Below are 57,671 nucleotides of genomic sequence, written 5' to 3'. Positions count from 1 at the left end.
TTGATAAGGGACTCATGCTTATCTTTCCTACGGATTTCATCATCATAGCTTGCGCCTTAGACGGTCTATCCTAGTCGTTGAACCTTCTCCAGAGTTTCCTCACAGGAGCTTGGCTGCTGATTGCCCAATCTTTCCTCTTTTCAACCCATCACGTCTGCCGTTTCCGGCTCCGTTGTGGGGAAGAAAGCTCTAAGGGTTTTCCAGCAATTCACCCGCTCATAATCACTGGCCGTTACCAGCCAGGACGACTGTACCTCTCACCGCTTAAGCGGCTTCGGTATAATCAACGTCACGGATGCGTGATTCTGCAGCAGTTAGGTTTTCAGAAGCATTACTTAAATTGTTAATTGTATGTTCCAAACGATTTTGAAGCGCACCTAGCTTAGAACGCTCATCTGAAACAGTATTTATAGCACTATCAATCCATCCAAGTTGAGTGTCAAAGTCCGTGGCGGGCGTTTCAAAAGCTTTAACATCAATTGTGTCTACGCCTAAACCATTCGCACTCATGTTACCTATTGTAAGGGTAACCTGTTGGGTGGCATTTGCACCAATCTGAAACTTAATATTTAAACTGCCATCCAATAACGCCTTACCATTGAACTCGGTACGGTCCGAAATTCCTTTACTTCCGGATGGTGGTACAGGATCCGGATTTGCATCGGGATCACCAGGTTTAAATGTTCCACCAAGCTCCTCAACAAGCGCGTTAATTTCTGTTTGAATAGCATTTAAATCCTCTGGCTCGTTTGTACCATTACCTGCTTGCACAACAAGCTCTCGCATACGCTGCAGGATAGCATGCGTTTCGTTTAATGCTCCTTCGGCAGTTTGGATTAAAGAAATTCCATCTTGGGCATTTTTAGTAGCCATATCCAAACCGCGAATTTGCCCTCTCATTTTTTCAGAAATGGAGAGTCCAGCCGCATCGTCTGCTGCACGGTTGATGCGAAGTCCGGAAGACAATCTTTCCATGTTTTTGCCGGCAATGTTTGTGCCCTGCGTCAATTGGCGGTGCGTGTTGAGCGCCATGATGTTGTGGTTGATTCTCATGTTCCTTTTCCTCCTTGAATGTTTTTCGTTCACGTCCGTGTGAACGTTTTTTAATTTTTAAAGCGAAGGTTTCGGTCGGCCGCCCGGGTTTTTCGCTTCATTTTTTATATCGGATGATTGCCGAAATGTTTAATCGTTTTGCGATTTTTTTACGTTTTTTAGCAGACTTGTGAGGTTGGTGACGCCTTCGGATGCTTTTGTGTTTTCGGTTTGGATGTCGAGCCAGACTTCTTTGCGGTGGATTTCGACATGTTTCGGCGCGGTGATGCCGAGTTTGATCTGGTCGCCCTGGATGGCGGTGACGGTGATTTCAATGTCGGGTCCGATTTGGATCGTTTCCCCTTTTTTTCTCGTCAAAATCAGCATGACGTCACCCCTTCACTTTCTGCCCGAAAAGCGGATGGCGCGTTTGATAGCCGCTCTCGTTTAAAATGACTTGCTTCGCTTTCCGGTTTTTCGTGTTAATGATGACCGGCGCCTGCAAATTGGCGGTTGTTTTCTCAAACGGTTCCCGGACGGTCAAGATGGTGCAAACACGAACGTCCTCGGCAGATCCCAGTTCAAGCTGCTCAATAACCTGCTCATCCAGCTTGAAATCGTATTCCGGGAAAAATGTAAATGGTTCTGCAACAACAAAGGCGATTTCGGGCGTAGCAGCCGACTGCATCACGGCAAACCCGGTGTCCTCCAGCGGCAATATGACAAACTTCTTTTCCTCCGGAAAACCCGGGATCCCTGCTGCAAAATGAAGGATTTCTTCCTTACTCACTTCCACAATGCCGTGGTATTTCGTTTCAATGTTCATTGTTCACGCTCCCGTACGCCTTCCGGCAAGTTGACAAAATCAATTTTCAACGACGGTTTTTGAACGAGTTCCACCGTCACTTCCCCGGGGTCATACTCAATGACCGGGGCTTCGTATTTCGCTTCAAACCGCGGCTGATGCACTTTCCAGTGATAATCGAGCTTTGCTTTTTCATAGCTCATTTTTACGCTGTTAAAAGATGGGATGAATGTGATATTCGAGGTTCCTTCGGGCCTGGCGATATTCCGCGCCGCAATCTGGGCAAACGGATTCCCTTTTTGATGTTCAATCTTCAGCATTTCTTCCCCCTCATCGACCCGTCTGGCAACCCCTTTCCGGTACTCCTCCTGGGCGCGGGCGGTATGATCCTCAATCAGCCGAAACACATGCTTTAAATTCATGTCTTCCCAGGCCTTCGTCTGGTCAATCGTCAATTTAGCCGGCGTACGTTCGATCTCAAGTTCAGCCGGCGGCTGCTCGATCTCCAGCTGCGGCTGGACGTGATGCATGGAGTGCTTCCCTTGTGTCATATAGACAGCGATTCGCCCCATTTCGGATTCCAGGCGAATTTGCGGCAGCTTCATGTTCATTCCCCCTGTCATTGCAAAAAAGCTATCATAAGAATAGCTTTTTATCTCAGAAAATCCATCAACGTCGGCTGGATCACCCGCGCGCTCAAACTGAGCGAAGCGCGCAGAAGGCTTTCTTCCATCACCATTTGTGTGATCACTTCTTCGTATTCAGCATCTTCGTTGTCGGACATGAGCTGTTTGGCCATAATCTCCTGCATTTCGACCCGCTGTTCCATGAGCTCAACCCGGTTGGCCTTTGCGCCCAGGGAAGTTCGCTCCGTAACCAAATCGTTGATCAGCCCTTCCATTTGGCCGATATGCTGCTGCAAGTCGCCGTCCGTTTCGATATCTTCGATGAGTCGATCAATTTTGGCAAAAAAGTCATCGGAAAACACTTTTTCCGTCGTGACATTGACCGGAATTTTAATCCCTTTTCCGAGCTCGATTTCTACAGCCTCGGTATTGATTTGGCCGCCATACGCCGGCTGGTCCGTCGCCGTCCCGCTGAAAATATACTTATCTCCCACTTTCGTATTGGCGATGTTGATCAACTGTTCTTTGATTTCCTTTATTTCTTCAGCAGTGGCTTTTTTTCCGCCTTCCTCCGTCGTTCCGTTTGCCACCCGCTTCGCAAGTTCGTGAATCCGGTGCATGGCCTCTGTCGCCTGATCGAGGGCGGCATCCGTATTGTCGATCCAATTATGTGCTTCGGCAAAATTTCGTTTAAATTGCTTCATCTCGGCGACATTCGCCCGTAACGTAATGCCCCGCATCGCAACAATCGGGTCATCCGAAGGGCGGGTAATTTTCTTTCCGGTATTCAGCTGGTCGTGCAATTTGCCGAGCCGTTCATAAGAATTGCTTAAATGCTTGAGCGAATTGTGGCCCAGCATCGATTGAGTCACGCGCATGTTCCCTTACCTCCTATCTTCCGCCAACGCCCATGCCGTTAACAATTTTATCAAGCATTTCATCGATCACTGTAATGGTCCGGGCGGCAGCATTGTATGCGTGTTGAAACTTGATCATGTCCATCATTTCTTCATCGAGAGATACCGTGCCAACGGATAAGCGGTTTTCCTCGACAGCAGTCTTTAACGTTGCAGCGCTTTTCCTCTGCTGGTTGGCAAACTGTGCCTCTACTCCGATTCTGCCAATCATCCTTTCGTATTCACTCATAACCCCTTGAATAGATTCAGCCACATTTCTGGCATTCTTTCCGTCTCCGCTCCCGTCTATTGTTAATGAAGGAGCCAAGTCATCCGGCTCGATCTGATCCAGCATCTTTATTCCTGCCGCTCCCGCGCCTTCAATAAATAGATTGCCACCCTGCTGTCCGTCTTTTTTGAAACCTTTGGCATGGGCTCCATTGACATTGGCCGCAAACTCATCGGCAAGGCTGTCCAGCTTTGCCAGCAGCTCCGGATACGTCCCTTTCCCGTCATCGTATCCATAGTTTTCAATGAGGCTTTTCATTTTTCCCAACGGAAGGTCTTCAAATTCAACCGGCACGCCGCCAAACGAAACATTCGCCACGTAACCGTCCTGCCGATCAACCTGGAGTTCCAAATAACGGTCCTTGTTGACAATTTCAATGCCATTCACACGTATTACATAAATGCCTTCTGCAATTGCTTTTGCATTTCCGTTTGATTCACCCGGGATTTTTTCAACTTCAATCGCCATGTAGCCGGATAACTCGTCCACAAGGCGGTCGCGCTCATCATACAAATTGTTCGGCAAATAACCATGGGGCTCCATTTGGGCGATCTGGCGATTCAAATCATCGATCCCTCTTAGCAGAGAATTTATTTTATCCACGTCGCCATCCACTTGCTTACCCAAGTCCTGCCGATAAAATTGAATCGTGTTATACAGATGTTGAAACGTATCGGCAACGGCATGCCCCCTCTGAATCACGACTTCCCGCACACCGTCGTTTTCCGGATTCGTGCTCAATTCCTGCCACGAATCCCGAAAATCGTTCAGTACCCTTGCAAGTCCGACCGGATCTTTCCCGGTTTCATTCAATATATCCTCAAGCTTGGCCATGGCACTTGCATTCGACGCGTAATAGCCAACTTTCGCATTTTCGGCGCGATACTGGACATCCAAATAAAATTCGCGTACCCGATGGATCGATTCCGCCGAAACACCCGTGCCCAATTGCCCGGCAAATTGGGATCTGTTCATCGACGCCGGCGGCCAGCCTTCGGTCGCCGCAAAATTCACCCTTTGGCGTGTATAGCCCAACGTGTTCGCATTGGCAATATTGTTTCCGGTCGTATACAACCCGTTTTGCTGGGCAAACAGCGCCCTTTTTGCCGTTTCCAACCCGTGGAAAGTAGAATTCATGTTCAGTTCCTCCGATATCAAGCTTTTGAATCAAAAAAGGATTGCGCCTTTTTCGGCTGTTTTTTTCCGTCCGGCCTTTCGTATATCGCCGACTCGGGCTGCGGCTGCAGCAAATCCAACGTAAGGTGGACGTATTGAAGCGTTTGCTGAATCAACTGTTTGTTCAGCTCGTTTTGCGCTTGCAGTTTCGCAATGATTTTTAACATGTTTTCCTGCAGGGACCGCAGCGGCGCTCCCTCATCTGCACTTAACGCCTCAATGCAGGCAGACATTGTCACATCCGCATCTCCGTCCACATTCAAAAAGCTGCGCGCCGCCTTTTCCCGTTCCTCTTCTGCCACGGTAATGGCGGAAGCGTATTTCTGTTCCTCCCGCAAAATGTTTTGCAAGCCGTCGACATCGCCCTTCTTCAAAACCTCCGTTTTCTTTTGGGCCAAATCGAGCATAATTTCATGGAATGCATATAGCTTCTCCAATATATTCATTAAGGTTTTCATGGCAGCCCTCCGCTTATTTCTTCGCAAAAAACTCGGCGATGCCTTGGGCAACCGCTTTCGGATGAATGTTGTAATCACCGTTTTGCACCTGCATTTTCAACTGTTCAACGCGGGCTTTTCGTTCGGCTTCCATGTTGGATGTTTTTTGAAGTTCTTTGGCAGTCGCCGAAATTTCCACTTGATCCGCTGCATTTTTCCGCAGCTCCTGCCCCGCTTTTTTCGGCTGCTGCTGATACGGATTCAACTCCGGCCGGTTGAAAGGATTTATTTTTACCAAAAAACCTTCCTCCTTTTCAGCATTCGTACCTATTATATCGGATACATGCATGGTTTGTTTAGCCCGCTGCAAAAATTATCCGCGTGCCAATGTAAAAGCTTTCACGCTTTTGGCTCCGGCTTTTTTTAATACGCGTCCGGCATGCCGGAGCGTCGACCCGGTCGTATAAATATCATCCATCAACACAATTTTTTTTCCGGAAACATCCGCTCCCCTCTTTACAGCAAACACTTGCGGCAAATGGATTCTTTCATTCCTTGATTTTTTCGATTGCTTTTCCCCATGAATTCGCTGCAACACCTCTGCCGATTGGAACCCCGCCTCTTCCGCGAGTGCTTTCGCCTGGTTAAAGCCTCTTTCCAGCAGCCGCTCCGGACTTAATGGAATCGGGACAAGCAAATCAAACACAAGCTTGGATAAAGCAGTCCGCACATCTTCCGCAAACACTTTCGCCAGCGCATAATCCCCGCGGTATTTAAAGCGGGCCAGCAACTCTTTTAAAAAATCGTTGTATTGATAAACGGAAACGTTGCTTCCCAATACTCCGCACCACTCCGGATCTTCTTCCCACCGAAAACAGTCGTGGCAAACGGTTCCGTGAATATATTTCGGGTCCAACAATGCAAGCGGCCGCGAACAAGCCGTACAAACATCTCCATGAATGTGCTCCAGCTTTCCGCTGCAATTTCCGCACAGCCTTTTCTCCCGTGATGAAAAAAACAGCTTCGTCCACGTCATCTCCGCTTGAATAAAATGATCACAATAAAGACACTGGCTATTCATCGATCAATCCTGCCTTTCGGGCCTCATTATTCATGCCGGCAATATGAACAAGGGCCCGGATCATCGCTTTCGTTCTTCCGTGATGAAAAAAAGTGACAGCACCACCGGGATACTCAGGGCTTCTGCCAACGCGCCCGGCAATTTGGACGAGTGCAGCCTCCGTAAAAATATCATCTTCCGCACCGACAATGGCCACATCGATATTTGGAAAAGTGACGCCTCTTTCCAAAATGGTTGTCGTTAAAAGAATCGGGATCTCCCCTTTCCTCATCGCTTTCACTTTTTCTTTTCTGGACGAATCTTCCGCATGAACGGCCTGTATGGCCGGATGAAGCTGTTGAAATAAGGGCAGGGACTTTTCCATGAGTTGAATATGGGGAAGAAAAATGAGTGCCTGTTTTCCGGCAGCGACCCGTTTTTGGGTCCACCCGGAAACGCCGCGGGGGAGTTTTCCTTTTTCTAGAGACTTGCGCCAATTTCCGCACCAAGCAAATTGGGGAACCGGAAGAGGCTTGCGGTGAAAGCGGGCAGGAATTTTGATATAGTTTCTTTTCCCGTACCGGCATTCGTCCTGCCAATGTTTGCTCGGCGTTGCGGTCAAGTAAATGCGGGCGGCATGTTTCTTTGCCGATTTTTCAACGGCCCACTGCAAACTTCGATCAAAGGAGTAAGGGAAAGCATCCACCTCATCGACGATGACGACATCAAAGGCGTCTTCAAAGCGCATAAGCTGGTGGGTAGTGGATATGGTCAAAGGAGAAAATACATCGCGGTCTTCGCTCCCGCCGTATAAGGCGGCAACGGTTATCGAAGGAAACACTTTCTGCAGGCGCGGGACCAGCTCCAGGACGACATCTGTCCTTGGGGTGGCGATGCACGTCCTTTTGCCGCACTTTAACGCCAGTTCGATGCCGCCAAAAAGCACCTCGGTCTTTCCGGCCCCGCACACCGCCCATATCAACAGATCTTCACCATTGGTTACGGCGTCTTGAACAGCTTCCGATGCGGCTTTTTGCCCGGCGGACAAATGCCCGTCCCACTCGAGAGAAACTGTATCCTTCCACCCGGGTTCCGGACCTGTCCAGCGGTAAAGGGGGGTGCATGTGGCAACCCTGCCCATCATGATGCAATTCCGGCAATATACACATGTCTTCTTGCAGACTGCGCACGGGAAGCTTGCAAAAAGGCGCTGTGTATCATTGTTGCAGCGTAAGCAGCGCCACCGGTTTTTACTACGGAAGATTCCGGGTCCGGCTTCCATATACCCGCCATCCAAATGTGTTTTCATCATTTGATCGGAAAAAGGCATTTCTGTTTTAAGCAGAGAACGTCCAGATAAGAAGGATTGTAAAGAAGAGGAAAAAATCGGGGTGCGTGATGGGGTTTCCATCTTTAATCCGTTCAAATAATCACCTCATTTGCAGAGCGGGCCGAAATTCATATGATATTTCGACCCGTTCTTTAGAAGTATTTTAAACCCGTTCATCAATTTTCAGACCGTTATTCACTGCTTAGCGAACTTCGACCCATCCGTTTTTGATGGCCGTAATCACCGCCTGGGTACGGTCATTTACATTCATTTTTTGCAAAATGTTGCTGACATGGTTTTTAACCGTTTTTTCGCTGATAAATAAAGTTTCGCCAATGCTGCGGTTGCTTTTCCCGTCGGCCAAAAGCTGCAATACCTCACATTCGCGGCTCGTCAACAGATGAAGCGGAACTCTCACTTCAGGCTGCTGATATCCTGTCCCTCTATTTTGCTCGTTGGCCAGCCGCCTGTATTCCCTGATCAGCTTGTGGGTAACTTTCGGATGAATGTAACATCCTCCGCCTGCTACGACCTTAACCGCTTCAATGAGTTCATCGGAATCCATTTCTTTCAGCATATATCCGACCGCTCCCGTCTTCAGGGCGTGGGTGACGTACGCCTCTTCATCATGAATGGAAAGGATGATTGCTTTGGCGTCAGGATAGGCCTCCACCAATTGTTTTGTCGCTTCGATGCCATTGGTGTTTTTCATGTTTATATCCAACAATACGACATCCGGTGAATATTCCTCAACAATTTCCACCGCTTCACAGCCGTCTTCTCCTTCTGCCACAACCGAAAAAGTTTTCTCGAATTCTAAAATTCTCTTAACACCTTCCCGGAATAATTCGTGGTCATCAATAATGGCAATTCTTGTTTGCATCGTCTTTCCTCCTTTTTCATGGTAACTATAAGGGCAATGGTATTTTAATAGAAATGATTGTTCCGGCACCCTGCTTGGAGTGAACCGAAAGCGTTCCATCCAAAATGTCGACCCTTTCTTTCATTCCGATCATGCCAAACCTTCCCTTTTTTTTCTCGGATACGTCAAAGCCGACACCGTTATCTTTTATAATGACAAACACTTTGCTTTTCTGCAGCTCCACTTTTACTTGGATTGTTTCAGCTTTTGCATGTTTCAGCGCATTATGTACCGATTCCTGGATGAGCCGAAACAGAGCCACCTCATATTTTTGCGGCAGTCTGATATCTTCTCCCATGTACAAAAATTCAATATTTGTTCCTTTATGATAATCTTCCACTGTCATTAAATATTTCTTCAGCGTCGGAATTAATCCAAGGTCATCAAGTGCCATCGGCCTCAAATCGTAAATGATGCGGCGTACCTCATAGAGTGCGGTCCGAATCATTTCTTTTAAACTGCGAATTTCTTGGAGCGACTGTTCCGGCCCCTGCTCCTTATGCATTTTCTCAGCCAAATCCGAGCGGATAAGAACGTTTGCCAGAAGCTGTGCGGGCCCGTCATGCATTTCCCGCGACAGGCGCTTCCGTTCTTCTTCCTGTGCTTCGATGATCCTAAGGCCAAATTCCTGCTTCAGCTTTGCATCCTCCAACGCTTCTCCCATTTCCTTTATATCACTTACAAGGTAATTGGATACGATGGTTATTTGGGAAACGAGCTTTTCTGCACGGTTAATCGTCTCCTGCAAAGTAACGAGCCTTCTCTCCAAATCATCCCTTCGCATCCTGAGCTGTTTTTCGAGTTGGCGGTTGATTGTCAATTTCGTCTGTAATTCATGGGCATGCTCATAAGCTTCGCGAACCTGCTCTTCAGAAAACTCTTTGAAATTTTTGCTTACATCGGATAGGCGCCTCCTGGCCAGCTTGGCCTTGATTTCCAGTGCATCCCCGGATTCGATGACTTCTTTTACCTCTTCTTTTATTTCCTGAAGCTCTTTTATGATGTGATCATGATCGCGGCGGCATTGCTCACCGATTTGAAATATTTCATCTTTGCTTCTGTCGACCGACTCAATCATCTGCTCTACGATTTTGTCCAGCGCTTTCGGGTTTACCTTTTTCAGTGCCATAATACGCTTGAAGGCTCCCCCTTTCGAATTGGTTTACTGGCAAAAAATGGGATTATTTATACTTGTCCCATTCTCCATAGTCATTATATCATGTATAATTTCATTAAACACAACATGTCATTTGGGAAAAAAAAAGCATTTGGGAGGAACGTACTGATGCTTACACATTATTTAACAGTCAAAACAGCCGGATCACATGAAATTATTATTCACAAATCCAGGTTTATTGCCCATGTAAACAGAGCGGAAACAGAGGAAAAAGCGCAGGCTTTTATTCAATCCATTAAAAAAGAGCATTGGAATGCCACGCATAATTGTTCGGCCTATTTGATCGGGGACAACGACCAAATCCAAAAGGCAAATGATGATGGCGAGCCGGGCGGAACTGCCGGGGTACCGATGCTGGAAGTTTTAAAAAAGCGCGGGTTAAAAGATACCGTTGTCGTTGTAACAAGGTATTTTGGCGGCATTAAATTGGGGTCGGGAGGGCTTATCCGGGCTTACGGCCGGGCGGCTTCGGAAGGAATCGACGCCGTCGGGGCCGTCGAGCGGAGATTGATGAATATCGTGGAAATCTCCATTGATTATACGTGGCTTGGCAAGCTGGAAAACGAGCTCAGAAACCAAAAATTTCAGGTGAAAGACATCCGTTATTCCGACGTGGTTAAGATCGAAGTGTACGTGGAAAGTGAAAAAACCGGACAGTTTTCCGACCTGATTACTGAACTTACTAATGGCCAGGCCGATATTTCATACGGGCCCAGGGTATATTTGGAAATCGATGTAAACTGAGTTTTTTAGTCTTTCGGATAAAGCGGACTCCGATCTGCGCGTCCCGATTATTGGTTGAACCAATCGCAGCTCTGCTTCATCCCACCCATTTACTTACGTTATGTTTGAGGCGGTGCCGGTTCAGCGGTTAGGGAAAATTTTTCCGTTCTTCCATTTTCAATCAATGTTTTGCGCTATTTTTTCTCCTTTTTCAAAGCCTGTTTTTGCATGGGAAGTGCTCTTTATCCCTGCATCACCGCCGAGCTGCAGAGGAACAATATCATCCGCCATATTGCCGGGAACAGAAACAAATCCGCAAGGTGTATTTTTAATTGAAAATGATGTTCAGGGTTGTCGGCATTGATTTGAATCCGCTCGATTCATTGTCAACCGCATAAGGAAATTGGTTCCCTTCAATGTCACCCGTTTGCGGACGATTATACCATTCTATTTTCCTTCGGAAATCAGCATGTATTGTTGATTGTGACATACATCTATATATGAAAAAGCGTTTTATGGGGGGGAACTGCCATGGAAGTCCGGGTGAGATCAGGAGACACCCTTTGGGACTACAGCCGCTTATTTTCTATCCCGGTTATCTTGATCATTGATTCCAATACCGATATTGAAAACCCGAACGCCCTTCACGCAGGGCAATCCATAAAAATACCTGGGTATACGACGGAGACTTATACGATTCAAAGCGGGGATACGTTTTGGAAAATTGCCCAGTCCCGGCAAATTGATATCGAAGTCTTGCTCCTTTTAAACCAACATGTCAACCCGAACGGGCTGCAAATCGGCCAAAACATCATGATCCCGATAAGAGTGGCTTCGATGATCGTACATGGAAAAGGACGTTACGATTTTCAGAAGATGACCCGTGATTTAAACAGGCTGGAAGCTGTTTATCCGTTTATGAAAAGGACCGTTCCGGGAAAAAGCGTTTTGGGCCTTCCGCTGCACCTTATCCGGATTGGCCAAAAAGGAAGGAAGGTGCAGATCAATGCCGCTTATCATGCCAATGAATGGATTACAACAGCCATTTTCATGAAATTTTTAAACGAATACATGCTTGCACTTACAAATGGGGAGGCAATCAAGGGAGTCCCGGCAATCACGATGTATACAAATTCCGAGTTAAGCGCCGTACCGATGGTCAATCCTGATGGTGTCAATCTCGTCCTGAACGGGCCGCCGGAAGAACCGGAGGAAGAACCCATCCGTTTGAACCGGGGAAACCGGGATTTCTCCGGCTGGAAAGCGAACATTCGCGGTGTGGATTTAAATAAACAATTTCCCGCGAACTGGGAGTTTGAAAAAGAACGGAAACCGAAGCAGCCGGGGCCGCGTGATTTCCCCGGACACTCTCCTTTGTCCGAACCTGAAACAAAGACGATGGCGGAGCTTGCCACAAGGGAGAAATATGACCGGCTGCTCGCACTTCATACGCAAGGAAGAGAAATTTATTGGGGATATAAAGGGCTGGAACCGACGGAATCCCGGGTCTTGGCACAGGATTTCGCCAGGCTGAGCGGATATGAGGCCGTGTGTTACGTCGACAGCTACGCTGGCTACAAAGATTGGTTTATACAGGAATTTCGCAAACCGGGCTTCACGATTGAATTGGGCCACGGACAAAACCCGCTTCCCATTGGCCAATTCGATGAAATTTATGCCAATATGCTAGGCATTTTTGTCCGGGCGCTTACTTAGACTGGCAGCCAGCCACAAAGCAAGAATGGCCCCCAGGGAATCAATCCCGACATCCCAAATGGAGGCAGTGCGGTCGGGGACATATAGTTGGTGCAGTTCGTCACTTGCTGCATATACGGTGGCTAAAAACCAGGACATGAAAAACTTTCTTTTGCGAAGTCCATGATAAAAAAGAACGGCGAGCAATCCGAACGCGGTCAGGTGAACCATTTTTCGAAAAAGAAGATTAAATACCGAAGCCTGTTCAGGGGAAAGATGTAAAAAACGTTCAAATAAAAACCGTGTGCTCCCGCCGGTTGAAGAGGGCGAGCCGGTTGCAATAAAAATGGCGGCACACCAACCTATTGCCGCCAAAAGCCATAGATGTCTTTTCTCCATCATCAGATTCCCTCTTTTTTAAATGGAAAAAGGCGGAATCTCATCCGCCTTTTCCGTTATAGATTCAAATGCTCCTTTAAGATGCCTCGGACTCTCTCCTTTTCATCCTGGGAAACAATATAATACCAAATGCTGTTTATGGTTTGTCCTTGTCCTTCGATTTGATACTGTTTGATGTTGTGGCGGGCTTCCTTATAATTTTTTTGTATTTCCATCATTTCATCTAAAGACATGTTTGTTTCCACATTTTTTCCAAGAGCTTCCAGAACATCATCATATTTCCATAACGCAGAAATGTTTGCACCTTTATTGATGACCCCCTCGATGACCTGGCGCTGCCGCATCTGTCTTCCAAAATCACCTCTTGGGTCATTTTTACGCATTCTGGAATAGGCAAGGGCATCCTTTCCGTTTAATGAGATTTCCCCTTTTGGAAAATGTTTTTTCTCATAAGAGAAATCAAGGTCGTTGTTTACGGTAATGCCGCCTACCGCATCTACGATTTCCTTGAAACCTTCCATGTTCATTTTGATATAATAATCAATCGGGATATCGAGGAATTTTTCAATCGTGTTCATGGACATTTCTACTCCGCCAAAAGCATAGGCGTGGTTAATTTTATCTTCAACCCCCTTACCGACGATTTCCACACGCGTATCGCGGGGAATACTGAGCATATCCATTGATTTTTTTTGCGGATTTACCGTCATGACGATGATCGTATCTGACCGGCCCCGATCCCCCGGCCGCTCATCTACTCCAAGCATCAACATCGAAAACGGTTCTTTTTTACCGAGCTGCAAATTGGACGGACGCGTTACTTCCGGAGTCCGGTCAATCGGCTTATGTATGGTTTTGGCAGTTTTGTTCAGATTGTGGTAAATGGAATAGCCGTAGCCGACAAGTCCCACAACGATGGCAAGCAGTACGATCAAAACAATTTTTAGCGTTTTCCGTTTCTTTTTTGGTTTATGTCTCGACATTAAAATCAATTTCCCCTCTTGAATAAGATAGTTCCTCTTTGAAAAAATAATCTACCAATCCTATTATAATGGACTTTTCTAACAAATCAATACAAAATTCGACCATTCCGATGTTTTTCAATGTTCTTTATGTATGGTACCATTACATATAGCTCGAATTAAAAAAAAAGGAAGATTGATCATGGTAAACGTCCTTTTTGTATGTTTGGGAAACATTTGCCGTTCTCCGATGGCGGAAGCCATTATGAAGGATTTGGCAGAAAAAGAGGGGCTGGAGGACAAAATATTCGTAGATTCCGCCGGAACCGGTTCATGGCATGCGGGTGAGCCGCCCCATAAAGGAACGCTGAACATTTTGAAAGAATATAAAATAAAAACGGAAGGGCTTGTCGCCAGGCCATTTTCCAGGGAAGACTTTGACAAATTCGACTATATCATCGGGATGGATCAGTCCAATATCCAAAATATCTATAAAATGACCGGCCAGCCGGATCACCCTAAAATTATTCGGCTGCTCGATTTAACCCATTTAAAAAAAGACGTTCCCGACCCGTATTATACCGGTAATTTCCGGGAAACATACGAATTGGTCAGTGAAGGCTGCCGCATGTTGATGGAAAAAATAAAAAAAGAGCTTTAAGAGCAGGCCGGCTGACCTGCTCCATTTGATTTAGAATCGGCTGGATCGCTCGTTTCCCGTATACGGATGATCGTCATCGGCCTGCAAGAAACTTCTCCGTTTTTCCAATTCTCTTTCCATCTTGTTTTGCTTGTCCGCAATCAAGCCCATCTCATCTTCCGTTTCACTCGCTTCGGCTTCCATCCCATTTTGATTCCGGAATGTGCCGTTGTGATTCATCTTCATTTGATGGATTCCGTCCGATGCTTCTCGGTTCGCCATGCCATCCTGATGGTCCTTTCCCTTCATCATGCAGTCTCCTGTACGGTCTATATCCGCTTTTTCACGGCGGATGGTCTCTTTGACAGTCTCTGTATCTTCCACTTCTTTTTTGCCGACGATGATTTCATCATTCACGACGGGCTTTTTCCTGACATCGAGCCGCTCCGATTTCAAAGGGATGCGGATGGTTTTTTCATCTCCGTCAAATGCCGCAGAAGCTTCATCCGCTGCTTCCTGTTCCCCGACGGGGCGGCGTTCAATATAGACCTCTTCACGGCTCACTGGAACGTCAATCGTTTGCTCTTCTTCGACCACATCTTTTCTTACCGTCACTTCACCGCTTTGTACTTCTTTTTTATCCACTTCAAGCTTTTCTTCATGGAGCTTCATGCGCGTTTCATCTTCAACGGTTCCTTCAGGTGGATCTGATGGAAAATCCGCCCCGTCAGTGTGCGGGACTGCATTTGCTTCCGTGTGCAATTTTGCATCTTGGGGCTCTGCATCGGCGTAACGGGAATTGGCGCTGTACCTTTCTCCATATTCCTTGTCCACATACAGTAAAATTCCCCCGTCTTCAATTTCCTGATAATAACGATCCATGTCAGAACCGGACAATCCCATATTCCGCATGGCCTCTCTTACCGGCTCTTCACCGGTTAAAAAACCGACGAAACGGTCAAACCAATTTCCCCCGGCAGATCTGACATCTACGTTTGTCTGCCCGCGAACCATGGAAATATCATTTTCGTCCTGTGCGACTGCGTATATATCACTAGCATCGTAACCTTGGGCTTCCAGTTCATCAATTTTCCGAATGGCCTCTTCTTCCGAATGGAATACGCCAACTACTTTTTTGTCCATCCTGTGAAACGCCTCCTTTTAAATTTGGTCAAAAGGTGTTCGTTTCACTATTTACCCGATGATTTTTAATAAAAACATGATAGTTTTAAAATGAACGCAATGAATACAGCCGTCTGTCATTGCTTACGAAGCATGGCAAAGGGCAAAAAATCATACTGTTCCATTCTCCTTTTTTGTCAAACTACCCATTATCACTAACATATGGACATTCGGATTAAAATTGATTCTTGAACGGAACAAGTGGCACAGAAGCGTCCTTTACAGCGATAGAGGGCACGTAGAAGGGCTCTAGGTGACTGTCAAAGAGGAAATCCAGGGATTTGGGGCACGTAGAATCGCTCTAGGTGACCGTCAAAAGGGACATCACGGCATTTGGGGCACGTAGAATCGCTCTAGGTGACCGTCAAAAGGGACATCACGGTATTTTAATTACATAGAATGGCTCTAAAGTCACAATATGTTATAATATAATGGATTCAGCCAAACTTCCTTTCCGTTCTCCCCTGGCTTTCCTCCAATTGAACCGCCCTTTTTTTCCCTTTTTTGATAAAATCATATAAAATCCACCAATGAGAAGTGAAGTGAACATAATGGATGATCGTCTATTAAAACCAATTAACGAAGTCTCCTATTTGACAGCAGAAAACGCCTGGAGATACCGTGCCATTTTAAGATATTTTTACAATCAACACGAAAAAATGCACCATTTTCTATATCCCGAAGAAGTTTTTTCATATTTGCGCCAATTCGATGCCTTTTCGGAGTATACCGAAGAAATGCTGGAAAGCGATCTTAATCAACTCGTCAAATGGAAAAATCTATTTGCCCGCCAAGAAACGAGCAATGTGAAAACGATCGAAGAGTTTAAGAAAAAGAGATTCCGTTATCAATGCAGCCCTTACACGGTTGAAATAGAGCGAATGGTCATGACCTTGGAAAATATGACGGAAGGATTCGGCGGATCTCTGGAAAAAACACTTTTTGACCGGCTCTATGAATCGCTCCGCAAACTGGCGGAAGCTGCCGAACAAGTGCATCCAGCCGGATTGACCGATGAGCAATGGCACAGAATGTGGTCGGATGTCTTTGATTATTTCAAAAAGATTGTTCACAATTCCACGGACTATATCGCCTATGTCTCGAGTGAAAATATAGAAGACAGGATGATGACCGAAGCTTTTTTGACTTATAAAGACCACTTTACACAGTATTTGCGGGACTTTATCATTTCCCTGCAACAAACAAGTTTACAGATTGAAACCGTCATTCAGGAGCTCGGCCCGGAGAAAATCCAACTTGCAGCCACGCATGAAGCCCGTTATCAATTAAGCATTCCCAGGCTGGATCAAAAAGAATTATCCGAAACGGAGCTTATAAATACGGAAATTGAACGTTGGAACGGCTTGCGGGACTGGTTCCTTGGCAAAGACGGCAACATGAGCGAGCTAGTACAATTACAAAACAAGACCAATGAAACCATCCGGAGAATGACCCGTTTTGTCCAAAGGCTGGGAGAACGTCATCAGCATTTTCGCAGCAGAAAAAAGGATTATCTTCATTTGGCGGACTGGTTTGCCCGCATGCAGGACGTAAAGGAAGCACATCGATTATCCTCCCTCGTTTTTGGTGTTATACACACAAAACATATTTTTGCGGGCGAAAAACGGACAGAAAACATATACTCCGATGTATGGGATGAGGAACCTTCGGAAATGGTCATTAAACCCCGGGTCAGACAATACCGGGAAAAAACAAAACCGACTGCGATTCAAGATTTCAACCTGGAAAAAATGTCCGCACTCAATGACTATATGGATCAAAAAGAAGCGGAACAGCGAATGATCAATCAATATATTCATGAAAATTCGATCGTTTTTAGCCGCCTTCCGGTCATTGAACCGCCGGTCCGGAAAACGCTCTTGTCCTGGGTCGGTAAAGCGATGGCACGACAAGACCGGACCGTCAAGGTGGATTCCGGACGGGTTGTAAAGGTAGTCTTGATTGACAACCAAACCATTCATTTGAAATCAAAAGATGGAACGCTTGCGATGCCAAATTTTGAAATTCAATTTTTACAAGATCAATAACGGAGGCTTGACATGGATAAACATGCCCGGACATTTGATGATAAAGCGAAGGAAGCCCTGGAAATCTTATTGGAGCAGTTTTGGATTCTAAGAGACGCTCAACCCGACGAATATCAATTGATCCGTGAGCGGGAACATGTTCTGAAAAGATATTTGGAAGAAAAGTTCGGCTTTCGTTTTATCGTACATCAACATTTTATTAAACTGGAAAAAATCCCCGCCGTTCCGGAAGACTGGATGGGCATTCCCTCTTTTCAGTCCCCGATGGATTATGCTTTGTTCTGCTGCCTGCTTGCATTTTTGGAAAGCAAAGCGGTGGATGAGCAATTTCTCCTTTCGGAGCTGACGGAAGAATTGGCTGCCCTCTATCCGGGCGTAATCAAAATTGACTGGACCCATTATGAGCATCGAAAAGCATTGATCCGCGTTATCCAGTCAGCAGCGGATTTCGGTATTATCAAAACGATAGACGGCGATATTAAAGGTTTCCAAATGAACGAGGAAGAGGAAGTATTATATGAAGTTCCCGTTGTTTCACGTTATTTCATGCGTTCTTACCCGAAAGATTTATTTCAGTTTAATTCCATTGAAGAACTGATTCAATATGAGAATCAAGCGTCGGCAACGGATGAGAGACGGCACCGGATCTATAGACAATTGTTTCTTTCCCCTGTCATTTACCGAAAGGAACAGGATGACCCGGATTTTTATTACCTGCGAAACTTCCGCAACAGATTAAGGGATGATATTGAAGAGCATAGTGACTATCAGTTTGAATTGTATAAAAACGCCGCCATGCTCATAAGTACGGAAAGAAAACAGCATGCCACATTGTTTCCCGGCCAAAAAGCCGTCATGGATATTGTCATGCAATTTTCAGCGGGCATCCGGGATGCGTTCCTCCAGTATCCACCGAACGAATTCGGGGTCATCCGCATGACAAGGACAGACTTTGAATCATTGCTGGCACAATGCAAAAGCAGCTTTGGCCATGGCTGGAGCAAGGCGTATCGGGAAGCCCCGCTAAAACAGCTGGGCAAGGATGTACTCGACATCATGTGTCAATGGCAAATGGCCAAGTTTGATGAAGAGACCGGCATGATATTGCTTTACCCCCTATTGGGGAGGCTTTCTGCAAAATATCCGGACGATTTTCAGGAGGGGATATAATTGGAACAGAGCAAATGGAAAATGAATCGGGCAGGTCTTGTCAACTTCTGGTACTACGACGATGAAATATTTCAATTTGCCAACGGAAAATTGCTGCTTCGCGGGAGCAATGGATCAGGTAAATCCGTTACGATGCAAAGCCTGATCCCCGTCCTGCTGGATGGACGCAAAAGCCCCGACCGGCTTGATCCGTTTGGATCAAGGGCGCGCAAAATGGAAGATTACCTGCTGGGGGAAAAAGATGTCACCAATCGGGATGAACGGACCGGTTATCTGTTTTTGGAATATAAACGGGAAGAAAGCGATCAATATGTGACAACCGGGATCGGCCTGAGAGCAAAACGGCATAAAAGCATTGAATTTTGGGGATTCATCATTACGGACCATCGCAGAATCGGCAAGGATTTTTTCTTATATAAAGAAGAAAAAAACGGTTCGGGCTTTGAGAAAATTCCACTCACAAAAAAAGAGCTGGAACAAAACATCGGGCCAGGCGGCAAAGTGGTTCATACCCAAAAAGAATATATGGATCTTGTTAACAAAAACATATTCGGATTTGATTCATTAGAGGCTTACGATGAACTGATCAAATTGATTATCCAGCTCAGGAGCCCGAAGCTTTCCAAGGATTTTAAACCGACAGTCATTTATGGCATATTGGAAAGCTCTCTGCCGGAATTGACGGATGATGAACTGCGGCCATTATCAGATACGATTGAATTGATGGACCAGACGAAACAGCAGCTGGAACAGCTGGAGCGTGATCACTCATCGTTGGAGCGCCTTTGCAAACAGTACAATGTGTACAATCGTTATATCCTTGCGGACAAAGCCAATGAATATTTGAAAGCTGTAAAAGAATCCAAAAACAAAGAGGAAGAAAAAAACCATTTACAACAAAAGATTCATGATATAGAGTCTTTTCTCCGGACCGGTTATGAGGAAAATAAAGCGCTAAAACAAGAAAAGGAAGTTTTTTCCGAAACCAAAAGACAGCTTGAACATCACGAGGTTTTTCAGGCAGAAGAAGAAAGAATGAACAAACTAAAGTACCTTGAACAAATCAAATATGACAAACATCACAAAGAAACCGCCCATGATCATAAACTGCAAAAAGAAATTGAATTAAAACGAAAACTTGAGGACTTAAGCTTGACCAGGGACAAGCTTTCTGCAGATATCGAGGAGTTGCTTGACAGCATGGCCTCCTGTGCGGAAGCATCCGATTTTTACAAACATGGCATCAATGCGGCCGATTTTAAAAGATTAATGGATGAAACATACGATTTTATCGTATGGAAAAAGGAAGCCCGCCGGCATGAACAAATGCTCGAAGATATGCTCAAGAAGTGGGCCGTGCATGACCGGGAAAAAAACCGCTATGATGATGCCAGCAAATCACACGGGGAAGCGGACAAAAGACTGGATGAAGCCATTCGCGAAGAAAACAAATGGCAAGCCCTCTTTTCTGAGGAAAAAGATGCCCTGTTGCACGCCGTACTTTCCTGGTATGAAAATGCTCATTTTATCGGGACCGATATGGACTTAAACAAGCAAACTTCCCATATGATTCACGATTTATATGAGCCATATTCGTACGAGCAAGTCAAAAAACCGGCAGAAACCGCCCTTTCAACCTTTCTGCAAAAATGGAAAAATAAAGAGCTGCAACTGCAATTTGATATCCAGGCAATGGAAAAGGAGAAAAAACTGACGGAAGAAGATCTGCTTGAATGGAAAAACAAAAAGGATCCGGAACCGCAGCGGCACCCGGATACAGAGAAAGCAAGAGAACTGTTGAAAAAGCAGGGCGTTTCCTTCGTACCTTTTTATAAAGCCGTGGAATTTAAAAGCAACGTATCGGAAGAGACAAAGGAACGGATAGAAGCGGCACTTTCCGAAGCGGGTTTGCTTGATGCCCTGATTACTGAAAAAAGCGCCCAAAAGGTACACAATGACAAAGTGTTGGTCCCCCGCCCCGCGGAGGGAAAAGAGACCCTTGCGAACATGCTGGAACCGGCCTTGAATGAGGAAACGAAATCTCTTGAAACAGAAATAAACAATCTGCTTGAAAGCATCGTGCTTTCCAAAAATGGCTCCCATGCGAATGCATCCGTCACTCCCTCCGGGGATTATGAACTGGCACTGCTTCAAGGACAGGCCCCTCCCCTCCAGGGCCCCCGTTTTATCGGATTCGCACAAAGGGAAAAGTACCGTCAGATGAAAATCGCGGAATTGGAAAGTGAACTGCAGGCCATTCTAGAAAAACTCGAGCATTTAACTGCCAAATATGAGGAAGCAGTCCGGCATCAACAAGCGGCTAAAAAATCATTTGGGTTGTTTCCCCAAGATTCCGATACCCTTACTGCCTACCAGGAATATGTCCGGGCAAAGGCCAAAACGAAAATGGCCCAAGAGGAAAAACAGGAAAAAAACGAGAAAATGAAAGAAGCTTTCCAAAGATGGGATGCGATCCATTCAGAGCTAAAAATGCTGGCGAAAGAAATGAATCTCGATTTCAGTGCAGACGCTTATCAACAGGCCAAAGAGCAGTTTACATTTTATTTACATGACTTGCAGGAACTGCAGTTAACCTATGGAAATTACAAAAATACAAAAGACTACATTCAGACCCTTCAGGAGAATCTGGAGGAAATTGGCGAGGATGTCATCCAACTGAAAGGCGAATTAAACTCCTTGCAAAATTTGATCGAGAAAACGGAATTGGGCCTGGCACAGCTCGAAAGGCGGCTGCATGAATTAGGCGCCGAAGAAATCAGAAAAGAAATTGCCGTTATTACTGAAAAACTCGATTATATCGATCGCCGTATTCCCGATCTGGCAGGAGAACTGGCCAAAGCCGGAAACGAAAAGGAATGGGCAGAGCGGTCCTACAAGTCTTGCGTAACTGAAATTGAGCAATACAATCACCTTGTGGACAAATTCCACTCCCTGTTCATTCATGACTTAAAACTGGAGATGACATCTTTATCTTTTCCGGATGGTACGGAACCCGTTGAAAAAGCAAAGTCCGTATTAAAGGAATATGGGGACTTGTTGAAAAAGGAAACGAGGACAACGATTCATGACAAGTTGACAAGAGTGTTTTTTCAGGAACAGCAAAATCTGGTGGAATATCGTTTAACGCAGGAACAGGAATCATTCAAGTTCGATGACCTGCCAATGGACGGTCTGTCGCCGCAAATGGAGCAGGCTTTCCAGACTTTGAGGGAAAAAAGCGACAGAATCATGTTAAAGCTTGAATTCAAAGGGCAGCGTATCAGCCCTTATATCGCACTGAAAGAAGTGCAAAAAGACATTGTTGTCCAAAAGGAAGTATTGAATGAACGTGATCGAGAGTTATATGAGGAGATCATCTTAAACAGCGTCGGGCGCATTATTCGCGGAAGAATTCATCGGGCCGAGCGCTGGGTGAAAACAATCAACCATTTAATGGAAAACAGGGATCCTTCCTCGGGACTTACATTTTCCATCCGCTGGAGGCCAAAGACGGCTGATGCCGAAGAAGAAATGGATACGAAGGATTTGGTTGATTTATTGAGAACAGACCCCAGGCTTTTAAAAGAAACAGACATGGAGCGGGTCACCAATCATTTTCGCTCGAAAATATCCAGGGCCAGGGAACTTGCGGAAGTGGAAGGGTTCGGTACAACGCTTCACCAGGTCATCAAGGATATTCTTGACTACCGGCAATGGTTCGTCTTCACACTTTACTATACGAGAGAAGGAGAGCGGAAAAAGGAACTGACAAACAATGACTTTTTCAAATTCAGCGGGGGCGAAAAAGCAATGGCCATGTATATCCCGCTCTTTTCCGCGGCTTACTCCCGATACCAGGAAGCAAGGCCGGACGCTCCTTACATCATCTCCCTTGATGAAGCATTTGCAGGGGTCGATGAAAATAATATAAGGGATATGTTTCAATTGGTTGAAGAGCTGAATTTTAATTACATCATGAATTCCCAGGCCCTTTGGGGGGATTATGATACTGTTTCCAAACTTTCCATCGCCGAGCTCGTAAGGCCAAAAAATGCACCATTTGTCACGGTGATCCGTTATTTTTGGAATGGCTCGGAAAAGAGATTACTTTTTGATGAGTACGAGTTTGAACAATTAAAGGTGTGATCTCAGCTTGGAAACGATGAATGAGTTTATCAACTACGTCCGAAGCGAGCCAGGGTTGGACCGGCTCGTTCGGGCATTGCTTGAACGATATATTCAATTGGGGCGGATTGGCGGAAGTGTCCGGCTGACAAATTTGACAACCGCCGAAAAAGAAAGCCTTTCCCTATTTTTCAGAAAAGACTACGGGCACCAGGCATCGGCAACAATTTCCTTCAAAGCTTTTGAAAAAGCTCTTCTTCAAACGAAGTTTTCCGGCCTTTCCACCCATGACATTTTAAGTGAATATGCGGGTGAAAAGGTATATACACGTATTGAATCAGAAGAACATCACCAGCGGCAGAAAGACCGATACTTTGAATCACTTAAAACGAGCCATCCGGACCAGGCGGATTGGATTGATTATATTTGGAAAAAAGGAAGGGGCACACGCGCCATCCATCAATTATATGATGAAAATCCGGGCGGATTGGCAGAAACGATCGACTATGTTTGCCGTGCACTCTCAAATCTTCCTTCTCCGCAGCAATACGAGCGCCTCCCCCTTTTTGCCCAGAAAATCACACAGAACCCGCATGCTTTTGATTTGGATCAGCATGGAGGGAGGATATTGCTTCACGCACTGCAATTCAGGCTTTGGAAAGAAGATGTGCTGCCTTACATACAGGGGACATTGAATTCCGAAGAAGCGAATGAACTTTTTCAAACGTTTGGCCTTCTGAGGGATGATATTTTAAATTTTGTTACCTGTACCGGATTGAAAGGGGAAACAAGATATGGCGAACATGCCGTCTTACAAGCAGCCCAGCAAATGAAAACCGTTTTAAATCTTCCCTTGAGGGAAGTGTCGAGGCTGACCTCCTGTCAGCCATTTTCCGGAAACACCGTTTTTATCGTTGAAAATTCGGGTGTTTATTCGGAGCTCCTGGACCGTTGGCCTTTTCACGAACCCCCTCCTTTATTATGCACACACGGCCAATTCAAATTGGCTGCATTGACCTTGATTGATTTACTCGTTGCGGGAGATACGTTCATCTACTATTCGGGTGATTTTGATCCGGAAGGGCTCTTAATGGCCGCCAGATTAATGAACCGGGCCCCTGACCGGGTCCATCCGTGGAGATTTTCAGCGGAGGATTATGCAGGATGCCAATCAAACGTCACATTATCCAAAGATAGGCTCGCCAAGCTGGAAAAAGTGGATTTGTTCCCTTTACTCCCGGCAAAAAGAGCCATATTAAAAACCAAAAAAGCCGGCTACCAAGAAAAACTTGTAGACAGCTTGCTGAAAGATATGAAAAAAATCCTTTTATGATGTTTTTCAATGGCGTCACACCGAATTGTGCAGGGAAACCAACATCTCCCTGCACAATTTTTTCATCCCGGCTGTTTTATGTAAACGTCCGTTATATATTATTAAAAACATGCTTTTCCTCCGGGACGCTTGCTTTTGCTGGTATCTGCAATTGTCAATGGCTTCATCTTTGACTCTCCTGTCACATCCGGTCGGAATCAGTCGGATTTTATAGGAGACCGATAAAATAAAGTAAGATTAGGACCCGCCAAAGCGTGTTCACAGACCATGGCAACACGGGAGGGATAAAATGATCACGTTAAAAACCCCGGATCACCTCAAGGCTTCATAAAGAGTTCAATCGTTCGATCCCTTCGGGCTGCCCAAATTGGTCAGCTTAAAACGTTGGCTTTTTGGCAAACAAACGATATCGCCCGCACATGACGTTTTCCCCATTCATCCATTATACCAAGCAGCAAGGAAGGTTTCATGAATCATTCCTGTTTACAGGATGTCCATGCGGGAAAAACATATTAGAAGACTGAGAGAAAGGGGCAGGAAGATGATGAAAGTATTGGTGGCAGGTGCTTGTGAGCATACCGGGCGTTGCCTTTATGAATATTTGTCCAAACACCCCCATTATGAACCCTTTGCTGTCATCAACGAGGAAGAACGGAAAACGGCTTTAGAATATATGACAGAAGAGCGAATCATCGTGGAAAACGCCGGCAATAGCAGGCTGCGCGAACTGGTCCATGAAGCGGATGCGGTCATTTATGCCGGTGGCTGCGACGAGCAAACAAATGATGCAAAAGTCATATCGTCCATGTTGGAAACCACGAAAAATCTGATTGACATGGCCAAATCATGCGGGGTTGGCCGCTTTATTTTACTGAGCGCCATGGGTGCGGATGACCCCCAGGGTGCCTTTGAAGACTATTTATACAAAAAGCGTGAAGCGGAAGATTACTTAAAAAACAGCGGATTACATTATACAATCATCCGTCCCGGCCATTTAGTCCACGGAGAGCCATCCGGAAAAATAAAAATGAAAGAGAATATAGAATGGATCGGCGATCCGGACATAACATGCGGGGATGTTGCACGGGTGCTGGCATCAGCCCTCGACTCTGATCGGTTGAAAAATAAAACTTTTGAAATTACCTCTGGAGAAAAAAGCGTGGACGATGCCATCAAAGATGTGTAGCACGGGCTTAGGCCCGTTTTTTTTGTTTTGGCAACCGTCCTGTTTTATTAACAAATTTTCGACATTTTGTCCGGTGATTCCTTTTTTTCAAAATGTATGGAAAAATTTATGTTATAGTTGTAATACCATGATAAAAAGGGTGATCAATCATGTCTTTGCCAAAGTACATTACGAAAATTGACCAAATCAGTCAGATTCCGGAAAAAGAACGCGAAAAATTGAAGGCGATTACCGAGAAATTTGTCTTTCGTGTCAACGAGTATTATTTAAGTTTAATAAACTGGGATGATCCAAATGACCCCATCCGAAGATTGGTCATCCCCAGTGAAGGAGAGTTGAAAGAGTACGGGCGCTGGGATGCTTCAGACGAGAATACAAACTATGTTGTACCGGGATGCCAGCATAAATATACAACCACCGCGCTTTTGATTGTTTCGGAAGTATGCGGCGCTTACTGTCGTTACTGCTTCAGAAAACGTTTATTCAGAAATGACGTCAAAGAGGCGCTGCTTGATGTAAGCCAGGGTCTTGGCTATATTCGCCAGCATCCGGAGATTAACAATGTGCTCTTAACAGGTGGAGATCCGCTCATGCTGGGGACGAGAAGGTTAAAGACGATTATCGAAAGCTTGAGGGAAATCGAGCATGTGAAAATCATCCGCCTTGGCTCGAAACTTCCTGTTTTTAACCCCATGCGGATATATGAAGATGAAGAACTGCTAAAAGTAATCAAAGAAAACTCCACAACAGAAAACCGTATTTACGTGATGGCCCACATTAATCACCCCAGAGAAATTACAAAAGAAGCCCGCCGGGCATTCCAGGCGCTTCACGAAGCCGGTGCAATCGTCGTGAACCAAACTCCTGTTTTACGGGGAATTAACGATGATCCCGATGTACTGGCTGAACTATTGGATAAGCTTTCCTGGGCAGGAGTAACGCCTTACTACTTTTTTGTAAACCGGCCTGTTGCCGGAAACAATGATTTTGTCCTTCCGCTCAAGGAAGTATACGATATTGTTGAAAAAGCCAAGGCAAAAACTTCCGGACTTGGAAAAAGAGTCCGCCTTTCCATGAGCCATACTGCAGGAAAAGTGGAAATCCTGGCGATCCAGGATGGAAAGGCCTATTTGAAATTTCACCAGTCCCGTGACGGCGATTATGGAAAGTTTATGATTCTCGACTGTCCTGACGATGCGGCGTGGTTTGACGACCTGCCCGGGAACAAAGCATATTGGAAGCAGCCTGAAAAAGTCGTATAAACAGGATATGAGCCTCCCTTTTACGGGAGATCATATCTTTTTTATTTCACCTTCCCAATTTCGCTTCTTTTACGGCCCTTCCCGAACGAATGAGCCACATATGGACGAAAAACTCAATCACTGTCAGAAAAAGTGCCACAACCGTTGCACCCAAAAATGTCACTTCGGCTCCGGCAAAAAAATAACTGAGAATAAAAATGATGAGCGTGGATGAAACAAAATCCGCTATCGTACTAAGCCAGAAAGTATTGCGCGAAAGAAGCGCCCATTCCAGCAAATGTCCCGCCACAGCAAGCGTTACGCCAATAACAACCGGCTGGTACGCATACAAGTAATTGACGTTTGTCAACATACTGGCGGCGATCAAAAGGACTATAGGGGTAATGATGATTTTCTGAATTAAATTTAACATGATAACGGCCTCCTTAATGTAAAAGGATGCCAATTTATTCTAAATTTTATACGAAAAGAAACCTTTCATGATTTCACCCACTCTTCAGCTTTACAACAACGACCTCGGGACGGTTAAAAATCCTAAACGGAATAAGGCTGTTGCCGAGTCCCCTGTTAACGACCATAGTCGTGATTCCGCGCTCATGCCTGCCCGCCGTATATTTCGGAAACCAGCCCTGGCCCGGTGCGATCAAGCCGCCAATAAACGGAATGCGGATTTGTCCGCCGTGGGCATGCCCGGCTAAAACGAGGTCCATTTCTTTTTCAACATAAACATCAAATACCTCTGGACGGTGGGAAAGCAGAATGCTGTATGGATGCCCCGTCAATCCCTTAAAAGCTTCGTCCAAAGAGGCCGCAACCGCTTTTGCGGGGGAATTCAAACCTGTCATGAGCGGATCTTCCACACCAGCTATGACAAGCTGCTCTCCGTCACGGGAAAAAGTTTTTGCTTTATTTGTTAATACGTGGACGCCGAGTTCCCGAAGAGCTTCATCGATTTCCTCGACCTCGTTGACTGCCACTTCGTGGTTTCCCGTTACATAATATACATCGGTTATCTTAACAAGCCCTTTTACGAGATCCAAACTGTTTTCTAAATCATACCGGTTGCTGTCAATAATATCCCCTGTTATAAAAATAACATCCGGTTGCGCTTTTTTCACTTTTTCTACAAGTCTTGTTTGCTTCTCTCCAAAAGTGGCATCATGCAAGTCCGAAAGCTGGACGATCGTCAGTCCGTCAAACGGCTGCGGAATCCGCTCTGAATATATACGGTACGTTGTCGTTTGCAGCCAATGATTGTTTAAGTATAAAAAGAGCGATACGAAACCGGCCAGCAATATGACGGCAATCAATTTGCGTTTTTTATTCATCATTTGGTAAACCGTTCAAATTTTTTCAAAATCATGCTTTCACCTCAAAGATTAAAAGACTGCAACATTTCCATTTTAGTGTATGCACCGAAATTGGACAATACAATAAAAAAACTGGAATAGAATTCGTGGTTCCCGGATCGTATTTGTGCAAAACCGGACCGTATTTCGAAGTTCCCTCCCGGATCGTATGTTTTTAAAAATACCAAAGTCTAAATCACCATGTTAGACCCCGAATTATTTTTTTTACTAAAAAAACAGCCCTCACCGGGACTGTATTGTATTTATGGCTGCTGCTGTTCTTCATTATAATAGTGAACGCCGTATTGGGATCCTTCTGAGACCATTTTGGCATCTTCCAGGGAATATTTATCGGGGTGGCCTGCTTTTTCTATCAAATCGACGCCGTCTTTTCGGGATCCCCATAGACTCATGGCTTTGTCTTTCATCCTGCTGACCATTTCCATCGCTTTTTCACGATTTTCCCTGGAGGACAGGTAAGCGCCTGCAAGCCCAAGACTGAGCAATATCAAGGAATTTATGTTTTTCGCTTTTCCCATGAGGAACTTCTCCTCCTTTTATGCGTTTGTCTTTTCCTTTACCCTGTTTTCAAAAAATGAAGCCATATTTTCTTACATTTTTACGCCGGACAATTTTGCGGCTTGCACAAGTTCCTTCACTTCCTCCTGCCTTCCTTCCGCCAGCAGCTGCACAATTCTGCTTCCGACGATAACGCCGTCACAGTACCGGCCCAGCTCTTTTACATGCTCCGGATTGGAGACGCCAAACCCTGCAAGAACGGGAACAGCGGATGCGGCCTTTAATGTTTGTAAATACTCGGCGATCCCTTCTTCATACTTCGCTCTGGCACCGGTCGTTCCCTTGACGGTCACGGCGTAAAGAAATCCTTCCGTCCTCTTTGCAATTTCCGCAATGCGGCTGCGGTGACTAGTCGGGGAAGCGAGGCGGATGAGGGCAATATCATATTTGGCAAGTTCCGGCGTGATTAGCTCCTCTTCCTCGAGCGGCAAATCAGGAATAATCAGGCCATCAACACCAGTCTCCGCACACTCTTTGGCGAACTTTTCGATTCCATATGAAAAAACAAGATTCAAATAAGTCATGATGACGATCGGAATAGCGCGGTTTAGCTTGCCTTCCTTTAGGGTATCAAGCACCGTTTGCATCGTTGTTCCGTTTTTCAGTGAACGGATTCCTGCTTCTTGAATCGTTGGTCCATCAGCCACAGGGTCCGAAAACGGAATGCCCAGTTCCACAACAGTCGCTCCGCATGTTTCCAGAAAAGTAATTTGCTCGTGCAAATTCTCCAGTCCCCCGTCCCCTGCCATTATATAAGGGACGAACGCTTTGTCTCCCCGCTCCAAAACCCGGCCCACTGCTTCATCGATCCGTTGTTTACCCATTTTTTTTGCCTCCCAGCGCTGCTCTGACTGTATCTACATCTTTATCTCCTCTGCCTGATAAACAAACAGCTACTATTTTTCCCGAACCCGATTCTTTTGCCAATTTGACTGCATAAGCGACAGCATGTGAGCTTTCCAGTGCAGGAATGATCCCTTCTGTTTTTGCCAGTAACTGGAATGCTTCCAGTGCTTCCTTATCCGTTGCAGACGTATACGTAACGCGGCCGGATTCTTTTAAGTAAGAATGTTCCGGTCCGATACCCGGGTAATCCAAACCTGCTGAAATCGAATGGGCAGGAAGGATTTGGCCCGCCCCATCCTGGAGCAGGTATGTTAATGTGCCGTGCAATACGCCCGCCTTTCCGGCAGTGAGGCTAGCTGCGTGCTTTCCTGTTTCAATTCCCGATCCGGCAGCTTCCACTCCGTAAATTGTTACATCTTCATCCTCAATAAAGGGGTAAAACATTCCCATGGCATTGCTTCCCCCGCCTATACAGGCGACAACTGCATCCGGGAGCTTTCCTTCCTGCTCAAGCATTTGCTGCTTCGTTTCTTCTCCGATCACACTTTGAAAGTCGCGGACAATCTTTGGAAACGGATGCGGCCCGACAACCGAGCCCAAAATATAATGTGTATCTTCGACATTCGCAACCCAGTAACGAAGCGCTTCGTTCACCGCATCCTTCAGTGTGCCGTTTCCTTGCGACACACTCCTGACTTCCGCTCCCAGCAATTCCATCCGGAAAACGTTCAACTCCTGGCGGCGGATGTCTTCCTCCCCCATAAAAACAATGCATTCCAACCCGAGAAGCGAACAAACCGTTGCCGTGGCCACACCATGCTGCCCCGCTCCCGTTTCGGCTACAACCTTTTTCTTTCCCATTCTAATTGTGAGCAGCGCCTGGCCGATTGCGTTATTGATTTTGTGGGCGCCAGTATGGTTTAAATCTTCGCGTTTCAAATAAATTTTGGCTCCGCCAAGATGCTTTGTCAGGTTCTCCGCATAATAAAGCGGGGTTTCCCTTCCAATATATTGCTTTAAATAATAGTCCATTTGGCGTGCAAACTCGGGGTCTTTAATAGCTTTGTTATATTCGTCTTCCAGTTCGAGAATGGCAGTCATCAACGTCTCGGGAACAAACCGCCCCCCAAACTTGCCGTATTTTCCTTTATTGTCCGGTAATGTATAAGCTGACATCTTTTTCTCTCCCTTTTGCTGCTTTAATAAATGAAGTGATTTTCTTTAGATCCTTTTTTCCATTCGTCTCCACGCCGCTTGACACATCTACCATGGCAGGGCTAACGATCCTGATCGCCTCACCCACGTTCTTCTCGTTGAGCCCCCCGGCAAGAATGACCTTTTCCCTTGGTATGCCTGTGTCTTTGAGCAGGCTCCAATCAAATGGGTTGCCGCTTCCCCCGGCGTAACGCACACCCGGGCTGTCGAGTAAAAAATAATCGCAATCATATATGCGCATTTTTTTTATATCGCTTTTTTCCCGAATGGTGAGGGCTTTGATGACAGGTACTCCAAGTTGCCTGCAAAACTCCGGGGTCTCGTCTCCGTGGAGCTGGACATAATCCAAATTCACCCATTCTGAGATTCTCAGGATGGTTTCCGCTGTTTCATTGACAAATACGCCGGTGATTTTTATATGCTCCGGAAGCAACCCGGCTATTTCTTTCGCCCTCTCCAAACTGATTTTTCGCGGGCTCTCCGCAAAGACGAAGCCAAGCATATCGGCGCCGGAACGACAGGCCGTTATAGCTGCATCACGTGTTGTAACTCCGCAAATCTTTACTTTCAATCAGCGCACCGCCCTCATTAAAGGAATTTTTAAATTGGCCATTGTTACTCCGATATCATTTGCTCTCATCAATGTTTCGCCGACAAGAACGGCGCTTGCCCCGGCTTTTTTCACAAAAGCGGCATCCTCTCCTGTCTGCAGGCCGCTTTCACTCACAATGACGATATCTTCATTTTTCAAAATCGCTGCCACCCGTTCCGTCACCGCCAGATCGACATGAAATGTTTTCAGGTCGCGGTTGTTGATTCCGACGATATTGGCACCGATGTTAACGGCTGTTTCAGCTTCCCGTTCATTATGGACTTCAAGCAGCACATCCAATTGCATTGATTTGGCATAATCAAAAAGCTCCTTCAGCTTCTCCTCGCTTAAGGCTGCCGCAATCAGCAAAATCACGCTCGCACCGTGTTCAACCGCCGCATCGATTTGCACCCGGTCGATCATAAAATCCTTGCACAATAAAGGCAGCTCGCAAATAGCAGCAGAGACAGCCGCCAAATCGGCCAGCGATCCTTTAAAAAATTGGCGGTCGGTCAATACTGAAATCGCACTCGCTCCTGCTTCTTCGTATTTTTTTGCCTGCATGACCGGATCAACACTATGATGAATATCCCCTTTGGAAGGTGAGGCCCTTTTTACCTCGGCAATGACACTCATCGTATCGGAACGGCGAATGCTTTCAAAAAGCGGTCTTCTTTTTTGGGGCTTCACCTGCCTGCAAGGATAAATGGCTTTCAGCTCACGCACTTCCATTTCTTTTTGGGCAATAATGCGGTCAAGTATTGTCATGTCATACCACTCCCCGTTTCAATCGTTCACTTTTTTTGATTAAAAATTCGAGTTTCGATAAAGCCGCACCCGAATCGATGCTTTCTTTTGCATATAAAACACCTTCGGTAATCGTGTCTGCCTTGCCGCTCGCGAAAATGCCGATACCTGCATTCAATAGTACCGTATCGCGGAACGGGCCTTCATCTCCTCTTAAAATGCTCATCATGATATTGGCGTTTCTCTCCGCATCCCCGCCGGCAATTTCTTCGATGGAATACGTCGGAAGATCCACTTCATCCGGGTGCAGCGTAATCGGGCTCAGTTTGCCTTTTTCCAAAATGACAAGATGGTTTTCTCCGGCGAGTGACAATTCGTCCATATGGCCTGCGCCGTTCACGACGACCGCTCTTTTCCGCCCAAGCCTTTTCAACACTTCTCCCATCAATTCCAATTTATCGCGGCGGTAAATACCGACAAGCTGGGTATCCAGCGCAATCGGATTGGTTAACGGCCCGATCAAATTAAAAATCGTGGGTACCCGCAAATCTTTTCTGACTTTCATGACTTTCTTCATGCTTGGGTGAACGTGCGGAGCAAACAAAAAGGCGATCCCATTTTCCTCAAGCAGCTCCTCCGTTTCTTCCGGTGTATTTTCCAGATAAACCCCAAGGCGCTCCAGCACATCTGCGCTTCCGGTCTGGCTCGAAACACTTCGGTTTCCGTGCTTGGCAATTTTGATCCCCGCTCCGGCAATCACAAAAGCTGAAGCCGTGCTGATATTAAAGCTTTGGGATCCGTCGCCGCCCGTCCCGCAATTATCCATAACGCTTCCGGTCACTTTTTGGATGGGGAAGGATCTTTCCCGAATTGCCTGGACAAGACCGGCAATTTCGTCCGCTGTTTCACCTTTTAAAGCAAGCAGTCCCAATAACGCGCCGGCTTCGCTGTCCGTCGCCTCTCCGGAAAATAACATTCTGGCCGCAGCCGTCATTTCATCAACGCTTAAATTGTCTCCCGCCATCAGCTTTTGCAAATAAGTTTTCATCGTTTTTTCCTCCCATCTTCCTTTTGAAAATAGAAAAAGCCCTCCATAAATACACAAAAGTGCATTTACAGAGGGCGAACATGTCGCGGTGCCACCTCATTTTGGGAATAAAAAATTCCCGTCTCATTCGGGTACAGAATCGGTTTCATCCATTCGATACCCTATCCCTATAACGGGGGAAACCGTGTTTTCCTACTTATTTTTTCGGAAAACCTCTCATAAGGCCATTCCACAAAGCGATTTGCGCCGGTTTCCCACCATCACCGGCTCTCTGCAGCAAATATGCCAAGTGTACTCTACTTATTCATCGATTTTTAACGATTTATTCAAATAAAAAAGGGCTCCTCATCCAAAGGACGAGGAAACCCGTGGTACCACCTTTATTAGCTGATTGTACAGCTCACTTTGCGGGCAGCAAGCGTCAATAAGCTTCATGCCCGTCTCATTATATCGCCGAGAATGCGCCAAAGCCTACTGCCTGCCATCAGCAAGGTTCGGTTTGGAAGCTCGGAAGTCCATTCACTGCTCCCGCACGCCGGTTTCCACCAACCACCGGCTCTCTTCAGTGCCCAAGATGCAGCTACTACTCTTCGTCATAGCCATTACATATGAAATCAAGTTGATTATTTTTTATAATAACGGGGCATGAAGACAATGTCAAGATGAATTTTTATCATGGGGTCATTTATCGACGATCAGGGAAGCGTTGATTCCGAACAACTCTTCAAATAAAGCTTTTGCAAGTCTAATTTTGTTAGTCCTCGTTTGTCAGCAGCAGCCTGGATCAAGGCTATTTCATAATTCATGGCCTCCGAAAGCATTCCTTTTTTGATGTTCTTGTTAATCTCCACGAAAAAACCTGCTAAAAGCTGATCCGACAGTTTATCATACGAAGACAAACGGTTCCCTCCTTCAACTTGATATTATTGATATGTATTTTAGATGGGGTACGATAATTCCTGCTTTTTCCCAAAAATTTCTTTATCAGTTTTTCAGAGACGCTCCCAGTACCATGCACAAGCCCTTCATGGCCATGCCCGCATTCCCAAAAACCCATAAAAAAACGCTGCTCCCCTCATTGAAAGGGGCCGCAGCGCATTTTGTATATTTTTTCCCTGGCATGCTCCAGATCAGTTTAAAGGAACCGCGTTTCCGCCTACAAATCCTTCGGTCCGTAAGTACCTCTTTTGTCATCTTCATTTTTTTCGCGTTTTTCAAGCAAGTCATCAGAAAGGTCATCGACAGGCATGACAAGCTGGTCACGCTGCGCCTGTTTTACCTTGTCTTTGTAAAAAGCTCTATCTTTTTTATTGCGATCTCTCAAAGCTTTTGCCCGGTCTATTTTATTTTGTCCTGGTTCTCGCGTCATGTGAATCCCTCCACTTCTTTTATCTATCTTTTTCCGTTTTGGGATCCATTAAAACTAAATCGTGTGAAAGGCTGTAAAATATAGTCGTATTATCATATAAAGTCTTATAAACGGACGGGAGAGAAGCCTTTTTCAGACGCGCAATTTCCAGGATAGCGTCGTGAATCATTACGGGATGGGTCATTTTCCCGGAAAATTGCCCTTCAAAACGCCATGGCCCATCTGTTTCCACCATCATGAGGTCCAAAGGGTACAATCGGGCAAGTGCTTGAATTTCTTCATCATAAGTTACATCGGGCGTAACAGAAATAAAAAATCCGTTTTCCGCCATTCTCTCGGTTGTTTTGAGGTCTCCCTTAAACCAGTGAAAATGAGCATTTTTTACATTGTGTTTTTCGAGCAGATCGCACGCAATAGGGGCATCATCATAAACAGCATGAAGCACAATGGGCTTGTCCCATTTTTTTGCTAGCTTAATAAACGTTTCGAGCAATTCGATATACCCTTCCAGTTGAAAGCCCGGACCATGCTCAGTCCGCAAATAATACGGCAGACCGACCTCGCCGACAGCCGTCATCGACGCTACCCGGGATTCCAGCCAGGAAATCAACTCCGCCAATTCTTGATCATTCGGAAGCGGCTGTTCAGGATGAAACCCGAAAGCCGGATATACCTTTGAAAACTTTTTTCCCAGCGCTAAATTTCGCTGGCACGAGTCCAGGTGAAAAGAAACAGAAATGAGACCCGCACAGCCCGTCTGCTCCAGTTCTCCCATCATCTGCGCAATTTCTTCATCTTTATAAAGATCAAGATGGATGTGTGAATCGATGATTTTAAACATTGTCGTCCCCCTGTCTGACGATGTTTTCAGCGACCATTCGTTTCCACTCTAAAAATTCATTTGACAAGACAAGCTTTTCTGTTCGCGGCCTTTCAAATGGAACCTTGAACTGTTTGATGACCGAAGCCGGCTTCGTCGATAAAATGACAATCCGGTCCGAAAGGAACAGCGCTTCTTCAATATTATGGGTGATGAAAAGAATTGTCCGCTTATATTCCATCCAGGTGTCCTGCAGCCATTGCTGCATGTCCTGCCGGGTAAAATCGTCAAGCGCCGAAAAAGGCTCATCCAACAAAATAAGCGGCTGCGGGCTCAATAACGCCCGGATAAAAGAAGCCCTTTGTTTCATCCCGCCGGACAAGGCATCCGGCAGCGAATGTTCGTACCCCGCCAACCCTGCTTTTTGGATCATATCGAGCGCTTTTTGTTGATCCTGATTTCCTTGCAATTCCTGGCCAAGCAATACATTTTGCAGGACGGTACGCCATGGAAAAAGCGCATGGTGCTGCGGCATGTAACTGATAAAGCCCCGTTTCCCGGTAATATCTTGATCGTTTAAAAAGATGGAACCTTGATCAGGCTTCAGCAAGCCGCCGATCACATGAAACAACGTACTTTTCCCGCTTCCGGAAGGACCGAGGATCGAAACAAATTCCCCCTCTGTGATGTCCAAATCAATGTCTTGTAAAACTTCTTTTTGCCCAAAATTTTTGCTTACACCTTGTATCGTTAAATGGCCCATTCACATTACCTTCCTTCTTCTCCACTTGATGAGCCTGTTTTCCGCAAGAGTGATCACGCCAAAAAACAGCAAACTCAAGGCCATGATAATGAAAATGGCGACAAAAACGCGGTCTGTCCGGAATGATGAGGAAGCGAGCGTCATATAAACACCAATCCCGTGTTTCGCTCCAAGCCATTCCGAAATCACCGCGCCCATTACGCTGTATGTGGCAGAAATTTTAAGGCCGGAAAAAACGGATGACAACGCGTATGGCCATTCCAATTTTGTAAACGTCTGAATTTTTGATGCACCGGCCATCACCATGTAATGCTTCATTTCAGCGGGAACGCTTCTGAATCCGTCCATCGCTGCTACTGCAACCGGGAAAAAGCAAACAAGAGTGATGACAATGATTTTAGGCAAAAGCCCAAATCCGAACCAAATAACGAGAAGCGGCGCCAGTACGATAATCGGAACATTTTGCGATAAAATAAGGAGCGGATAAACGGATTCCTGAACCCCCGGCAGCAAATGAAGCATGACGGCCACAAGCACGCCGACTGTACAGCCGATGATGAATCCTCCGACGGAAAGCCAAATCGTTGACTGTATATGCGGCAGGAGCCCCGCAATTCCGGATGCAGCTTCTTTTGCAATGGAACTGGGGGCAGGAAGCAGCCAGCCCGGAATGTTGGCAAGTTTTACGGATACTTCCCATATACATAATAAAAGGAGGAGGACCCCCAGCGGCCTCCATCCTTTTTTGACCAGCGCACCCATTACCGGTATTTCTCCGTCAGTTGATCCATTGAAATTCCGTCCGGCTGATACAAAATTTTCACCTGGGAGATCACATTTTTACTGCCCATTTCAACCATCCGGTCATTCATTTTTTTGACGATGGCCATCAATTTGGTAAAATCCCCTTCCATCGTCGTTTCCAAAGAATGTACTTCATAACGGACTCCGGATTCGTCAATCACCTTGATCGCTTCATCAACGTATGGGATCACCTCTTCGCCATTTTTTGTTTTCGGGATGATCTGTATGCTGACAAGTGAATTCGCCATTTCCTCTCCTCCTATTCAGGTAAAAATTGATTTGTGAATGCTTTTTCTACATCCATTTCCTTTTCCAGCAAATCTTTTTCCAGCATCCAGTCCATGTAGTTTTTCCATACTTCAGCCTTTTGTTCTCCCCAGCGGGCCGCATCATCTTGATAACGGGGCGAAATCCATTCCTGGCTTTTTTTCACAAGTTCGGGATCAAGATCGGGTACTGCTTTGATAAGAATGTCCGCAGCTTCTCCGGGCTGGTCGATCGCAAACTCGTAACCTTTGGAGACGGCTGCCATGAATGCTTTTACCGTATCCGGATCCGATTCGATCATTTTCTCGTTCGTCGTAATGACCGGCGTATAATAATCGAGCTTGTCCGAGTAATCGGTCAAGTAGACCATATTCAACTTTTCCCCGCGGAGCTCTGCCTCTACCCCTGTCCACGCATAATAAATCCAGGCGAAATCAATATCTCTTTTTACCGCCGTAAAAAAGTCGGCATCCCCCATATTGACAATGTCAACTTTCTCTATATCGGCGCCATCCACATCCATCAATGAAGCCAGGACAGCTTTCTCAAGCGGGGCGCCCCAGCCTCCGTAGGTTTTTCCTTCAAAATCTTTCGGTGATGTGATATTTTTTTCGGCAAGTGAAGCGAAACCGGATGTATTGTGCTGGATGACGGCTGCGATGGACACAATCGGCACGTCTTGGACGCGCGCCTCCGTCACGCTTTCCTGATAACTGACCCCGAACTCGGCCTTTCCGGAGGCAACTAGCTGATCAGAGCCTGCTTCTCCTGGCATCATGATTTCAACATCCAAGCCTTTTTCCTCAAAATAGCCTTTTTCCTTCGCCACATAGAGGCCGGTATGATTTGTATTGGGCGTCCAGTCGAGCACGACTGCCACCTTTTTATGTTCTTTTTCTTCCTTTTCATGCTGATCGGCTGCATGGTTCCCGCAGCCGGCCAGCAAAAAAAAGAATATCACGCAGCTTGCCAACCGTTTATTCATAAGTTCTCCTCCTTGCAAAATAAAAAGCGCCCGGGAAAAAACCCCGAAGGCGCCAAAAAAAGATGTATGTTCAATTGATTGACGTTCCCTTCGCTGGTATGAGCCAGATCAGGTTCAAAGGGTCAGCATTTCCCGAATGCTATCTCAACCGGCCACACCGGTTCCCCTACTCAAATGCTATTAAGTTAATTCTATTATAACAGAAAGAAAAAACTGCTCCAAGAAGGAGCAGTTTTTTACACCGGTGGGAAAATTGGCGGTGATTGTGGAAAAATTCCTCCAATAATTGGAGCCACGTAAAGCGCAAATGCCACTCCTGCTGTTAGAAATAGTTTTTTCATTTTATTCACCCCTTTCAGCGATTTTTTTATAATAATAAAGCGCTTTATCCGGGTTCGTGTCTGCATAATATTGGGCAAGGGATAAAGCGAATTTATTATAATCTTCTACAAAGTAGGCCTTTTCCAAATATGGAAGCAAGTCGTTTTCCAGAAAATCCATCGCTTTGCCTTTTCGATTTTTCAGCAAGTATTGATAATATCGGAAAATGAGCTGCTGCTTTTTCATGGAGCCCGATTTTGTTTCCCGCAATATTTCAGAAATATTTTGGAGTGCTTTTTCATTCTCGCCCTGGGAAATGAGCAGCTCAGTGTAGCTGCATAAGCTTACCAAGTATTCCTGATTCGTCTTGGCATGGTCCATCGAAAGAATATAGTGGCGGGCCGCTTCTTCCAATCTCCCCATTTTTTCCAGAAGCAGGGCATAGTTATTGTACATGGCGGACTTAAGTTCATCCGTGTTGATCAAGTTCATATTTTTAAATATATAGCGATATTGTTCCGCGGCATTTTCATAAATGCTCAAATCTGTATAGGCAATGCCCAATAGAAACTGGGTATGTAAAATCCGCATATAGTTGAATGACCTGGAAAACGCCTCCAACGCTTTATGGCCATACGCAATACTGCTGCTGCTATCCTTCAGATTAGCATAGTTTAAAGCAATGAAATAATAGAGCTCCGCTCGCCACGAAGATGGCAATAGATCATCTGCTTCTACTTTTAGAAGAATATCCAGCGATATTTTATAATCGCCTTTTATAATATAAAAAGCACCATTAATAAACTCATAAAGCGCTTTTTCCTGCTCTGCCAATGAATTGGCAATTTGTCTGATAATTTCTCGTTCCTTCTCGGCGCTTTCGAAATCGTTCATCAGCAGATGGTAGCGATATACATACAAATGATAGAGTGATATATAGTTGGAAAATTTAATGTACTCTTTTAATTCTTCCACCCGATTGTAGCATTCTGTTGCCCGTTCCTTGTCGTAAGAAAGCATTGCATCAAGCAAATGGGAGAGTTCGGCAGAAATCTTCTTGGATGCCTGCTGGATGGAATCAAGAGAAATGCCCAACCGGTCGAGCAGCAGCATGATCGTTTCCCAGTTCGCTTCTTTGTTGTAGTTCTCAAACTTGCTTAAATGCGTGACAGAACAAATCCCGTTGCATAATTCGAACTGGGTCATATTCTTTAATTGGCGATGGTATTTAATTATCGCCCCGATATTCATTTTTTCCATGCTCATATCTTCATCCTCTAGTCATGCTACTGTATAGATAAATAGTAGCATAAACTGGATAAAAAATCTAATTATTGATAAACTTGTCATCTATTATTATCAAAAATTTCTTTTAATGCAAGCTCCAAGTTTGGATACGCAAAAACAAATTGATGTTCAAGCGCTTTTTCAGGAACCACCCGCTGTCCCCTGATCAGCATGCTGCTCATCTCCCCCAGTAAAATCTTTAACAGCCATTCTGGTACCGGAAGCCAGTGGGGCCTGTCCAAAACCGAACCAAGCGTCATTCCAAACTCTTTCATTTGAACCGGCTCAGGGGCTGTTGCATTCACCGGACCGGAAAGGGAAGATTTCGTGATAGCAAACTCTATCAAACGGGCGGCATCCTCACCATGAATCCAGGAAACCCATTGCCTTCCGGAACCAACCGTCCCGCCAACCCCCAATTTATAAGGAAGCGCCATGAGCGGGAGTGCCCCTTCCCGTCCAAGGATAAGGCCAAGCCTGACAAGCACTGTCCGGACTCCGAGCTGTTCGGCTTCTTTCGCCTGAGATTCCCATTTTTTTACAACATTCGCCAAAAAGTCGGTGGCCGCGCTTTTCGTGTCTTCCGTAAAGCTGCCTGTTTCAGACATGCCGTAATATCCGACAGCCGACGCGTTTATCAGTACTTCAGGCTTTTGTTCCAGTTTGCCTATTAAGCGGATCACCTCTTTTGTCGCAGCCAGCCTGCTTTGTAAAATTTTTTCCTTCTTTCTGCCTGTCCAGCGAATTCCGTTGATCGTTTCTCCAGCCAAGTTGACGAAAGCATCTACTTGACCAAGCTGTTCTTCGGGTCTTGCTCCTTCTACAAGCCACTCGACCACTGAAAGTCCACTCGACTTCCCGACTTTCTCCGGACTCCTCGTTAAAACGGACACGTGATATCCCTTTTCAAGAAGCTGCTTTTGCAATTTGGAACCAAGAAAACCGCTCCCTCCGGCAATAACGACGTGCATGCCGACCACCCCCGCTAAAAATGCTGTTTCATTAAATTCCGGTGAAAATAAGCAGTTTTGCTGAACTCGCCATTCCATTCACCGAGGCATAACCGGGACATTTTCCCCGACAGCGCCAGTACTATCAGAATATTCTTTATAGCGAGTGATTGCAAGTACAACTGGTTCTTCAAATGAAAAAGCGTATTCGAAATTAATGTCGAATACGCTTTTATGCGCTTGGCAGTAGGCGGAAGTGTGCAGCTGGCAGGCAGTGCGTTCGTCCGTGAGGAGGGCGAAGGCCCTATGGCAAAATCCGGAACAGGCGGCAATCTACCGGTTTTTAGGCGATTTGAATTGCTTTTAATTCTTCCGGGTTTTTCTCTGTTACAGTGAAACCCAAATTTTCCAGTATGTTGATCAGTTCGGTACATAATTGATTGTGTACTACCATAAATGTCCGGTCCCTTTCCATCGTTTCCTTGACTGAAGAAAGCAATGTAAATAAAGAGGCCGTTTTTTCATATGTTTTGTCTTTCGGCAATTCTTTTAACAAAGAAGTGGTTGGCTCCGTCACAGGCAATATCCAAATTTTAAACGGATGCGGAATATTCAGCAGTTGGTTGAACACATCCATTTTTTCCAACGGCGTTCTAAAAGTGTAATCGGTCAATTCATATACTTTTGTTGCAGTGTAATCGATGTCCCTAAAAGGTGACGGATCTCCTTTTACAAAAGACTCTATCTGAAGGTTTGAACCGCCCTCCAACTCTTGTGCATTAGACGTTGAAGAAATCATGCTCACGTATACTCCCCCTGTTCATGTCTATAGTCGAGTTTTCGCTTAATGAGTTCAATACCCTTTTCTCAAAAAATGCAAACATGCGGCGGGAATTTCTGTTTCATCTCCTTATCTTATGCACGATCTGTATGAGCGTTACTGGAGCGGCCCGTTTGGTTGTTTTTCAAGCGGAATGGGACCGGCCCGGGGGAGATGCCATTAGGGTTTGCCTCTTTTCATTTCCTCAATGGTTCATCTGCTTTTTATAAACCTTGTCTTTCATGCTCTTTTTTAAAACAACATATAAAATATGGCATTGTTCAAACGATTGGGTATCAATTTGAAACAACTCATTTATTTTATTCAGCCGGTAGATGAGCGTGTTGCGGTGAACATACAGATTTCTGGCTGCCCGGCTGACGTTCATGTTATTTTCACAATAGGCAATAAACGTCTCGACCAACACTTCCGCTTCAGGATGGGCCCATATTTTTTGTATGTCATCAGTAAACAGTTCCAAAAAAGATAGATCGATTTCTTCCAAAAAGATATCAGGAAGGATGGTCCAGCTATCAAACGAATATACCGCATCCTCCCTCCTTTTTTCCAATCCGATCATCAATGCTTTTTGGGCCTGCCGATACGAGCGGGATGCGCCAGCAAAACCCTTATAGCACTTGCCATAAGAAATGGAGACTTTGCAATGAAGATGATGCCGATTCATGAAAAGAGCCAGTTTTCTTGCTGATTGTCCACAAAGTTCCCCCAGTTTTCCCATATCTTGCTCTTCCATTTGTTTCAGGACAACCCACTGGTCCCGGCTGATTGGACAGACAATATCATCCAGGCTTCCTTGGAATAAATGACAAATAAAGTTTTTTAATTCGAGTTGTGAGAGTTTGGCAAACTGTTTTGCCTCTGTTTTTGTTCGTACAAGGGACGGCAAATGAATCAAAATGCAAGCCCTGGGTTGATCAAACTGATATCCGAGCATTTCACAATAGTTTTCCAGTTCCCCATGATTTTGCCATTCATCCAAATGAATCAAATGCTGAACAAACAATTCTGTTGTTTTCATTTCGAGAAAAAATGATTCAGTGCGAAAATTTTCCTGCAGCATCATCTCCACATGGTTTCGAACAATGTTGACGTACTTTTTCACTTCAGACGGCTCTCCGATAATACCCAGCACCCCAATGATTTGATGGTGAAACCGAATGGGTGCGGCTATACCCGGCAGTACATTTTCGAGCGCCTTTGCTTTTTCATTGGTAAAAATCACTTCTCTTCCTTCTCTGATGACCTGGGCGGATACACGGTGCAATGTTCCGATTCTCTCTTTGCGGTCACAACCGATAATCAATCCTTCTGAATCAGTAATGCTCATGGACACACCAAGTAAAGATGAAGTTTGTTCTACAATGGATTGTGCAACTTGCTCAAGAATTTTCATGCTCCAACCCCCGCATGTGATAAAGTTTCTCTTCAAGTACATAAATTATAGCAAAATTCCACTCTTTTTATATTCAAAATTTTGTGCATATTTAATATTGATAGAATGATGGTGTACTTTATAATTACAAGTACGAACCAGCAAGGGGGGGAACCTAATGACAAATCACATCATTATTGTCGGCGGAGGCGTCATGGGCTCAAGCACCGCATACCACTTGCGGAAACTTGGCTATGAAGGTGAAGTTACCGTTTTTGAAAAAGACCCGATATACGAGTACTCTTCTACGCCGCGCAGTGCCGGCGGAATCAGGCAGCTTTTTACAACCGAGATTAATATTAAACTGAGCCGCTACAGCCTCCAACAATATAAAAAATTTTCCGAGACCATGAAGATCAATGGCGAGCCGGCTGCCATTGACTTCAGACAGCAGGGCTATCTGTTCCTGGCCACAGACACTATGCTTTCTGCCATCTTTGACCAGAAAAAGCTGCAAAACGATATGGGCGTTCCTTCACAGTTTCTGGAACCCCGAGAACTTCTGTCCATTATTCCCGAATTGAATATTGATGACTTGGCCGGGGGGCTCTTCTGCCGGGAAGACGGTTACCTGGATCCCTATTCCGTTATGCAGGCATATAAACATGAAGCAAGAGAAAATGGTGTCACCTATATTCCCGAAGAAGTTGACACTATCCTTCATGAACGACATCAAGTAACGGGAGTCAGAACAACAAACGGATTGACCGTAAAAGCCCATACCGTCATTAACTGTGCCGGTGCCTGGGGAGCCGAACTCAGTGAAAAAATAGGCCTTCCTGTACCAGTAGTCGCTTTGAAAAGACAGATCTTTTTGTTTGATCCAGCCGTCCCTTTGAAAAGGGCGCTCCCCTTAACGGTAGATCCTACCGGAGTCTACTTTCGCCATGAGGGGGACCGAATCATTACCGGTTTTTCCGATAACGTAAAACCCGGGTATGACTTCAGTTGGAAACGCTCACATTTCGATGAATTATGGCCGATTTTAGCAAACAGAATATCCAACTTCGAACGTTTAAAACTCGAATCAGGCTGGGCAGGATTATATGATTACAACACAAAAGACCAAAATGCCATCATAGGCGCCCATCCTGAGCTGAAAGGCTACTATATGGCCCTTGGTTTCAGCGGACATGGAATGCAGCAAGCACCGGGAGTCGGACTCGGCCTGGCGGAACTGATTTGTAAAGGACAATATGAAACACTCGATTTAACCCCGCTCCGATTTGAACGTTTTGCCGAAAATGATCTTGTTCGGGAACAGGCCATTGTATAAGAATATCGATTTGGAAGGGGGAGGACAGTGAGTGTTGATTTTAAGCGAAACTGACATACAAAAAGTCATTGACATCTCAGAAGTGGCGGACGCTTTGGAACGGGCCTACCTGCTTTATGATCAAAAACAATACGTCATGGACCAAAGATTGCAATTATCGGACAATCAAAACACCCTTTTGCTCATGCCGTGTATCGCAGATAAAACGATGGGCACAAAAATTGTAAGCGTTTTCCCGGATAATGAAGCATATCCCGTTACTCAAGGACTGATGCTTTTGCTGGATGGGGAAACCGGTCAAATAAAAGCCATTTTAAATGGAACAACCTTAACCAATATGCGGACAGGATCCATCGGGGGATTGGCCATTAGACATTTGACTTCCCCCCGCATCCGCACAATCGGATTGGTCGGGTTAGGGGTTCAAGGGCTTTACCAGTTGATGGCGGCCTGCAAAGAACGGCGGGTCAAACGCATTATCCTATTAAACCGTTCCCGTAAAAAGACAGCAGCTTTTATTGAAAAACTAAAAAAACATATAGACCCGGAAATCGACATTGTAACGGAGGACTCACCAGAGAAACTGGTTATTGAATCCGACGTAACGATTACAGCCACCACTTCCAAAGATCCGGTACTTCCCAATGACGGATCACTGTATAAGGGCAAACTGGTGATCGGAATCGGCTCCTTCCAACCAGGCATGAGAGAGTTTCCCGAGGCTCTATTCAGGGAAGCATCCTACCTGTTAATTGATACGCTTGATGCTTTACAAGAAACAGGCGACTTGATCGACCCCATTAAAAATCAATGGATCGGCCCTCACCAAATCAGGCCATTTTCACATGTCCTCTCAAAAAAAGCAACCATCAATAAACAAGATGAAAAGTCCGTTTTATTTAAATCTGCCGGAATGGCCCTTTTTGATGTCGTTGCAGCCAATGAAATTTATCAAAGAGCAAAAAAATTAAACATTGGCCAAAAAATATTTTTGTAGTAAAGGCTCTTCCAATAAAAAACAAGGGGTAGGTGGCAATGCACACAATCATATTAGTTGAATTTGTCCTTTATTGTCTGATGTTGCTCGCTGTCGGCTACTATTTTAGCAGAAGGGACATGGGACATTCGGATTTCCTGCTTGGCGGAAGAAAACTTCCCGGATGGGCGCTTGCCTTTTCCGAAAGAGCCACGGGAGAATCGGCCTGGCTGCTTCTCGGTTACACGGGTTTTGTTTTTATGACAGGATTTTCAGCTGTTTGGGTAGCTGTTGGAATTGCCTCCGGAATTGCTTTTTCATGGCTGTTTCTGGCCAAAAGATTTATGAAGGAAGCGGAAAAGTATAAAGTTATGACACTCCCCGGATACTTGGCAAAACGGTTCCAATCAAAAGCTAAAATCATTCTTTGGCTATGTACCATACTCATTATCAGCTTTATGATGTTTTATTTTGGGGCTCAAATTGCCGGTGCCGGAAAAACGTTATTTACGGTATTTGGGATAGATCCCATTGTAGGTGTTTTGATCAGTATCAGCATCGTGATTTTGCTGTCCTATCTCGGGGGATTTGTGGCGGTGGTCTGGACGGATATGATTCAAAGCTTGATGATGCTGCTTACTTTGGCCGGCCTGCCAATCATGGCATTGTTTAAGATTAAAGCAGAAAATCTTTCCATTATGGATGCCGTCGTGAGTGCAGGCCCGACGATGAATTCATGGACGGGCGGAGTAACCGGGTTTGCGTTGGGACTCCTTCTTTTTAACAATTTCGCATGGTTTTTCGGCTTTCTTGGAGGCCAGCCTCAGCTGAGTGTACGTTTTATGGCGCTTAAAAACAAGAAAGAGGCCAATACCGGAACAACGGTTGCCATTCTTTGGACTCTGCTCGCCTATTGCGGAGCCATGATGATCGGGATTACAGCACTGACATTATATCAAGGGGAGACTTTTGCTGATGTAGAAACCATTTTGCCGCATATGGTTCTTGACTTGTTCCCGGAATGGATTGCCGGAATTATGTTGGCAGGCATACTGGCAGCGATCATTTCAACGGCAGACTCGCAATTACTCGTCATTACTAGCTCCGTAAGCGAGGACATTATCCGCAATGCCCTCGGGATCAACCTATCTGAGAAAAAACTTGTGCTGGCATCCAGATTGGCGATTTTAGGTGCAGGGTTTCTCGGATTAATGATTGCCCTCTTTTCGAAATCACTCGTATACTTGATCGTCAGCTGGGCATGGGCCGGCGTCGGATGCACCCTTTCACCGGCGATTATTCTCACTTTTTTCTGGAAGAAATATTCCGGAGCCGGTGTCATTGCGACCATTATATCCGGGTTTGTTGCAACTGTCGTATGGATCTCCTCGCCGCTTGAAGAAATCATATCGTCCCGCTTTACCACTTTCTTTATTGCTCTCGCCTTCGGTATCATCTTTAGCCTTCTTTTTCCGGAAAAACAACATGCGGGTAAAGAAGGAAAAGAGGACGTTGCTGTTGGCAGTGCGCTGAATGGGTAAAGTCCATATTTAAAAACGGCCTGACCAAAAGAGCACATTGCAGCCGTGTGCTCTTTTTTAAACTTTGGGAACTATACAATTTTAGTGCAAAAGTTGATCCGGCGCAGTGAAATTTTCAGTCCAACCAGGGACCGCCTGCGCCTAAAGGCTTGGCGCCGCCAAGATTTCTTTATCGGATCCCGCAAGCTTCTGCGAGCACCTCCACAATATGCAAAGCCCTGGTATTTTCAAGCCCGCTTCGTTCCACTCCCAGCTTCATTTGCAACAGGCACCCCGGATTGGTTGTAACGATCGTTTGCGCATTGGTTGCTTTTACGTGCTCCATTTTGTCATCCAAAATTTTCATCGATTCATCAAAATGAATCAAATTATAAATTCCGCCGGAAGCACAGCAGCGGTCGCTTCCTTTCATTTCGACAAAATGGGCTCCCGGAACAGACCGCAGCAATTCCCTCGGCTCATCGGCCACACCCTGGACGTTCCGCAAATGGCAGGAATCCTGATAGGTGATCGTTCCGTCCCACTCTTTTTTATAAGGGAGCGGACCAAATTGTGCGAGAATTTCCGTTATATCACGCGATTTTTCCACAAACCGGCGGGAACGCTTTTCCCATTCCGGGTCCCCTTTAAAATGCTTGTCATATTCACGCAGCATCGCTCCGCAGCCGCCGGCATTGTTGATAAAATAGGTCGCTTTGGACGATTCGAACGCCTCGATATTGGCTTTTGCCAATTCTTTCGCTCCATCCATCATTCCTTGATGGGCGTGCAGGGCGCCGCAGCACTTCTGCCCTTTTGGAATAAACACTTCACACCCGACACTTTGAAGCAGTTCAATGGTTAATCGATTGATGTTTGCCATCATGCCATCCATGATGCAGCCTGCAAAAAAGGCAACGGTCGCTTTTTTCTCTCCCCGGACAGGAAAAATGTCTCCAAATTGATACCGTTTAAGAGGCGATTCTACTGGAGGAAGAATCTTTTCAAACTGCCCGATGGATTCCGATACTTTATTGACAAGCTTCAACTTGCGGGCAACTTTGTTGACGCCTGTTTTCTGATAAAGCCATGTCGCATTGCCAAGCAGTCGGAGTCGTTTTTGGTGGGGAAAAACATGGTTCAGCATTTGATTTCGAACTTTGACACCAATAGAAGGCTTGTTATCTTCCTCTTTTTGCTGGAATGTAAGGACTTGCCTCGTTGCTTCATAGATCTCACCGTAAGGTACTCCCACGGGACATGCCACTTCACAAGCACGGCAGCCAAGGCATAGATCGATCGGCTCCGCAAGGTCTTTTTGCAAATCAATTTTTCCTTCAGCCGCCATTTTGACAAGATTAATCCGGCCCCGCGGCGACTGGGATTCCTTGCCCATTGATTCATATGTCGGGCAGGCGGGGAGGCAATAGCCGCATTGGACACACGTATTGGCTGCCTCGTAAGTCAGGTCGTGAAGCAAGGAAACATATTGATTGTCTTGATGACAGACAGCATTATTTTTCATTTATGTTAATACCACCTTTGTCTGGCCAGGCTGCGGAAACATTTTGCCTGGATTCAAAATCCCGTTCGGATCCCAGGCATCTTTGATTTTCTTCATCATCATGACGCCTTCTTTTCCGAGTTCCATTTCCATGTACGGCGATTTTAAAGTGCCGATGCCATGTTCTCCCGACAATGTGCCCCCCAATTCAACGGCAGCTTCAAAAATGTCACCGACAGCGGCCTCCACCCGTTTCATTTCTTCCGCATTCCGTTTATTCGTCACAATATTCGGGTGCAGATTTCCGTCCCCTGCGTGGCCAAAAACGACCAGATTCAACTGATATTTGTCACGAATGGCATGAAGGCGTTCCATCATTTTGGGGATTTCGCTCCGCGGAACGGTTGCATCTTCGGAAATTTTCGTTGGGCCCATTTGGGTAATCGCAGGCGAAACCATTTTTCTCGCTTTCCAAATATTGGCACGTTCTTCTTCTGTTTGGGCCACTCTTACTTCAGTTGCATTCTGTTCAAAGCAAATGGTTTCACATTTTTGAATTTCTTCGGCAATGGCCGCCTCATGTCCATCGATCTCAACGATAATGATGGCTTCCGCCTCGACAGGAAGACCGCTCGGTGTATAATTTTCAACCGCGCGGATGCACGAATTGTCCATCAACTCCATCGCACTCGGCAAAATTCCGGCGGATAAAATATTCGTAATGGCGTAGCCCGAATCTGTTAATCTATTGAAAGAGGCCAGCAAGGTTTTTCTCGCCTGCGGTTTCGGAATCAGCCTTAATATAGCCTCTGTCACAATGCCAAGCGTTCCTTCCGACCCGACAATCAACCGCGTCAAATCATATCCGGTAACATTTTTTACCGTCTTGCCGCCAGTGCGGATGATCCCCCCGGTTGGCGTCACGACTTCCAGGCCAATCACATATTCTTTCGTCGTTCCGTACTTCAACCCTTTGGGACCGCTCGAGTTTTCAAGCAAATTGCCGCCAATCGTAGAGACGTGGGAACTGCTGGGATCGGGCGGATAAAACAATCCCACTTCTTCTGCTTTTTGATGAATGTCCCCGGTAATGACGCTCGGAGAAACGATGGCCAGCAAATTTTCCCTGTCAATGATCAATTTCTTTTGAAACTGCGACATATCTAGGACGATGCCGCCTTTAACAGGCAGCGAACCGCCGCTTAACGAAGTGGCCGCCCCCCTTGGATATACAGGAATAAGATGTTCGTTTGCAAGCTTAATAACGCTTGCAATCTGTTCTTTATTTTCCGGCTGGATTACGAGATCGGGCAGATATTCGCCGAAAGAGGCATCAAAGCTGTAGGAATAGCGGTCCGCCAATTGATGCAATATCCGGTCTTCGGAAATCAGCGGACGGACAAGATCATATAATTTTTCAGTCTTCAATGTTGCTCACTCCTGCAGAGGAATTTGGTTCAAGCATACCATAATGCAATTTTTATGCCAGCCATTTTTGTGATATAGCCGCCCTTTTGTTAAATGAAAAAGAAACAAAATGAAACATACTTCTTCAATTTGTTTCATTCTGTTTCAATATTCCAGTTCTTTATTTTTCTCCAAAACATCGTCCGGCTCATTCCCAATTCAGCCGCCGCTTTTCCTTTATGAAAATGATGTTTTTCCAGCGCCCGGATGATTCTTTGTTTTTCGGATAAAATGAATGTATTTTCGGGGACGTCCCGCCCCCTTTGATCCGGCAAGTGCTTGGCAAGTTGATTTGCATCCAGCACTTGCCCCTTAAATAAAACGGTCAGCCTTTCACAAACATTTTGAAGCTCCCGGATATTTCCTTCCCATTTTTGTTCCGAAAGCAATTGCATCGCTGATTTTGTGAGCGTGACACCTTTTAAAAACTCGCTTGCCAAAACGGAAATATCTTCCGGATGCTCCCTTAAAGGCGGGAGCTTGAGATCCAGCACACTCAATCTATAAAATAAATCCGCCCGAAATTCATTTCTTTTTACCATATCCATTAAATCCTTATTGGTCGCGGCAATAATCCTGACGTCAACCGGGATCACTTTATCATCCCCGATCCGCATAATTTCCCTTTCCTGGAGGACACGCAGCAAGCGGCTTTGCAGCTTGGGTGAGATTTCCCCGATTTCATCCAGAAACAAAGTTCCCCTATGGGCAAGTTCAAAAAATCCCGGCTTTCCGCCTTTCATTGCCCCGGTAAACGCCCCTTCAGCATACCCGAACAGTTCGCTTTCCAGCAGGCTCTCGGGAAGCGCAGCACAGTTGATCGCGACAAACGGATTGTGTTTGCGGCTGCTGTGATTGTGGATGCTTTGGGCAAACATTTCTTTTCCCGTACCTGTTTCACTAACGATTAATATATTGGACTCCGCCTCGCTGTAGCGCTTCGCCGTTTCAATCAATTCCTCGATGACATCGCTTTTATACAGGATATCGGCAAACGTATATTTCGCCACATGGCCCCTCATATGCATTTTTTTACGGATTTTTCCTTCCATTTCCTGAATCCCGGTTACATCCTGGAAAGCAATCATATCGCCGACACGCTTTCCTTTTAAGAAGATCCCGGCTTTTTTAACCGATAACTGAATCGACTCATAGGAAATCAGATCTTCATGAAAATCTTCCTCATCCAGAAGAAGATCAAGAAGGTTTCCCTTGGATAAAACGTCCGTAATCGGGGCTCCGATCAAATTTGGTCCCGAAATGCCCAGTATGTGTTGGGCGGAAGCATTAAAGATGGAGATTTTTCGTTTCAGGTCAACCGCAATAACTCCTTCATAGGCGTTATCCAAAATGGTTTTGTAGCGCTGGGCCTTCTCCTGCTCTTTCCTGCTGACAATGGCAAGCCGCTTCGCTTCGGTCAATGCCTGCCGAAACGATTCTTTCCCGGTTTCGATCATCATCGTTTTTAATCCGATTTTCTCGGCATATTTGCAAGTGTTATAGCCTGATAAAACGACTTCGCAGCCTTCGCTTACGGCGAGATCGACCATTTCGTCAGACGCACTGATATCGTTTAAAATATATTTATGGATCGGCAGTTCAATAATATCCTCCAGATTCTCCACGCCAAAGATCATATTTGCAGCACCGATGACAGCGACCTTCTTTTTCCCGAAGCGCTTCCTGCATTCATCCAGGCTACGGATCAAATCGATTCCCTGCACGGGTATATCAACGATTGGAATGGAATCCTGGCTTTCTTTTAATAATTTTGTGACAAGTCCCCGCGAAATGATGACATCGGCATCGAACGTTTTTTCCCTTACTTGATCTGTCGGAACAACGACTTCTTCCAATTCAAAGTTCAGGCCTTCCGGATCTTCTGGCCCTTCCATCAACTGGAATTCCCGAAATCTCTCTAATGCATTTTTGATGTAATTTTTCCGTGGAACAACGAGTTTGATTTTAATCAAGGAACCTCTCTCCTTCTCCAATAAAGCCCTTAAAAACAGTTTAAACCGAAGAACGTATCCCTTCCAGTCAAAAATGTATCCATAAAGAAAGCGTTTAGCCTTTTGTACTAAACGCTTCAAATTTTATTTTGCCGCCTGCGCTGCCGACAGGATTTCCGGATCTGTCCGTATCTCAATCACAAACGGTTTATCGCTTTTTAATGCTTTTTGGAAAGCGGGAAGAAACTTTTCATTTTTAGTGACTGTTTCTCCACCGCAGCCAAATAGCTTGGCCACTTCTGCAAAATTCGGATTTGTTAAAGGTGTTGCCATGACACGGCCGGGAAAATGTTTTTCCTGGTGGGCCCGGATCGTGCCGTACATATTGTTGTTCACGACAATCGCAATGACCGGAAGATTGGCGCGGACTGCTGTTTCCAACTCAATCATCGTCATCATGAATCCGCCGTCACCCGAGAAAGATATTACCGTATGATCCGGGCAGGCTGCCTTGGCGCCGATTGCAGCCGGCAGACCGTACCCCATCGCCCCGGAAGTCGGTCCGATATACCTTTTCTTATCGGTAAAACGGAAATACTTGGCGAGCCAGCTGTAGAAATTCCCGGCATCACTCGTTAGGATGGAATTGTCGGGAACGGAGCACGCCAAATCGGCCAGCACTGAATTCATCTCCGCATAATGACAGGAATCCGCTTTAACAGGGGGTGTGGATGAAGCGAGATAAGATTCATGACATTTCTTTACGAATAACTCACGGTGCTCCTCTGTTACCGGATCTGCAGCAGCGAGTGCTTTTTGCAAGAACTTTTTTGCATCAGAAACGACGGCGAACTTGGCAGGGTAAGCTTTCCCGATCGAATCCGGGGAAATGTCCACTTGAATAAGATCCGTCTGATCACTAAATAACGTATAATCTTGGGTTGTTACTTGTGATAAACGGGTTCCAAGTGTGAGAACAAGATCAGCCTCTTTGATCGTTTCCAGCAGCTTTTGGTCCGGGCCGAACCCGAGCCATCCGGCATAATGCGGATGGTTATTCGGCATGACATTGAAACGCCGGAAAGCGGAAACAACCGGAATCTTCACCAGTTCCGCAAATCCCGCCAATTCCTGTTCAGCACCTGAAGCAATCACGCCGCCTCCGGCAATGACCATCGGCTTTTTCGCTTCCCGCAGCATCCCGAGTACCTTTCGGACGGACTCCTCGCTTGCTTCCGGCGGATCATATTGGATAACCGTGCTTTCCATATACTCCATTTCATCTTCGAGCATATCGTGAGGCAAGGAAACAACAACAGGACCTGGCCTGCCTGAACGTGCAATATAAAAAGCCCGGTGAAGAATTTCAGGAATTCTCTCAACTGAATCAATTTCGACTGCCCATTTACAAAGATGGCTGAAATACGCCGCAAAGTCCACTTCCTGGAATGCCTCTTTCCCTTTGAACGGCCTTTCCACCTGTCCGATGAGCGCTATAAGCGGAGTAGAATCTTGCATAGCGGTGTGAAGTCCAATCGATAGATTTGCAGCACCCGGCCCCCGCGTTGCCATGCATACACCCACTTTTCCGGAAGCTTTTGCATAGGCTTCCGCCATAAAAGAGGCTCCGCCTTCGTGCCGGGTCGAAATAAGATCGATGTCCGGATGTTCGTACAGCCCGTCGATTACACCCAAGTAGCTTTCACCCGGCACGCAAAACGCTTTTTCAACCCCTTCTTTTTTTAACACTTCCACAACGATATGTCCGCCTGATAATTTATTCATGCCCGCCTCCAAATTATTTAAAAAATAGAAATGCCGGGACGGCATTTCTATTTAATAATTATCAATCTGCGCCCTTTGGATTTTCCCGCTATAGTCAATGTAAACCGATCTCCACTCCGTAAAGACATCCAATGAGGCAACACCGGAATCCCTGTGGCCATTGCCGGTTCCTTTCGTTCCGCCAAACGGCAGGTGGATTTCGGCTCCGGTTGTACCAGCATTCACGTATACAATCCCTGTATCAAAGTCGCGCATGGCACGGAATACTTTGTTGACATCGGCTGTAAAAATGGAGCTTGATAATCCAAATTTTACGTTGTTGTTCACTTCAATGGCTTCATCCAGGTCTTTTACCGGAATAAAGGAGACGACTGGCCCAAAAATTTCTTCCTGGGCAATTCTCATGTCGGATTTGACATCTGTAAATAATGTCGGTTGATAGTAGTTTCCTTGATCCAGGCCATTTCCCGTAGCAATGTCGCCGCCAGCCAGCAATTTGGCTCCTTCCAGTTGCCCAATGTGCACATATTCATGGATTTTTTCCAAGGCAGAGCGGTTGATGACTGGTCCGACATCGACGGATTCATCAAGTCCATCCCCAAGCTTCAAGGTTTTCATTTTCTCCAATACTTTTTGCTCAAGCGCTTCCTTGACTGATTCTTGCACGATGACCCGGCTGCACGCGGTACATCTTTGGCCGCTCGTGCCGAACGCACTCCAAACTATTCCGTCCGCAGCCAAATCCAGATCGGCATCTTCCAATACCGTTACAGCATTTTTCCCGCCCATTTCAAGTGACGTACGTTTCAACAGTTCACCTGCACGTCCGTTGATTTTGGCGCCCACTTCATTGGACCCCGTAAATGAAACGAGGTCAATGCCGGGATGCTCCACAATAGCGTTTCCGACAACATTTCCTGAGCCATATACAAGATTCAGCAACCCTTTTGGAAGGCCGGCTTCCTCGTATATTTTTACAAATTCAGCGGCCAAAAACGGTGTTTCCGTCGCCGGCTTCCACACAACAGCATTCCCTGCGACAAGGGCCGGCAGTGATTTCCAGGAAGCAATCGCAATCGGGAAATTCCAGGGAGTGATCAAACCTGCAACACCAACAGGCACCCGGACGCTCATCGCGAATTTGTCCCTTAATTCAGATGGAACGGTCTCCCCAAACAGGCGGCGCCCTTCTCCTGCCATATAAAAGGCCATATCGATGGCTTCCTGTACTTCTCCCCGGGCTTCGGCGATCACTTTCCCCATTTCCGTTGTCAGTACCCGGGCCAGCTCTTCTTTTCTTTCTTTCAGCAAGTAAGCCACTTTATATAAAACATCTGCCCTTTCCGGAGCCGGAACCTTTGCCCATTCTTTCTGTGCTTTTTTTGCAGCCTGCACCGCACGGTCCACGTCTTTTTCAGTCGATGACGTTACTTCTCCAAGCACTTCGCCGTTTGCCGGATTCATATTCTGAACCCATTCGCCAGACTCGGAAGCAACCCATTCCCCATTAATGTAGTTGACATATCGTTTCATCCGCCAGACTCCTCCTCGCTTATTTTATTTATGTAATTCCCATGGTGGCCAGCAAAAACAATAAAAACGCTTTCGTACTCATACTTTAACTTTATCCTACTTTTAATTCTATGGTCAACCTGTACAAAAATGAATAGGTTTATATTTTCTGAAACCTCTCCCCATTGAAATGGGGAGGTTCCGGGACCGGAAATAACTCGTCTTCAAAGGTTACCGGCATGATATCCCTCCAACAAGACTATGATTCTCCTATGGTTTATTCATATGATTGTATATTTATAAAAAATACTCTTTGATTTCCCCGTTTTTATCGTGTATAATAAATGTGGATATACAAATCTCATTCATTTGGGTTATAAATAACATAGAGGTGTTGCTGATTGTTTGCTGATGATCGATTCCGCGATTACCAGCCTGCAAGCCTCCGCAAAGATTTCATTTCCGGGATTACTGTCGGTATCGTAGCCATTCCTCTTGGAATGGCTTTTGCCGTGGCTTCGGGCGTAAAACCCGAGTACGGCATTTACACGACGATCATTGCCGGATTGATCGTATCTTTGCTCGGCGGCTCCCGCTTTCAAATCGCGGGTCCTACGGGAGCATTTATTCCGATTTTGCTCGCCGTGGTACTTCAATATGGTTATGAAAATTTGTTGCTGGCCGGTCTAATGTCGGGAATTATCTTGGTCATGATGAGCTTTTTAAAACTGGGAAATCTTGTCCATTTTATACCAAGATCTGTCACCATCGGTTTTACCGCGGGGATTGCTGTCATTATTTTCACGGGACAGCTCGGCAATTTTTTCGGCTTGGACGATCTTGAGAAAAAAGAATATTTTCATCAGAATATGGCAGAATTTTTCCGCCATCTTGATCAAATGAACGGGTACAGCATATGGACCGCCATCATCGGACTTTTCGTCATTATCCTTGTTCCGAGGTTCTTTCCGCGGGTTCCCGTTTTATTGGTTGGATTGATGATTCCGACTTTATGCGCCGTCTTTTTTTACCCTGGACAGGTGGAGACGATCGGCACGGCCTTTGGCGGCATACCGCAGTCACTGCCAAAGTTTCAGTTGCCGGACATTACGGTGGATAAAGTGACGATGCTTATGACACCTGCACTTGTCATAGCAGCACTGGGCGCCATTGAATCCTTGCTGTCCGCTGTTGTTGCCGACGGCATGACGGGAGACAGGCATAAATCGAACCGGGAATTATTCGGCCAGGGAATCGCCAATATCGTTACTCCTTTATTTGGCGGAATTCCGGCGACAGGTGCGATTGCACGGACAGCAACGAATATTAAGTCAGGCGCTGTCAGCCCATTGTCCGGCATCATTCACAGTGTTTTCGTCTTGCTGACGCTGCTGCTTTTTGCGCCGTATGCTTCGTATATTCCGCTTGCTGCAATGGCGCCGCTTCTGATGCTCGTTGCCTGGAACATGAGCGGATACAAAGCTTTTCAACACATTTTGCAATTAAGAACAAGCGATTCTCTCGTTCTTGTCGTTACATTTCTTTTAACCGTATTTGTCAATTTGACCGTCGCTGTCCAAGTGGGCTTGCTGCTCGCTGTCCTCTCTTTTGTCAAAAAGAAAAGCGAACAGCTGCAAATCGACAATCCGCCTGATCCGCAAAGGCGGAAACAGGAGACACTCGATTTAACCGCCCACTTCCAAATCAAAACGTTTACGATAAAAGGCCCGTTATTTTTCGGTACAGCACAAAGCTTTGAACATTCCCTGATAGCTTCCATCAAAAGAATGCCTCCGGTCATTTTGCTCGACATGCAGCATGTGACAATGATTGATGCCACCGGAGAAGACAAACTCGCTTCCATTATAGGCAACATAAACAAAGCGGGAAGCACGGTCCTGATTTCCGGACTGCCCGATTGGGGAATTGAACTGTTTAAAAAAAGCGGATTATATGACAAAATTGGAGCCTCGTCCTTTTTCCCGGATGAATCCAGCGCCAAGGAATCTGCGTTTCTCCACCAGTCCGGTGCAGGCCATGAATCCGGCGCAGGTGAATCAGTTTTTCGCCGTAAAGAAACGGCGGACTGATTCTTTTTTTTTACTGAAACAGGATGAATTCCAGTAACAATGGTATTCTAGAGATGGGCTTTCCGCCTGTGATGATAAGAGAGGCGGCTGTCATGCTTGATTTTAACAAAGATGAAGATGAGTACCTATTCTAAGGGAGGATTATGATACCTTGTTTAGCAGGCATAAATACAACTTGTCCGGAAAAAGATGGCTTATTATGGGTGATAGCATCACGGATCATAAACATTCGCCAAAAACAAAGAAATACCATGATTACATCAGGGAGCTTACAGGCTGTAAGGTCATTAATTACGGTGTCTCGAGAACGGGCTACACAACGGAAGAAACATTTTTGGAGCGGCTCATGCGAACTCCTTTGGATGTCGATTACATCACCGTATTTGGCGGTACGAATGACTTCAGGCTCGGCAAAAAACCGATCGGAGAATTTGGAGATGCCACGAACGACACATTTTACGGCGCTTTGGACGTATTTTTTCAGGCATTCATCCAAAAATATCCCACGAAGCAGCTGAGCGTAATCACCCCGTTGCCGCGCTGGCGGGAAAATGAAGGGGAATTTAACTGCCGCGGGGAAACACTGGACCAATATGTCTATGCGATTAAGGAAACCGCTGCGCGATACGGCATCCCTCTCAAAGACATGTTCAGCGAAGGCGGAATGTATGTAAAAAACCAAGATTTTATTAAAGCTTTCATGCCTGATGGACTGCACCCCAACAGCGAAGGACACCGTTACTTCCACCAAAAAATATTAAGTTTTATAGAGAGCTTGTAAAGAAAGGCCGTCAAGGGAGCAGATTATACGGGAGTTGGAGCGATTATACGGGAGTTGGAGCGATTATACGGGAGTTGGAGCGATTATACGGGAGTTGGAGCGATTATACGGGAGTTGG

The 57,671-nt window shown here is 45.8% G+C and carries 53 protein-coding genes, 1 riboswitch and 2 other annotated features; of the genes, 14 read left to right on the top strand and 39 right to left on the bottom strand.

Annotated elements, in window-relative coordinates:
• Positions 1-264: 264 nt before the first annotated feature.
• The 12 genes from AB1L08_RS06990 to AB1L08_RS06935 form a co-directional block, all read right to left on the bottom strand.
• Positions 265-1,053, bottom strand: a complete 789-nt coding sequence (locus AB1L08_RS06990; RefSeq protein WP_413063946.1) for a flagellin N-terminal helical domain-containing protein — start codon at positions 1,051-1,053, stop codon at positions 265-267.
• Between the two features lie 129 nt (positions 1,054-1,182).
• Positions 1,183-1,419: a carbon storage regulator CsrA gene (gene csrA / locus AB1L08_RS06985; RefSeq protein ID WP_413063945.1), complete on the bottom strand. Its 237-nt coding sequence runs from the start codon at positions 1,417-1,419 to the stop codon at positions 1,183-1,185.
• Between the two features lie 4 nt (positions 1,420-1,423).
• Positions 1,424-1,858, bottom strand: a complete 435-nt coding sequence (gene fliW, locus AB1L08_RS06980) for a flagellar assembly protein FliW (protein WP_413063944.1) — start codon at positions 1,856-1,858, stop codon at positions 1,424-1,426.
• Entirely contained in the window at positions 1,855-2,442 is a 588-nt protein-coding gene (locus AB1L08_RS06975) for a DUF6470 family protein (protein WP_413063943.1), read from the bottom strand. The genes fliW and AB1L08_RS06975 overlap by 4 nt, the downstream gene beginning before the upstream one ends.
• Before the next feature lie 47 nt (positions 2,443-2,489).
• Positions 2,490-3,341, bottom strand: a complete 852-nt coding sequence (gene flgL / locus AB1L08_RS06970) for a flagellar hook-associated protein FlgL (protein ID WP_413063942.1) — start codon at positions 3,339-3,341, stop codon at positions 2,490-2,492.
• A 13-nt stretch (positions 3,342-3,354) separates the two neighbouring features.
• A complete protein-coding gene (flgK, locus tag AB1L08_RS06965) occupies positions 3,355-4,785 on the bottom strand; it encodes a flagellar hook-associated protein FlgK (RefSeq protein ID WP_413063941.1) in 1,431 nt (476 codons plus the stop codon).
• A 17-nt stretch (positions 4,786-4,802) separates the two neighbouring features.
• Complete coding sequence (locus AB1L08_RS06960) at positions 4,803-5,282, bottom strand: flagellar protein FlgN (RefSeq protein WP_413063940.1); 480 nt, start codon at positions 5,280-5,282, stop codon at positions 4,803-4,805.
• 13 nt (positions 5,283-5,295) lie between these two features.
• Positions 5,296-5,559, bottom strand: coding sequence for a flagellar biosynthesis anti-sigma factor FlgM (flgM, locus tag AB1L08_RS06955; protein ID WP_413063939.1), 264 nt, complete (start codon positions 5,557-5,559; stop codon positions 5,296-5,298).
• A 75-nt stretch (positions 5,560-5,634) separates the two neighbouring features.
• Positions 5,635-6,342, bottom strand: coding sequence for a ComFC family protein (locus tag AB1L08_RS06950; protein ID WP_413063938.1), 708 nt, complete (start codon positions 6,340-6,342; stop codon positions 5,635-5,637).
• On the bottom strand, positions 6,335-7,732 hold the full coding sequence (locus AB1L08_RS06945) for an ATP-dependent helicase ComFA (RefSeq protein WP_413063968.1): 1,398 nt from the start codon (positions 7,730-7,732) through the stop codon (positions 6,335-6,337). The genes AB1L08_RS06950 and AB1L08_RS06945 overlap by 8 nt, the downstream gene beginning before the upstream one ends.
• A gap of 121 nt (positions 7,733-7,853) precedes the next feature.
• Positions 7,854-8,534 (bottom strand): response regulator, encoded by a 681-nt coding sequence (locus AB1L08_RS06940; protein WP_413063937.1) that lies wholly within the window; start codon positions 8,532-8,534, stop codon positions 7,854-7,856.
• A 25-nt stretch (positions 8,535-8,559) separates the two neighbouring features.
• Positions 8,560-9,702 (bottom strand): sensor histidine kinase, encoded by a 1,143-nt coding sequence (locus AB1L08_RS06935; protein WP_413063936.1) that lies wholly within the window; start codon positions 9,700-9,702, stop codon positions 8,560-8,562.
• 156 nt (positions 9,703-9,858) lie between these two features.
• Here AB1L08_RS06935 and AB1L08_RS06930 point away from each other — a divergent pair, with 156 nt between their 5' ends.
• On the top strand, positions 9,859-10,494 hold the full coding sequence (locus AB1L08_RS06930) for a YigZ family protein (protein WP_413063935.1): 636 nt from the start codon (positions 9,859-9,861) through the stop codon (positions 10,492-10,494).
• 510 nt (positions 10,495-11,004) lie between these two features.
• Positions 11,005-12,189 carry a M14 family zinc carboxypeptidase gene (locus AB1L08_RS06925; protein ID WP_413063934.1) on the top strand — a complete coding sequence of 395 codons (1,185 nt, stop codon included), beginning with the start codon at positions 11,005-11,007 and terminating at the stop codon, positions 12,187-12,189.
• Here AB1L08_RS06925 and AB1L08_RS06920 read toward each other — a convergent pair.
• Together AB1L08_RS06920 and tagU are read right to left on the bottom strand one after the other, a co-directional pair.
• A complete protein-coding gene (locus AB1L08_RS06920; RefSeq protein ID WP_413063933.1) occupies positions 12,160-12,570 on the bottom strand; it encodes a VanZ family protein in 411 nt (136 codons plus the stop codon). The genes AB1L08_RS06925 and AB1L08_RS06920 overlap by 30 nt on opposite strands.
• 53 nt (positions 12,571-12,623) lie before the next feature.
• The gene (tagU, locus tag AB1L08_RS06915; protein WP_413063932.1) at positions 12,624-13,550 is read right to left on the bottom strand and encodes a polyisoprenyl-teichoic acid--peptidoglycan teichoic acid transferase TagU; all 927 of its coding nucleotides are present in this window, start codon (positions 13,548-13,550) and stop codon (positions 12,624-12,626) included.
• A 181-nt stretch (positions 13,551-13,731) separates the two neighbouring features.
• Here tagU and AB1L08_RS06910 point away from each other — a divergent pair, with 181 nt between their 5' ends.
• Complete coding sequence (locus tag AB1L08_RS06910; protein ID WP_413063931.1) at positions 13,732-14,190, top strand: low molecular weight protein-tyrosine-phosphatase; 459 nt, start codon at positions 13,732-13,734, stop codon at positions 14,188-14,190.
• Positions 14,191-14,220: 30 nt separating this feature from the next.
• Here AB1L08_RS06910 and AB1L08_RS06905 read toward each other — a convergent pair whose 3' ends face one another.
• Positions 14,221-15,312: a YsnF/AvaK domain-containing protein gene (locus tag AB1L08_RS06905; RefSeq protein ID WP_413063930.1), complete on the bottom strand. Its 1,092-nt coding sequence runs from the start codon at positions 15,310-15,312 to the stop codon at positions 14,221-14,223.
• Between the two features lie 590 nt (positions 15,313-15,902).
• Between AB1L08_RS06905 and AB1L08_RS06900 the strand changes: the two genes are divergently transcribed.
• The 6 genes from AB1L08_RS06900 to AB1L08_RS06875 all read left to right on the top strand — a co-directional run bounded on the left by AB1L08_RS06900 (position 15,903) and on the right by AB1L08_RS06875 (position 26,475).
• Entirely contained in the window at positions 15,903-17,399 is a 1,497-nt protein-coding gene (locus AB1L08_RS06900; protein ID WP_413063967.1) for a TIGR02677 family protein, read from the top strand.
• Between the two features lie 12 nt (positions 17,400-17,411).
• Entirely contained in the window at positions 17,412-18,569 is a 1,158-nt protein-coding gene (locus AB1L08_RS06895) for a TIGR02678 family protein (RefSeq protein ID WP_413063929.1), read from the top strand.
• Entirely contained in the window at positions 18,570-22,715 is a 4,146-nt protein-coding gene (locus tag AB1L08_RS06890; protein WP_413063928.1) for a TIGR02680 family protein, read from the top strand. It abuts the gene before it with no gap.
• 16 nt (positions 22,716-22,731) lie between these two features.
• Positions 22,732-24,027, top strand: a complete 1,296-nt coding sequence (locus tag AB1L08_RS06885; RefSeq protein ID WP_413063966.1) for a TIGR02679 family protein — start codon at positions 22,732-22,734, stop codon at positions 24,025-24,027.
• A gap of 541 nt (positions 24,028-24,568) precedes the next feature.
• Positions 24,569-25,213 (top strand): NAD(P)H-binding protein, encoded by a 645-nt coding sequence (locus AB1L08_RS06880; RefSeq protein WP_413063927.1) that lies wholly within the window; start codon positions 24,569-24,571, stop codon positions 25,211-25,213.
• A 149-nt stretch (positions 25,214-25,362) separates the two neighbouring features.
• Positions 25,363-26,475 (top strand): KamA family radical SAM protein, encoded by a 1,113-nt coding sequence (locus AB1L08_RS06875; RefSeq protein ID WP_413063926.1) that lies wholly within the window; start codon positions 25,363-25,365, stop codon positions 26,473-26,475.
• A gap of 46 nt (positions 26,476-26,521) precedes the next feature.
• On the opposite strand, the gene AB1L08_RS06870 is transcribed toward AB1L08_RS06875, so the two are convergent.
• From AB1L08_RS06870 to AB1L08_RS06780, 19 genes are all read right to left on the bottom strand, one after another.
• Positions 26,522-26,887, bottom strand: a complete 366-nt coding sequence (locus AB1L08_RS06870; protein ID WP_413063925.1) for a DUF2512 family protein — start codon at positions 26,885-26,887, stop codon at positions 26,522-26,524.
• Between the two features lie 73 nt (positions 26,888-26,960).
• Positions 26,961-27,806: a metallophosphoesterase gene (locus AB1L08_RS06865; protein ID WP_413063924.1), complete on the bottom strand. Its 846-nt coding sequence runs from the start codon at positions 27,804-27,806 to the stop codon at positions 26,961-26,963.
• 281 nt (positions 27,807-28,087) lie between these two features.
• Complete coding sequence (locus AB1L08_RS06860) at positions 28,088-28,363, bottom strand: hypothetical protein (protein ID WP_413063923.1); 276 nt, start codon at positions 28,361-28,363, stop codon at positions 28,088-28,090.
• Between the two features lie 72 nt (positions 28,364-28,435).
• Positions 28,436-29,227, bottom strand: coding sequence for a tryptophan synthase subunit alpha (trpA, locus tag AB1L08_RS06855; RefSeq protein WP_413063922.1), 792 nt, complete (start codon positions 29,225-29,227; stop codon positions 28,436-28,438).
• Complete coding sequence (trpB, locus tag AB1L08_RS06850; RefSeq protein ID WP_413063921.1) at positions 29,220-30,425, bottom strand: tryptophan synthase subunit beta; 1,206 nt, start codon at positions 30,423-30,425, stop codon at positions 29,220-29,222. Before trpB ends, trpA begins: the two co-directional genes overlap by 8 nt.
• Positions 30,397-31,035 (bottom strand): phosphoribosylanthranilate isomerase, encoded by a 639-nt coding sequence (locus AB1L08_RS06845; protein ID WP_413063920.1) that lies wholly within the window; start codon positions 31,033-31,035, stop codon positions 30,397-30,399. The genes trpB and AB1L08_RS06845 overlap by 29 nt, the downstream gene beginning before the upstream one ends.
• The gene (gene trpC, locus AB1L08_RS06840; protein WP_413063919.1) at positions 31,036-31,824 is read right to left on the bottom strand and encodes an indole-3-glycerol phosphate synthase TrpC; all 789 of its coding nucleotides are present in this window, start codon (positions 31,822-31,824) and stop codon (positions 31,036-31,038) included.
• A 1-nt stretch (position 31,825) separates the two neighbouring features.
• Positions 31,826-32,851: an anthranilate phosphoribosyltransferase gene (gene trpD, locus AB1L08_RS06835; RefSeq protein WP_413063918.1), complete on the bottom strand. Its 1,026-nt coding sequence runs from the start codon at positions 32,849-32,851 to the stop codon at positions 31,826-31,828.
• Between the two features lie 67 nt (positions 32,852-32,918).
• Positions 32,919-33,168: a binding site (T-box leader), on the bottom strand.
• Between the two features lie 32 nt (positions 33,169-33,200).
• Positions 33,201-33,457: a binding site (T-box leader), on the bottom strand.
• Positions 33,458-33,546: 89 nt separating this feature from the next.
• Positions 33,547-33,750 carry a hypothetical protein gene (locus AB1L08_RS06830; protein ID WP_413063917.1) on the bottom strand — a complete coding sequence of 68 codons (204 nt, stop codon included), beginning with the start codon at positions 33,748-33,750 and terminating at the stop codon, positions 33,547-33,549.
• 257 nt (positions 33,751-34,007) lie between these two features.
• Complete coding sequence (locus AB1L08_RS06825; protein WP_413063916.1) at positions 34,008-34,220, bottom strand: hypothetical protein; 213 nt, start codon at positions 34,218-34,220, stop codon at positions 34,008-34,010.
• A gap of 19 nt (positions 34,221-34,239) precedes the next feature.
• Complete coding sequence (locus AB1L08_RS06820) at positions 34,240-35,061, bottom strand: TatD family hydrolase (RefSeq protein ID WP_413063915.1); 822 nt, start codon at positions 35,059-35,061, stop codon at positions 34,240-34,242.
• Positions 35,054-35,803: an ABC transporter ATP-binding protein gene (locus AB1L08_RS06815; RefSeq protein WP_413063914.1), complete on the bottom strand. Its 750-nt coding sequence runs from the start codon at positions 35,801-35,803 to the stop codon at positions 35,054-35,056. The genes AB1L08_RS06820 and AB1L08_RS06815 overlap by 8 nt, the downstream gene beginning before the upstream one ends.
• Complete coding sequence (locus AB1L08_RS06810) at positions 35,804-36,565, bottom strand: ABC transporter permease (protein ID WP_413063913.1); 762 nt, start codon at positions 36,563-36,565, stop codon at positions 35,804-35,806.
• Positions 36,565-36,855, bottom strand: coding sequence for a thiamine-binding protein (locus tag AB1L08_RS06805; RefSeq protein ID WP_413063912.1), 291 nt, complete (start codon positions 36,853-36,855; stop codon positions 36,565-36,567). The genes AB1L08_RS06810 and AB1L08_RS06805 overlap by 1 nt, the downstream gene beginning before the upstream one ends.
• 11 nt (positions 36,856-36,866) lie before the next feature.
• Positions 36,867-37,859 carry an ABC transporter substrate-binding protein gene (locus AB1L08_RS06800; protein WP_413063911.1) on the bottom strand — a complete coding sequence of 331 codons (993 nt, stop codon included), beginning with the start codon at positions 37,857-37,859 and terminating at the stop codon, positions 36,867-36,869.
• Positions 37,860-37,927: 68 nt separating this feature from the next.
• A riboswitch (TPP riboswitch) is annotated at positions 37,928-38,037 on the bottom strand.
• Between the two features lie 164 nt (positions 38,038-38,201).
• On the bottom strand, positions 38,202-39,446 hold the full coding sequence (locus AB1L08_RS06795) for a helix-turn-helix domain-containing protein (RefSeq protein ID WP_413063910.1): 1,245 nt from the start codon (positions 39,444-39,446) through the stop codon (positions 38,202-38,204).
• Between the two features lie 80 nt (positions 39,447-39,526).
• Positions 39,527-40,438 carry a TIGR01777 family oxidoreductase gene (locus AB1L08_RS06790; protein ID WP_413063965.1) on the bottom strand — a complete coding sequence of 304 codons (912 nt, stop codon included), beginning with the start codon at positions 40,436-40,438 and terminating at the stop codon, positions 39,527-39,529.
• Positions 40,439-40,760: 322 nt separating this feature from the next.
• Complete coding sequence (locus AB1L08_RS06785; protein WP_413063909.1) at positions 40,761-41,222, bottom strand: hypothetical protein; 462 nt, start codon at positions 41,220-41,222, stop codon at positions 40,761-40,763.
• Positions 41,223-41,442: 220 nt separating this feature from the next.
• Positions 41,443-42,651 carry a CdaR family transcriptional regulator gene (locus AB1L08_RS06780; RefSeq protein ID WP_413063908.1) on the bottom strand — a complete coding sequence of 403 codons (1,209 nt, stop codon included), beginning with the start codon at positions 42,649-42,651 and terminating at the stop codon, positions 41,443-41,445.
• Positions 42,652-42,808: 157 nt separating this feature from the next.
• Here AB1L08_RS06780 and AB1L08_RS06775 point away from each other — a divergent pair, with 157 nt between their 5' ends.
• The 3 genes from AB1L08_RS06775 to AB1L08_RS06765 are packed head-to-tail and all read left to right on the top strand — an operon-like array spanning position 42,809 to position 46,483.
• Entirely contained in the window at positions 42,809-43,966 is a 1,158-nt protein-coding gene (locus AB1L08_RS06775) for an NAD(P)/FAD-dependent oxidoreductase (protein ID WP_413063907.1), read from the top strand.
• A 31-nt stretch (positions 43,967-43,997) separates the two neighbouring features.
• On the top strand, positions 43,998-44,963 hold the full coding sequence (locus AB1L08_RS06770) for an ornithine cyclodeaminase family protein (protein ID WP_413063906.1): 966 nt from the start codon (positions 43,998-44,000) through the stop codon (positions 44,961-44,963).
• Positions 44,964-45,001: 38 nt separating this feature from the next.
• Complete coding sequence (locus tag AB1L08_RS06765) at positions 45,002-46,483, top strand: sodium/proline symporter (protein WP_413063905.1); 1,482 nt, start codon at positions 45,002-45,004, stop codon at positions 46,481-46,483.
• Positions 46,484-46,652: 169 nt separating this feature from the next.
• Here AB1L08_RS06765 and AB1L08_RS06760 read toward each other — a convergent pair whose 3' ends face one another.
• From AB1L08_RS06760 to AB1L08_RS06740, 5 genes are all read right to left on the bottom strand, one after another.
• The gene (locus AB1L08_RS06760; protein ID WP_413063904.1) at positions 46,653-47,987 is read right to left on the bottom strand and encodes a (Fe-S)-binding protein; all 1,335 of its coding nucleotides are present in this window, start codon (positions 47,985-47,987) and stop codon (positions 46,653-46,655) included.
• Entirely contained in the window at positions 47,988-49,394 is a 1,407-nt protein-coding gene (locus AB1L08_RS06755; protein ID WP_413063903.1) for an FAD-binding oxidoreductase, read from the bottom strand.
• A gap of 134 nt (positions 49,395-49,528) precedes the next feature.
• Positions 49,529-51,406, bottom strand: a complete 1,878-nt coding sequence (locus tag AB1L08_RS06750) for a sigma 54-interacting transcriptional regulator (protein ID WP_413063902.1) — start codon at positions 51,404-51,406, stop codon at positions 49,529-49,531.
• A gap of 123 nt (positions 51,407-51,529) precedes the next feature.
• Positions 51,530-53,170, bottom strand: coding sequence for a thiamine pyrophosphate-dependent enzyme (locus AB1L08_RS06745; RefSeq protein ID WP_413063901.1), 1,641 nt, complete (start codon positions 53,168-53,170; stop codon positions 51,530-51,532).
• 51 nt (positions 53,171-53,221) lie between these two features.
• Entirely contained in the window at positions 53,222-54,703 is a 1,482-nt protein-coding gene (locus AB1L08_RS06740) for an aldehyde dehydrogenase family protein (RefSeq protein ID WP_413063900.1), read from the bottom strand.
• 380 nt (positions 54,704-55,083) lie between these two features.
• On the opposite strand from AB1L08_RS06740, the gene AB1L08_RS06735 reads away from it, so the two are divergent.
• Together AB1L08_RS06735 and AB1L08_RS06730 are read left to right on the top strand one after the other, a co-directional pair.
• Complete coding sequence (locus AB1L08_RS06735) at positions 55,084-56,772, top strand: SulP family inorganic anion transporter (protein ID WP_413063899.1); 1,689 nt, start codon at positions 55,084-55,086, stop codon at positions 56,770-56,772.
• A gap of 151 nt (positions 56,773-56,923) precedes the next feature.
• Positions 56,924-57,553, top strand: coding sequence for an SGNH/GDSL hydrolase family protein (locus tag AB1L08_RS06730; protein WP_413063898.1), 630 nt, complete (start codon positions 56,924-56,926; stop codon positions 57,551-57,553).
• Positions 57,554-57,671: the final 118 nt, after the last annotated feature.

This window comes from Siminovitchia jepli, from assembly GCF_047228825.1.
Lineage (GTDB): Bacteria > Bacillota > Bacilli > Bacillales > Bacillaceae_C > Siminovitchia.
The sequence above is the reverse complement of the archived record's forward strand: the minus strand, read 5'-3'. Positions and strand labels throughout refer to the sequence as shown.

Bases quoted from the DNA above. Each gene is read 5' to 3' on its own strand.
- AB1L08_RS06815 (WP_413063914.1), bottom strand. From the start codon at position 35,803: ATGGGCCATTTAACGATACAAGGTGTAAGCAAAAATTTTGGGCAAAAA.
- AB1L08_RS06765 (WP_413063905.1), top strand. From the start codon at position 45,002: ATGCACACAATCATATTAGTTGAATTTGTCCTTTATTGTCTGATGTTG.
- AB1L08_RS06745 (WP_413063901.1), bottom strand. From the start codon at position 53,170: ATGAATAAATTATCAGGCGGACATATCGTTGTGGAAGTGTTAAAAAAA.
- AB1L08_RS06810 (WP_413063913.1), bottom strand. From the start codon at position 36,565: ATGGGTGCGCTGGTCAAAAAAGGATGGAGGCCGCTGGGGGTCCTCCTC.
- AB1L08_RS06940 (WP_413063937.1), bottom strand. From the start codon at position 8,534: ATGCAAACAAGAATTGCCATTATTGATGACCACGAATTATTCCGGGAA.
- flgK (WP_413063941.1), bottom strand. From the start codon at position 4,785: ATGAATTCTACTTTCCACGGGTTGGAAACGGCAAAAAGGGCGCTGTTT.
- AB1L08_RS06960 (WP_413063940.1), bottom strand. From the start codon at position 5,282: ATGAAAACCTTAATGAATATATTGGAGAAGCTATATGCATTCCATGAA.
- tagU (WP_413063932.1), bottom strand. From the start codon at position 13,550: ATGTCGAGACATAAACCAAAAAAGAAACGGAAAACGCTAAAAATTGTT.
- AB1L08_RS06875 (WP_413063926.1), top strand. From the start codon at position 25,363: ATGTCTTTGCCAAAGTACATTACGAAAATTGACCAAATCAGTCAGATT.
- AB1L08_RS06780 (WP_413063908.1), bottom strand. From the start codon at position 42,651: ATGAAAATTCTTGAGCAAGTTGCACAATCCATTGTAGAACAAACTTCA.
- AB1L08_RS06945 (WP_413063968.1), bottom strand. From the start codon at position 7,732: ATGGAAACCCCATCACGCACCCCGATTTTTTCCTCTTCTTTACAATCC.
- AB1L08_RS06900 (WP_413063967.1), top strand. From the start codon at position 15,903: ATGGATGATCGTCTATTAAAACCAATTAACGAAGTCTCCTATTTGACA.
- flgL (WP_413063942.1), bottom strand. From the start codon at position 3,341: ATGCGCGTGACTCAATCGATGCTGGGCCACAATTCGCTCAAGCATTTA.
- trpB (WP_413063921.1), bottom strand. From the start codon at position 30,425: ATGTCAGCTTATACATTACCGGACAATAAAGGAAAATACGGCAAGTTT.
- trpC (WP_413063919.1), bottom strand. From the start codon at position 31,824: ATGACAATACTTGACCGCATTATTGCCCAAAAAGAAATGGAAGTGCGT.
- trpA (WP_413063922.1), bottom strand. From the start codon at position 29,227: ATGGGTAAACAACGGATCGATGAAGCAGTGGGCCGGGTTTTGGAGCGG.
- AB1L08_RS06950 (WP_413063938.1), bottom strand. From the start codon at position 6,342: ATGAATAGCCAGTGTCTTTATTGTGATCATTTTATTCAAGCGGAGATG.
- AB1L08_RS06870 (WP_413063925.1), bottom strand. From the start codon at position 26,887: ATGTTAAATTTAATTCAGAAAATCATCATTACCCCTATAGTCCTTTTG.
- AB1L08_RS06880 (WP_413063927.1), top strand. From the start codon at position 24,569: ATGATGAAAGTATTGGTGGCAGGTGCTTGTGAGCATACCGGGCGTTGC.
- AB1L08_RS06775 (WP_413063907.1), top strand. From the start codon at position 42,809: ATGACAAATCACATCATTATTGTCGGCGGAGGCGTCATGGGCTCAAGC.
- AB1L08_RS06935 (WP_413063936.1), bottom strand. From the start codon at position 9,702: ATGGCACTGAAAAAGGTAAACCCGAAAGCGCTGGACAAAATCGTAGAG.
- AB1L08_RS06800 (WP_413063911.1), bottom strand. From the start codon at position 37,859: ATGAATAAACGGTTGGCAAGCTGCGTGATATTCTTTTTTTTGCTGGCC.
- AB1L08_RS06760 (WP_413063904.1), bottom strand. From the start codon at position 47,987: ATGAAAAATAATGCTGTCTGTCATCAAGACAATCAATATGTTTCCTTG.
- AB1L08_RS06860 (WP_413063923.1), bottom strand. From the start codon at position 28,363: ATGGGAAAAGCGAAAAACATAAATTCCTTGATATTGCTCAGTCTTGGG.
- AB1L08_RS06865 (WP_413063924.1), bottom strand. From the start codon at position 27,806: ATGATGAATAAAAAACGCAAATTGATTGCCGTCATATTGCTGGCCGGT.
- AB1L08_RS06895 (WP_413063929.1), top strand. From the start codon at position 17,412: ATGGATAAACATGCCCGGACATTTGATGATAAAGCGAAGGAAGCCCTG.
- AB1L08_RS06910 (WP_413063931.1), top strand. From the start codon at position 13,732: ATGGTAAACGTCCTTTTTGTATGTTTGGGAAACATTTGCCGTTCTCCG.
- AB1L08_RS06825 (WP_413063916.1), bottom strand. From the start codon at position 34,220: ATGACGCGAGAACCAGGACAAAATAAAATAGACCGGGCAAAAGCTTTG.
- AB1L08_RS06975 (WP_413063943.1), bottom strand. From the start codon at position 2,442: ATGAAGCTGCCGCAAATTCGCCTGGAATCCGAAATGGGGCGAATCGCT.
- AB1L08_RS06905 (WP_413063930.1), bottom strand. From the start codon at position 15,312: ATGGACAAAAAAGTAGTTGGCGTATTCCATTCGGAAGAAGAGGCCATT.
- AB1L08_RS06805 (WP_413063912.1), bottom strand. From the start codon at position 36,855: ATGGCGAATTCACTTGTCAGCATACAGATCATCCCGAAAACAAAAAAT.
- AB1L08_RS06930 (WP_413063935.1), top strand. From the start codon at position 9,859: ATGCTTACACATTATTTAACAGTCAAAACAGCCGGATCACATGAAATT.
- AB1L08_RS06990 (WP_413063946.1), bottom strand. From the start codon at position 1,053: ATGAGAATCAACCACAACATCATGGCGCTCAACACGCACCGCCAATTG.
- AB1L08_RS06795 (WP_413063910.1), bottom strand. From the start codon at position 39,446: ATGAGCATGGAAAAAATGAATATCGGGGCGATAATTAAATACCATCGC.
- trpD (WP_413063918.1), bottom strand. From the start codon at position 32,851: ATGAAAACTTATTTGCAAAAGCTGATGGCGGGAGACAATTTAAGCGTT.
- AB1L08_RS06790 (WP_413063965.1), bottom strand. From the start codon at position 40,438: ATGCACGTCGTTATTGCCGGAGGGAGCGGTTTTCTTGGTTCCAAATTG.
- AB1L08_RS06920 (WP_413063933.1), bottom strand. From the start codon at position 12,570: ATGATGGAGAAAAGACATCTATGGCTTTTGGCGGCAATAGGTTGGTGT.
- fliW (WP_413063944.1), bottom strand. From the start codon at position 1,858: ATGAACATTGAAACGAAATACCACGGCATTGTGGAAGTGAGTAAGGAA.
- AB1L08_RS06740 (WP_413063900.1), bottom strand. From the start codon at position 54,703: ATGAAACGATATGTCAACTACATTAATGGGGAATGGGTTGCTTCCGAG.
- AB1L08_RS06820 (WP_413063915.1), bottom strand. From the start codon at position 35,061: ATGTTTAAAATCATCGATTCACACATCCATCTTGATCTTTATAAAGAT.
- csrA (WP_413063945.1), bottom strand. From the start codon at position 1,419: ATGCTGATTTTGACGAGAAAAAAAGGGGAAACGATCCAAATCGGACCC.
- AB1L08_RS06925 (WP_413063934.1), top strand. From the start codon at position 11,005: ATGGAAGTCCGGGTGAGATCAGGAGACACCCTTTGGGACTACAGCCGC.
- AB1L08_RS06885 (WP_413063966.1), top strand. From the start codon at position 22,732: ATGAATGAGTTTATCAACTACGTCCGAAGCGAGCCAGGGTTGGACCGG.